General features: G+C 60.4%; 54 protein-coding genes (1 of these 54 only partly in view). 21 read left to right on the plus strand and 33 right to left on the minus strand.

Annotated features, from left to right (window positions below):
• Positions 1-245: 245 nt before the first annotated feature.
• Positions 246-1,541, minus strand: coding sequence for an SGNH/GDSL hydrolase family protein (locus tag NCT03_RS13025; RefSeq protein WP_250465888.1), 1,296 nt, complete (start codon positions 1,539-1,541; stop codon positions 246-248).
• A 179-nt stretch (positions 1,542-1,720) separates the two neighbouring features.
• On the opposite strand from NCT03_RS13025, the gene NCT03_RS13030 reads away from it, so the two are divergent.
• Positions 1,721-2,899 (plus strand): 50S ribosomal protein L11 methyltransferase, encoded by a 1,179-nt coding sequence (locus NCT03_RS13030; RefSeq protein ID WP_250465890.1) that lies wholly within the window; start codon positions 1,721-1,723, stop codon positions 2,897-2,899.
• Positions 2,900-2,906: 7 nt separating this feature from the next.
• Here the strand turns inward: NCT03_RS13030 and NCT03_RS13035 are convergent, their stop codons facing one another.
• Positions 2,907-4,169, minus strand: a complete 1,263-nt coding sequence (locus NCT03_RS13035; protein ID WP_250465892.1) for a TIGR03862 family flavoprotein — start codon at positions 4,167-4,169, stop codon at positions 2,907-2,909.
• 181 nt (positions 4,170-4,350) lie between these two features.
• On the opposite strand from NCT03_RS13035, the gene NCT03_RS13040 reads away from it, so the two are divergent.
• The 4 genes from NCT03_RS13040 to NCT03_RS13055 all read left to right on the plus strand — a co-directional run bounded on the left by NCT03_RS13040 (position 4,351) and on the right by NCT03_RS13055 (position 8,290).
• Positions 4,351-5,820 carry an MFS transporter gene (locus NCT03_RS13040; RefSeq protein WP_250465894.1) on the plus strand — a complete coding sequence of 490 codons (1,470 nt, stop codon included), beginning with the start codon at positions 4,351-4,353 and terminating at the stop codon, positions 5,818-5,820.
• A 166-nt stretch (positions 5,821-5,986) separates the two neighbouring features.
• On the plus strand, positions 5,987-6,787 hold the full coding sequence (locus tag NCT03_RS13045) for a DUF1835 domain-containing protein (RefSeq protein ID WP_250465895.1): 801 nt from the start codon (positions 5,987-5,989) through the stop codon (positions 6,785-6,787).
• Positions 6,788-6,815: 28 nt separating this feature from the next.
• A complete protein-coding gene (locus NCT03_RS13050) occupies positions 6,816-7,421 on the plus strand; it encodes a TetR/AcrR family transcriptional regulator (protein WP_250465897.1) in 606 nt (201 codons plus the stop codon).
• A gap of 176 nt (positions 7,422-7,597) precedes the next feature.
• Positions 7,598-8,290, plus strand: coding sequence for a GNAT family N-acetyltransferase (locus tag NCT03_RS13055; RefSeq protein ID WP_284503222.1), 693 nt, complete (start codon positions 7,598-7,600; stop codon positions 8,288-8,290).
• A 57-nt stretch (positions 8,291-8,347) separates the two neighbouring features.
• On the opposite strand, the gene NCT03_RS13060 is transcribed toward NCT03_RS13055, so the two are convergent.
• The gene (locus NCT03_RS13060; RefSeq protein WP_250465903.1) at positions 8,348-8,851 is read right to left on the minus strand and encodes an Lrp/AsnC family transcriptional regulator; all 504 of its coding nucleotides are present in this window, start codon (positions 8,849-8,851) and stop codon (positions 8,348-8,350) included.
• Positions 8,852-8,986: 135 nt separating this feature from the next.
• Here NCT03_RS13060 and hppD point away from each other — a divergent pair, with 135 nt between their 5' ends.
• Together hppD and NCT03_RS13070 are read left to right on the plus strand one after the other, a co-directional pair.
• On the plus strand, positions 8,987-10,090 hold the full coding sequence (hppD, locus tag NCT03_RS13065) for a 4-hydroxyphenylpyruvate dioxygenase (protein ID WP_244826454.1): 1,104 nt from the start codon (positions 8,987-8,989) through the stop codon (positions 10,088-10,090).
• A gap of 664 nt (positions 10,091-10,754) precedes the next feature.
• Positions 10,755-14,342: an indolepyruvate ferredoxin oxidoreductase family protein gene (locus NCT03_RS13070; protein WP_250465907.1), complete on the plus strand. Its 3,588-nt coding sequence runs from the start codon at positions 10,755-10,757 to the stop codon at positions 14,340-14,342.
• A gap of 113 nt (positions 14,343-14,455) precedes the next feature.
• Here NCT03_RS13070 and NCT03_RS13075 read toward each other — a convergent pair whose 3' ends face one another.
• Positions 14,456-16,735: an NADP-dependent malic enzyme gene (locus NCT03_RS13075; protein WP_244826457.1), complete on the minus strand. Its 2,280-nt coding sequence runs from the start codon at positions 16,733-16,735 to the stop codon at positions 14,456-14,458.
• A 243-nt stretch (positions 16,736-16,978) separates the two neighbouring features.
• Positions 16,979-18,205 (minus strand): MFS transporter, encoded by a 1,227-nt coding sequence (locus NCT03_RS13080; RefSeq protein ID WP_250465909.1) that lies wholly within the window; start codon positions 18,203-18,205, stop codon positions 16,979-16,981.
• Between the two features lie 255 nt (positions 18,206-18,460).
• Between NCT03_RS13080 and NCT03_RS13085 the strand changes: the two genes are divergently transcribed.
• A complete protein-coding gene (locus NCT03_RS13085) occupies positions 18,461-19,147 on the plus strand; it encodes an orotate phosphoribosyltransferase (RefSeq protein ID WP_244826459.1) in 687 nt (228 codons plus the stop codon).
• Positions 19,148-19,246: 99 nt separating this feature from the next.
• Here the strand turns inward: NCT03_RS13085 and NCT03_RS13090 are convergent, their stop codons facing one another.
• Positions 19,247-19,954 carry a response regulator gene (locus NCT03_RS13090; RefSeq protein WP_244826460.1) on the minus strand — a complete coding sequence of 236 codons (708 nt, stop codon included), beginning with the start codon at positions 19,952-19,954 and terminating at the stop codon, positions 19,247-19,249.
• A 369-nt stretch (positions 19,955-20,323) separates the two neighbouring features.
• Between NCT03_RS13090 and NCT03_RS13095 the strand changes: the two genes are divergently transcribed.
• From NCT03_RS13095 to argC, 3 genes are all read left to right on the plus strand, one after another.
• A complete protein-coding gene (locus NCT03_RS13095; protein WP_250465911.1) occupies positions 20,324-20,830 on the plus strand; it encodes a YbhB/YbcL family Raf kinase inhibitor-like protein in 507 nt (168 codons plus the stop codon).
• Between the two features lie 185 nt (positions 20,831-21,015).
• A complete protein-coding gene (locus NCT03_RS13100; RefSeq protein ID WP_250465914.1) occupies positions 21,016-21,582 on the plus strand; it encodes a flavodoxin family protein in 567 nt (188 codons plus the stop codon).
• A 162-nt stretch (positions 21,583-21,744) separates the two neighbouring features.
• Positions 21,745-22,698, plus strand: coding sequence for an N-acetyl-gamma-glutamyl-phosphate reductase (gene argC / locus NCT03_RS13105; RefSeq protein WP_244826463.1), 954 nt, complete (start codon positions 21,745-21,747; stop codon positions 22,696-22,698).
• A gap of 211 nt (positions 22,699-22,909) precedes the next feature.
• Here the strand turns inward: argC and NCT03_RS13110 are convergent, their stop codons facing one another.
• The 3 genes from NCT03_RS13110 to NCT03_RS13120 form a co-directional block, all read right to left on the minus strand.
• On the minus strand, positions 22,910-23,275 hold the full coding sequence (locus NCT03_RS13110) for a response regulator (RefSeq protein ID WP_244826464.1): 366 nt from the start codon (positions 23,273-23,275) through the stop codon (positions 22,910-22,912).
• Positions 23,276-23,282: 7 nt separating this feature from the next.
• Positions 23,283-23,708 carry a hypothetical protein gene (locus NCT03_RS13115; protein ID WP_250465916.1) on the minus strand — a complete coding sequence of 142 codons (426 nt, stop codon included), beginning with the start codon at positions 23,706-23,708 and terminating at the stop codon, positions 23,283-23,285.
• Between the two features lie 89 nt (positions 23,709-23,797).
• Positions 23,798-24,670, minus strand: coding sequence for an NAD(P)-dependent oxidoreductase (locus NCT03_RS13120; RefSeq protein WP_250492762.1), 873 nt, complete (start codon positions 24,668-24,670; stop codon positions 23,798-23,800).
• 90 nt (positions 24,671-24,760) lie between these two features.
• Between NCT03_RS13120 and NCT03_RS13125 the strand changes: the two genes are divergently transcribed.
• The gene (locus tag NCT03_RS13125) at positions 24,761-25,519 is read left to right on the plus strand and encodes a Mut7-C RNAse domain-containing protein (RefSeq protein ID WP_250465920.1); all 759 of its coding nucleotides are present in this window, start codon (positions 24,761-24,763) and stop codon (positions 25,517-25,519) included.
• Between the two features lie 54 nt (positions 25,520-25,573).
• The gene (locus NCT03_RS13130) at positions 25,574-25,843 is read left to right on the plus strand and encodes a hypothetical protein (RefSeq protein WP_244826468.1); all 270 of its coding nucleotides are present in this window, start codon (positions 25,574-25,576) and stop codon (positions 25,841-25,843) included.
• Positions 25,844-25,867: 24 nt separating this feature from the next.
• Here NCT03_RS13130 and NCT03_RS13135 read toward each other — a convergent pair whose 3' ends face one another.
• The 4 genes from NCT03_RS13135 to NCT03_RS13150 form a co-directional block, all read right to left on the minus strand.
• On the minus strand, positions 25,868-27,157 hold the full coding sequence (locus NCT03_RS13135; protein ID WP_244826469.1) for an MFS transporter: 1,290 nt from the start codon (positions 27,155-27,157) through the stop codon (positions 25,868-25,870).
• A gap of 229 nt (positions 27,158-27,386) precedes the next feature.
• Positions 27,387-27,701 carry a high-potential iron-sulfur protein gene (locus tag NCT03_RS13140; RefSeq protein WP_250492763.1) on the minus strand — a complete coding sequence of 105 codons (315 nt, stop codon included), beginning with the start codon at positions 27,699-27,701 and terminating at the stop codon, positions 27,387-27,389.
• Positions 27,702-27,825: 124 nt separating this feature from the next.
• Entirely contained in the window at positions 27,826-28,926 is a 1,101-nt protein-coding gene (locus NCT03_RS13145) for an NAD(P)/FAD-dependent oxidoreductase (RefSeq protein ID WP_250465923.1), read from the minus strand.
• A 185-nt stretch (positions 28,927-29,111) separates the two neighbouring features.
• On the minus strand, positions 29,112-30,089 hold the full coding sequence (locus NCT03_RS13150; protein ID WP_250492765.1) for an AAA family ATPase: 978 nt from the start codon (positions 30,087-30,089) through the stop codon (positions 29,112-29,114).
• A 384-nt stretch (positions 30,090-30,473) separates the two neighbouring features.
• On the opposite strand from NCT03_RS13150, the gene NCT03_RS13155 reads away from it, so the two are divergent.
• Together NCT03_RS13155 and NCT03_RS13160 are read left to right on the plus strand one after the other, a co-directional pair.
• On the plus strand, positions 30,474-31,013 hold the full coding sequence (locus NCT03_RS13155) for a hypothetical protein (RefSeq protein ID WP_250465927.1): 540 nt from the start codon (positions 30,474-30,476) through the stop codon (positions 31,011-31,013).
• A 50-nt stretch (positions 31,014-31,063) separates the two neighbouring features.
• Positions 31,064-31,873 carry an endonuclease/exonuclease/phosphatase family protein gene (locus tag NCT03_RS13160; protein ID WP_250492767.1) on the plus strand — a complete coding sequence of 270 codons (810 nt, stop codon included), beginning with the start codon at positions 31,064-31,066 and terminating at the stop codon, positions 31,871-31,873.
• 7 nt (positions 31,874-31,880) lie between these two features.
• Here NCT03_RS13160 and NCT03_RS13165 read toward each other — a convergent pair whose 3' ends face one another.
• Positions 31,881-32,270: a response regulator gene (locus NCT03_RS13165; protein WP_244826475.1), complete on the minus strand. Its 390-nt coding sequence runs from the start codon at positions 32,268-32,270 to the stop codon at positions 31,881-31,883.
• A 131-nt stretch (positions 32,271-32,401) separates the two neighbouring features.
• Between NCT03_RS13165 and NCT03_RS13170 the strand changes: the two genes are divergently transcribed.
• Positions 32,402-32,998: an alpha-ketoglutarate-dependent dioxygenase AlkB family protein gene (locus NCT03_RS13170; RefSeq protein WP_244826476.1), complete on the plus strand. Its 597-nt coding sequence runs from the start codon at positions 32,402-32,404 to the stop codon at positions 32,996-32,998.
• A 3-nt stretch (positions 32,999-33,001) separates the two neighbouring features.
• Here the strand turns inward: NCT03_RS13170 and NCT03_RS13175 are convergent, their stop codons facing one another.
• Complete coding sequence (locus NCT03_RS13175) at positions 33,002-33,376, minus strand: RidA family protein (RefSeq protein WP_284503230.1); 375 nt, start codon at positions 33,374-33,376, stop codon at positions 33,002-33,004.
• A 131-nt stretch (positions 33,377-33,507) separates the two neighbouring features.
• Here NCT03_RS13175 and NCT03_RS13180 point away from each other — a divergent pair, with 131 nt between their 5' ends.
• The gene (locus tag NCT03_RS13180; RefSeq protein WP_250466292.1) at positions 33,508-34,002 is read left to right on the plus strand and encodes an MgtC/SapB family protein; all 495 of its coding nucleotides are present in this window, start codon (positions 33,508-33,510) and stop codon (positions 34,000-34,002) included.
• A 106-nt stretch (positions 34,003-34,108) separates the two neighbouring features.
• Here NCT03_RS13180 and NCT03_RS13185 read toward each other — a convergent pair whose 3' ends face one another.
• Both NCT03_RS13185 and arsC read right to left on the minus strand, forming a co-directional pair.
• Positions 34,109-34,381 carry a hypothetical protein gene (locus NCT03_RS13185; protein WP_250465932.1) on the minus strand — a complete coding sequence of 91 codons (273 nt, stop codon included), beginning with the start codon at positions 34,379-34,381 and terminating at the stop codon, positions 34,109-34,111.
• Positions 34,382-34,490: 109 nt separating this feature from the next.
• Positions 34,491-34,913: an arsenate reductase (glutaredoxin) gene (arsC, locus tag NCT03_RS13190; protein ID WP_244828133.1), complete on the minus strand. Its 423-nt coding sequence runs from the start codon at positions 34,911-34,913 to the stop codon at positions 34,491-34,493.
• A 418-nt stretch (positions 34,914-35,331) separates the two neighbouring features.
• On the opposite strand from arsC, the gene NCT03_RS13195 reads away from it, so the two are divergent.
• The 3 genes from NCT03_RS13195 to NCT03_RS13205 all read left to right on the plus strand — a co-directional run bounded on the left by NCT03_RS13195 (position 35,332) and on the right by NCT03_RS13205 (position 36,856).
• The gene (locus NCT03_RS13195) at positions 35,332-35,628 is read left to right on the plus strand and encodes a hypothetical protein (RefSeq protein ID WP_250465934.1); all 297 of its coding nucleotides are present in this window, start codon (positions 35,332-35,334) and stop codon (positions 35,626-35,628) included.
• Between the two features lie 106 nt (positions 35,629-35,734).
• A complete protein-coding gene (locus tag NCT03_RS13200; protein ID WP_250465936.1) occupies positions 35,735-36,001 on the plus strand; it encodes a cupin domain-containing protein in 267 nt (88 codons plus the stop codon).
• A gap of 36 nt (positions 36,002-36,037) precedes the next feature.
• Positions 36,038-36,856, plus strand: a complete 819-nt coding sequence (locus tag NCT03_RS13205) for a DUF72 domain-containing protein (RefSeq protein WP_244826482.1) — start codon at positions 36,038-36,040, stop codon at positions 36,854-36,856.
• Between the two features lie 86 nt (positions 36,857-36,942).
• On the opposite strand, the gene NCT03_RS13210 is transcribed toward NCT03_RS13205, so the two are convergent.
• The 12 genes from NCT03_RS13210 to garL all read right to left on the minus strand — a co-directional run bounded on the left by NCT03_RS13210 (position 36,943) and on the right by garL (position 50,923).
• A complete protein-coding gene (locus NCT03_RS13210; protein ID WP_250465938.1) occupies positions 36,943-38,169 on the minus strand; it encodes an MFS transporter in 1,227 nt (408 codons plus the stop codon).
• A gap of 102 nt (positions 38,170-38,271) precedes the next feature.
• Positions 38,272-39,543, minus strand: coding sequence for an ATP-grasp domain-containing protein (locus NCT03_RS13215; RefSeq protein WP_250465941.1), 1,272 nt, complete (start codon positions 39,541-39,543; stop codon positions 38,272-38,274).
• A 66-nt stretch (positions 39,544-39,609) separates the two neighbouring features.
• Positions 39,610-40,602, minus strand: coding sequence for a TauD/TfdA family dioxygenase (locus NCT03_RS13220; RefSeq protein WP_244826485.1), 993 nt, complete (start codon positions 40,600-40,602; stop codon positions 39,610-39,612).
• 35 nt (positions 40,603-40,637) lie between these two features.
• Entirely contained in the window at positions 40,638-42,032 is a 1,395-nt protein-coding gene (locus tag NCT03_RS13225; protein WP_244826486.1) for a hypothetical protein, read from the minus strand.
• Complete coding sequence (locus tag NCT03_RS13230; protein WP_250465948.1) at positions 42,025-43,209, minus strand: amino acid kinase family protein; 1,185 nt, start codon at positions 43,207-43,209, stop codon at positions 42,025-42,027. Before NCT03_RS13230 ends, NCT03_RS13225 begins: the two co-directional genes overlap by 8 nt.
• A gap of 23 nt (positions 43,210-43,232) precedes the next feature.
• On the minus strand, positions 43,233-44,297 hold the full coding sequence (locus NCT03_RS13235; RefSeq protein WP_250465951.1) for an aspartate-semialdehyde dehydrogenase: 1,065 nt from the start codon (positions 44,295-44,297) through the stop codon (positions 43,233-43,235).
• 26 nt (positions 44,298-44,323) lie between these two features.
• Positions 44,324-44,818 carry a cobalamin-dependent protein gene (locus NCT03_RS13240; RefSeq protein WP_250465954.1) on the minus strand — a complete coding sequence of 165 codons (495 nt, stop codon included), beginning with the start codon at positions 44,816-44,818 and terminating at the stop codon, positions 44,324-44,326.
• 89 nt (positions 44,819-44,907) lie between these two features.
• Complete coding sequence (locus tag NCT03_RS13245) at positions 44,908-45,903, minus strand: transporter substrate-binding domain-containing protein (protein WP_250465956.1); 996 nt, start codon at positions 45,901-45,903, stop codon at positions 44,908-44,910.
• A 105-nt stretch (positions 45,904-46,008) separates the two neighbouring features.
• Positions 46,009-47,004, minus strand: a complete 996-nt coding sequence (locus tag NCT03_RS13250) for a LysR substrate-binding domain-containing protein (protein ID WP_250492768.1) — start codon at positions 47,002-47,004, stop codon at positions 46,009-46,011.
• 333 nt (positions 47,005-47,337) lie between these two features.
• The gene (gene gudD / locus NCT03_RS13255) at positions 47,338-48,687 is read right to left on the minus strand and encodes a glucarate dehydratase (RefSeq protein WP_250465959.1); all 1,350 of its coding nucleotides are present in this window, start codon (positions 48,685-48,687) and stop codon (positions 47,338-47,340) included.
• A 486-nt stretch (positions 48,688-49,173) separates the two neighbouring features.
• Positions 49,174-50,067, minus strand: a complete 894-nt coding sequence (locus NCT03_RS13260; protein WP_250465961.1) for a 2-hydroxy-3-oxopropionate reductase — start codon at positions 50,065-50,067, stop codon at positions 49,174-49,176.
• Positions 50,068-50,137: 70 nt separating this feature from the next.
• The gene (gene garL / locus NCT03_RS13265) at positions 50,138-50,923 is read right to left on the minus strand and encodes a 2-dehydro-3-deoxyglucarate aldolase (RefSeq protein WP_244826494.1); all 786 of its coding nucleotides are present in this window, start codon (positions 50,921-50,923) and stop codon (positions 50,138-50,140) included.
• 333 nt (positions 50,924-51,256) lie between these two features.
• On the opposite strand from garL, the gene NCT03_RS13270 reads away from it, so the two are divergent.
• Positions 51,257-51,961 carry a FadR/GntR family transcriptional regulator gene (locus tag NCT03_RS13270; protein WP_250465963.1) on the plus strand — a complete coding sequence of 235 codons (705 nt, stop codon included), beginning with the start codon at positions 51,257-51,259 and terminating at the stop codon, positions 51,959-51,961.
• Positions 51,962-52,240: 279 nt separating this feature from the next.
• Here the strand turns inward: NCT03_RS13270 and NCT03_RS13275 are convergent, their stop codons facing one another.
• From NCT03_RS13275 to glmU, 4 genes are all read right to left on the minus strand, one after another.
• The gene (locus NCT03_RS13275) at positions 52,241-52,414 is read right to left on the minus strand and encodes a hypothetical protein (protein WP_250465965.1); all 174 of its coding nucleotides are present in this window, start codon (positions 52,412-52,414) and stop codon (positions 52,241-52,243) included.
• A 14-nt stretch (positions 52,415-52,428) separates the two neighbouring features.
• Entirely contained in the window at positions 52,429-53,124 is a 696-nt protein-coding gene (locus NCT03_RS13280) for a HipA domain-containing protein (protein ID WP_250492770.1), read from the minus strand.
• 127 nt (positions 53,125-53,251) lie between these two features.
• Positions 53,252-55,069, minus strand: a complete 1,818-nt coding sequence (gene glmS / locus NCT03_RS13285) for a glutamine--fructose-6-phosphate transaminase (isomerizing) (RefSeq protein WP_244826497.1) — start codon at positions 55,067-55,069, stop codon at positions 53,252-53,254.
• A 61-nt stretch (positions 55,070-55,130) separates the two neighbouring features.
• On the minus strand, positions 55,131-56,445 hold the 3' portion of the coding sequence (gene glmU / locus NCT03_RS13290) for a bifunctional UDP-N-acetylglucosamine diphosphorylase/glucosamine-1-phosphate N-acetyltransferase GlmU (RefSeq protein WP_250465972.1). It continues 50 nt past the right edge of the window; only the last 1,315 of its 1,365 coding nucleotides appear in the window; its start codon lies beyond the right edge, outside the window; its stop codon occupies positions 55,131-55,133.

Here is a 56,445-nt window from a genome sequence, read left to right on the forward strand (position 1 = left end):
GCCAAGCGCACCAAGCATTTTGCTCAGCACCGCTTCGTCTTGCGTCGCTGCATCCGCAGCAGAGAAACGAGATTATGAGGAATCTTTTTCTCGTTGTCAACAGCTTATTTCCGCTTTCGCATCAAAATCTGCCGACTTCGAGTCCGCCTGTTTCGCTGGCGGCTCCCGTCTTGCGACGAGGAGCGGAATATTAGGCGATGCGAACGCCGATGGCAAGACAGCGAGCCAACTTTTTTTGAAGCACCTCAATGCGCCGCTTTTGCCTGCCCAAACACCATGTCGAAGGGAACGGCTGCGGCCATCGCTGCGTAGCCGGCATCGCTTGGATGGATGTGGTCGCCGCTATCGAAACGCCGTTGCAGGACGTTCGGGCGCGCCGGATCGCGAAGCGCTTGATCGAAATCGATCACGCCATCGAACGCATGGCTCGAACGGATCGACGCGTTCACCGCCGTCCGGATGGCCTCGCGTTCCGGCGACAGCGCTGCGGGCGTGAGCGTCGCGCCGTAGATCTTGATGCCGCGCTGATGCGCCTGCGCAATCAGCCGCTGGTATCCGCGCACCAGCGCGTCGGCGTTGACTTCCGTGTGCGGCGCGTCGCAGTCGAGTCCGGCGTGCGCGGGCATCGCCGCAAAGTTGATGTCGTTGATGCCGATCAACACGATAATCGCCCGCACGCCCGGCTGACGCAGCGCGTCGCGCTCGAAACGGCTGACGAGCGCCTCTCCATAGCACGGCGAATTGCTGAGGAGCCGATTGCCGCTGATGCCCGCGTTCACTATCGCCGCCTGACCGCCACTTTTCTGCGCGACCTGTCTGGCGAGCACATCCGGCCAGCTTCGGTTGGCATTCAGCGTCGAGCGCATGCCGTCCGTGATTGAATCGCCGATTGCCACCACCGTCTGCGCGGACAGATGCTCGACCGACACATTCGTCAGCCACGCGTATTGGGTGAAGCGCGTGCGAAACGCATCGGCGGAAGCGTCGTTTGCGTGATTGCCGGGCGACGAAACGTAATTCACCTGACTCGAGACCCGATGCCACGCCACGAGTTTCTGATCCTTACCCATGAATGTGCTCACAGCGACTGGCTGGAACGCGGTGACATCGAACGCTATGGGATCGCTGGTCGCCTGGCCGCCTGGCGGAACGGTTACCGCGTTGTGTCCACCGAACGCCACTGGCTTTGCGCTACCCGCGCGGATGGCCGGACTGCTGCCGCTGACGGCATTCGAGACGCTCATCGATTCGATGACAAGCGGCTCCGTTCCATACAGATTGCTGACGCGCAGCCGAAGTCGTTTCCCGTCGAGTTGCGGATAGATCAACTGCCGAACCGTCCGCCCGCCCACTTCAGGTGCCCGGTACAGCGGCGGCAGATTGGCTAATTGGGGAATGGACTGCAAAACCGTGCCCCAGGCGCTGACCCAATGTTCATTGGCCGCGGCGTCGGCGGGTTCGGCGGCGAGCGTCTGCGGCGCGAAGGCGAATTGCGCGGCAAGCGCGGCCGCGCACAGCGAGGCAATGATTCTGAATTTCATTCGGCGATGGCGTTCCGACGAGCGCTCGATTGTGACAAAACGTGGATTGTGCCTGATCGACCGCGCCCGATTCGCCTTCAAAACTCGAAAGGTGCGACCGGCGCGAGTGAAATGGCATCAAAATGCTGCCAGTTCACTTTGCGGCCGGCAGCCGCTGGCCCGCACATCAAAAGACAACAATGCAATCTAAAAGCACGCCTCACGCCGACACTCCGCCAATCCTGCACTGGGAAGAGGACGGCGAAGAACGCTCCGCCCGCTGGCGTTCGGAAAGCAGCAACCCGGCGCCTAAGCGTATTGTCATTGGCGACGACCAGATGACGGCCGACAACGCGTATCGCCTTGCCTGCGAAGGAACCGGCATTCTTTGGCGCGGAGATTATCAAAACGCGCGGCAGTTGCTTCAGGCGATGGCGCGCCGTATCGACAACAAGCCGCGCAAGCCGAAAAAGGCGGCGGCGGAAAGGGAAAAAGCGGCGGCTGCTTCGCCGGTCGATACCTTCAATCTGCATCGTCTGGCGCAGTCGCAACGTGCGCGAACGCTGGCGATGCTGCTTCTGCCGCTAGACGAGCAGTATGCGATTCCGCTGCGCCGCGCGCCGAATGTACAGGAAGCGTGCGAAGAAGCGTACGGCGCGGCTCGTGACGCGTCGGTGGTTTCGTTGCGAGAAGTGCTCGGGCTAGTCGGCGCGCACGAGTGGCGCAAGAAAGGCGTGGATGTCGCGGCGGTGGGCGGGAAAATTCATCCCTATTACGGCGTTTTCTCGCCTGTGCGCGGCGAATACATCAACCTCGTTGCCAATCAGCCGCTTCCGTCGACTTCGCTGGCCTTCGATATCGGCACCGGTACGGGCGTTTTGGCGGCGGTGCTTGCACGGCGCGGCGTCGAACGAATCGTCGCGACGGACCTCGATCCGCGTGCGTTGGCTTGTGCACGCGAGAACATCGGGCAGCTCGGGCTGAATCGCCAAGTGAATGTGGTCGAAGCGAATCTCTTTCCTGAAGGACGCGCGCCGCTCGTCGTGTGCAATCCGCCGTGGCTGCCCGCGCGGCCGAGTTCGGCGATCGAGCACGCGATCTACGATCCCGAAAGCCGGATGCTGCGCGGCTTTCTCGATGGCCTCGCCGCGCATCTCACGCCCGGCGGCGAAGGCTGGCTGATTCTGTCCGATTTCGCCGAGCATCTCGGGCTGCGCACGCGCGCGCAGTTGCAGGAGTGGATCGACGCGGCAAAATTGAAAGTGGATGGCCGCATCGATATTCGGCCGCAGCATCCGCGTGCATTCGATAAAACCGATCCGCTGTATGCGGCGCGCTCGAAGGAAGTGACTTCGTTGTGGCGCTTGGTGGCGGCCTGAGCGCGCTTCAGCCGCGCGACGCCAGCCAAGCGAGCGCGCCTTCCCCAGCCACGAGCCCGCTCGCAAAACACGCCGTCAATAAATAACCGCCTGTCGGCGCTTCCCAGTCGAGCATTTCGCCCGCGCAGAAGACGCCGGGCAGCGCGGTAAGCATCGAGCGCTCGTCGAGCGCTTCGAACGCCACGCCGCCCGCGCTGCTGATCGCCTCGGCGATCGGACGCGGGCGTAAAACGCGCAACGGCAGCGCCTTGATGCGAGCGGCGAGCGTTTCGGGATCGCCGAAATCCGCCTTTGTCAGACATTCCCGCAGCAAGCCCGCTTTCACGCCGGTCAGATGAAGGCGGCTTTGCAAATGACTCGACAGCGAGCGCGCGCCACGAGGATGCAGCACCTCCGCACGCACCCGCTCGGCGGAAAGCTGCGGAACGAGATCGAGCAGAATGGTCGATGCTCCGCCGTCGTTTTCGGCGAGCCGATTGCGGATTGGCGCCGACAGCGCGTAAATCAGACTTCCTTCGATACCGTGGTCCGTAATCAGCGCTTCGCCGGTGCGCCAGTCGAGCCGGCCGTCCGCGCGCGCCACACCGATCGCCACCGCCTTGAGCGGTTCGCCCGCGAAGCGGCTTTGGAAATGCGGCGACCAGTCGGTATCGAAACCGCAATTGGACGGCACGAAAGGCCGCACCGGCACACCGCGCGCGGCGAGATGCGCGATTGCGCCGCCATCCGAGCCGAGTTGCGGCCAGCTCGCGCCTCCCGCTGCGAGAATCAGCGCGTCGTGACGAATGCACTTTTCCCCGTCGGGCGTCGCGAAGCGCGAGATCGAGGCGCCGTCGTCGGTGAAACCGAGCCATCGATGCCGCATGTGCAGCGTCACGCCGGACGCGCGCAGCCGATGCAGCCAGGCCCGCAGCATCGGCGCGGCCTTCATGTCGCGCGGAAAGACGCGGCCGGAACTGCCGACGAACGTTTCCACGCCAAGGCCGTGCACCCATTGGCGAAGCGCGTCGGCATCGAAGCGAGCAAGGAGTGGCGCGATTTCGGCGCTGCGCGCGCCGTAGCGGCCTAGAAACGCGTCGGCAGCTTCGGAGTGCGTCAGATTCATGCCGCCCTTGCCCGCCATCAGGAATTTGCGGCCGACCGATGGCATCGCGTCGAAGACATCCACGCGCGCGCCGCCCGCCGCGAGCGCCTCGGCGGCCATGAGCCCGGCCGGTCCGCCACCGACGACCGCGACGTTCACCGTTTCGATGTTTTCTGCAGGCGCCATGCTGAATGGAAAAAGAGAAAGAGCCGCGATTGTCGCATCCGCGCCGATGAAACTTGCAGCCTGAAAAGCCCGCCGGCGCGCGTAAGTCATTAAATAACAAAAAAGAATTTGGTCGCGGCAAGCCCTGCCAGTAGCATCGCGCGATTCGCTGCATCAACACTTTTTCACTTTCCGCCCGCTTATGTCCGTCTCACTCGCGTCCGAACGCGCTTCCGCTCCGGCCGCCGCCGATGCGCGCCCCGTCATCCGCAGCGCCGCCGATGTCTCCAGCCTCGTCAATCGTGGCGCCGCCATCGGCAGCGACGCGCGCGTGGTCGTCGCCATCGCGCTCGGCGGCATTTTCCTCGATGCCTACGATCTCGGCGCGCTCGCGTTCGGCATCAAGGACATCGCCCGTGAGTTCTCGCTGAGCCCGACGGGAACCGGTTTCGTCGCATCGGCGATCACGTTCGGCGCGATCATCGGCGCATTTCTCGGCGGCTATCTCACCGACAAGATCGGCCGATACCGCGTCTTCATGGCCGATATGTTCTTCTTTGTGATCGCGGCCATTGCTTGCGCGTTCGCGCCCAACGCGTGGGTGCTCGGCGGCGCGCGCTTCGTGATGGGGCTGGGCGTCGGCATCGATCTTCCGGTGGCAATGGCCTTTCTCGCCGAATTTTCGCGTCTGCAAGGCCGTGGCAACAAGGCCGCGCGCGTCGCCATGTGGTGTCCAACGTGGTACGCCGCGATCAGCGTGTCCTATCTGCTGGTGCTCGGTTTGTACGCGGTGCTGCCGGCGCATCACGCAGGCTTGCTGTGGCGGCTGATTCTCGGCTTCGGCGCTGTGCCGGCCATTCTCATCATCGCAATTCGCAGCCGTTACATGAGCGAGTCGCCCGTGTGGGCCGCGAATCAGGGCGATCTAAAGGGCGCCGCCGAGATTCTCAAACGTTCGTATGGCGTCGAGGTTCGCGTCGAAGCGGCTGCGTCGACCGTTCCGAAGGCGCGCAAGGCGACGTGGAGCAACTACGGCGCGCTTCTGCGCGGCGTGTATTTACGCAGAACCGTGCTCGCGACCGTCATTGCGATTGCATCGTCCTTCGCCTACAACGCGGTCGCGTTCGGCTTGCCGGTGATCATTTCGAGCTTCCTCGCGCAGTCGATGCTCACCACGATCCTCGCCTCGCTCGCGCTCAATCTGCTGTTCGCGTTCGCGGGCGGCCTGTTCTCCGTGCGCACCGTGCCGAAGTACGGCGCGTGGAATCTGACCGTGATCGGCTACGCGTTTCAGTTGGTGGCGCTCGTCGGGCTCGCTGTCGTCGGCAAACCGGCAACCGGTGCGCAGGTGGCGATCGCGATCGCGCTGCTCGCCGCGTTCCTGCTCGGCCAGGGCGTCGGACCAGGCTCGCACAGCATGACGTTTGCGTCGCTGAGTTATCCGACGTCATTGCGCGGCGTGGGCGTCGGCTTCAATCAGACGTTGATGCGCGCTAGTTCCACCGTGTCCCTGTTCCTGTTTCCGGTGCTGTCGGCGGCGCTGGGCACGAAGGTGTTCTGGATCATCGCGGTTGCGCCGCTTCTCGGCTTGATTGCGCTGTTCGCGGTGCACTGGGAACCGTCCGGCTACGACGTCGATGCCGAGGATTTCACCGCCAGCGGCACGCGGTAAGGCGTCTTTCGGCTAGAACGGCGTGGCCTCGCGGTCGCGCCGTTCGCGCTTCTGAAATGGTTTGCCGAAGCGCGCCAGCCCACAGCCGGTCGCAAATCGATTCGCGTAGACTGATTGCTGCTCGTCCGAGCGGCAAAACGCGAGTCCTTCTGGCAAATCCACAACAATGACCACGATCCACGTCACCAATGGCGACAGCGCGGCCCTGTCTCTCACCGAAGCGCTTCGACTAGCCGACCGTCCAGACCGTGTCATCCCTCTGCGCGACGATCTCGCGGTCGGCCCGCTCAGAGACGCCGACGACACTTCGCTCACGCGCGCAGCGTTTTGGCGTCAAGTGCTCACCAGCACGAATGAATTCGAGGACGAGCTCGAAGCGCAGCAGGCGCTCTTGACACGCCTCGTGCGCGGCGACGCGCAGATTGTCGTGTGGCACGGACAGAGTGCGGCCGACCAGCTCACCTTGCGGCGCGTCGCCTACCATCTGCGCAACGTGCCGCAACGTCTTAACGAGGCGAAGCTCAACTACGACGACCTGCCGATCGAAGCATCCGACGCGCATTCAGATCCGCTCCGGCGTGCCGATCGCGCGACCGCTGTCGGCATGTTTTCACCTGGACAGTTGCTAAAGAAGTTGCCGAGCGCCGCGCCGATTTCGGTGCTGCGCATTAGCCGGCTGGCGCTCGAATGGCAGGAGGCGAAGCATGCGAGCGCGGAGACACGTCGGCTGCGCGACAACATGCTGGTTTCGGGAAGCTGGTTCGACGTCGACGAAGCCCTGCTCGACCTAGCCAGCCCCGAATGGCAGCCCGCGCGGCGGATCGCCGGTGGCGCAATGGCGCGCCGCTTCGATTTCCTTCTCAGCGATTCGATCGCTTTCTGGCGATGCCGCGAACTCGTCACGGCGGGGCGGCTTAAAATACGCGGCACGCCGTCGGATATCGTGCAGGCCGAATTGCGGCGCTAAAACCGACAAGAACGCATCTTCCGACCCAATGGCCCGAACCAAAGCGCCCGATCACGAGACGCAACGCGAGCAGATTCTGGAGCTTGCCGCCGCGAAATTTGCGCAGACGAGTTACCCCAGCACGTCGATGGCCGACTTGGCAGCCGCGAGCGGCACGTCGAAAGCGCGCCTCTATCATTATTACGAGAGCAAGGAAGCGATTCTTTTCGATCTGCTCGACCGCTACACCAAGCGGCTGATGCTGATCATCGCGGAAGTGGAAGCCGCGAGCCAGCGACGCGGACTGGGCGAGCGCGAGGCTTTCGCTGAACTGGTGCGGGCGTTCCTTGCCGAATACGAGACCTCTCATAGCCGGCACGTCGCGCTATTGAACGACGTCAAATATCTGGAAGACGTGCAGCGCGAGATCGTGCTGGATCGCCAGCGGGATATCGTCGCTGCGTTCGCGCGGCAACTGGCGCGCGCGTACCCGAAGCGCGTGACGAGAGAAAACCAAACCGCGCTGACCATGATGGTTTTCGGCATGATCAACTGGACTTTCACGTGGCTCAAACCGGGCGGCAGGCTCGGATATCGTGAGTTCGGCGAGCAAGTCGTCGCGATGATCGAAAACGGCCTGAACACCGAAGCCTGAGCGATATTGCGTTGCAGCAATGAAGCTGTTGCACGCTGACACACTCTATAAGTCATTGATTTATATAGAATACAAACGTTTTCCGTAGCTATTTAGAACGTCTCCTCCAGCTTTGATTAAGGGTTTTCCCGTACCCGCTTTCCTCGATTGGGCTAAAATTGTTTTTGCTGTGCAACATGCCCGCATCACCGAGGAGAATCATCGTGGAATTGAACATCGACCGCACTGCCGCGCAGATAGTCGCTAGCGATCCGCTGCCTGCATCCGCGCGTCTGCCGGTTCTGGTCCGCGAGTTGTCGTCGGCTGATCGCGAACGGCTGCAGACACACTTCCTCGCGCTCGATGAAGACGACCGACTGCTGCGTTTCGGGCAGATCGTGCCGGATCACGTCATCGAAAATTACGTTCGCAACATCAACTTTGCTAACGACACCGTTTTTGGCGTGTTCGACAACGCGCTGCAGTTGATCGGCGTCGGCCATCTGGCCTATCTTCCAGTCGATGGCGAAAAGCGTACCGCCGAGTTCGGCGTCTCGGTTCTCGAAAGCGCGCGTGGCCGGGGCATCGGCACCAAAATGTTCGAGCGCGCCGCCATGCGCAGCCGCAATTCGAAAGTCTCGCAGCTCTACATGCATTGTTTGTCGCGCAACAAGACCATGATGCACATCGCCCGGAAATCGGGGATGAAGATCGAATACGCATATGGCGAAGCGGACGCGTATCTCTCGCTCGCGCCCGCCGATCAAGGCAGCATCATGGCCGAGATGCTTCAGGAACAGGCCGCCGTCTTCGATTACGCGATCAAACGGCAGGCCCATCGGGCGTCGAAGGTTTTTCAGGCGTTCATGCCTGCGGCAACCGTGGCCTGAATCGCAGTCCACGTATCTCACCAAAGAAAGGGCGGCTCTGACCGCCCTTTCTTCATTTCAACGCAACGGCAGCGCCGTCGTGTCCTTGATTCGTTCGAGCGAGAAACTCGAACGCACGTCGATCACCGAAGGATGGTGCAGCAGTCGTTCCTGCATGAAGCGCGAAAAGTGCTCCATGTCGCGTACCTGAACGCGCAGCAGAAAGTCCATTTCGCCAGTCATCGCGTCGCACGCGACGACTTCGTCCCACGCGCGCACCGCGTCGCGAAACAGATCGGCATGCGTTGGCGGATTCTGCGACCCGGCCGCGAGTGGAACGCCGCCGCGTTTTTCCAGTCGCACGTTGATGTAGGCGAGCAGCCCAAGCCCGAGCTTTTTCGCGTCGAGCAGCGCGACGTAGCCGCGAATCACGCCAAGTTCTTCCAGGCGCCGAATGCGCCGCAAGCACGGACTCGGTGACAAACTGACTCTATCCGCGATTTCCTGATTCGAAAGCCGGCCGTTTTCCTGAAGGATCGCGAGAATCTTCCTGTCGATGGTGTCGAGTTCTATTCCAGGCACGTTCTGGCTCGTTTGAGGCGCGATACGGCAGGTTGTTGCGCAATTCTAGAAACACGCGATTTGTTTCGCAAGCTTTTGCTGCTCCAGCTTGACTAGACTGTCTCGATATCGAAACGAACATCAGGAGACACGCGCATGACCGCATCGACTTGGGAAAATCCCGTTGGCACCGACGGCTTCGAATTCATCGAATACACCGCGCCCGATCCCGTCGCGCTCGGCAAACTGTTCGAGCAAATGGGTTTCACCGCCATTGCGCGGCACCGTCACAAGGACGTGACGCTTTACCGGCAAGGCGAAATCAATTTCATCGTCAATGCAGAGCCGGATTCGTTCGCGCAGCGCTTTGCGCGTCTGCACGGCCCGTCGATTTGCGCCATCGCATTCCGCGTCGCCGATGCCGCTCAAGCCTACAAACGCGCGCTGGACTTGGGCGCGTGGGGCTTCGACAACAAGAACGGCCCGATGGAATTGAACATTCCGGCGATCAAGGGAATCGGCGATTCGCTGATCTACTTCGTCGATCGCTGGCGCGGCAAAAACGGCGCGCAGCCGGGCAGCATCGGCGACATCAGCATTTACGACGTCGATTTCGAGCCAATTCCCGGCGCTTCGCCGAATCCGGTTGGCAACGGCCTCACGTATATCGATCACCTCACGCATAACGTGCATCGCGGCCGGATGGTCGAATGGGCCGAGTTTTACGAGCGGCTTTTCAATTTCCGCGAAGCGCGTTATTTCGACATCGAAGGGAAAGTGACGGCGGTCAAGTCCAAGGCGATGAGCTCGCCCTGCGGCAAGATCCGTATTCCGATCAACGAAGAAGGTTCGGAAAATGCCGGCCAGATTCAGGAATATCTGGACGCGTATCGCGGCGAAGGCATTCAGCACATCGCGCTCGGGACGGACGACATCTACAACACGGTCGACGGCCTTCGCGCGTCGAAAATCGCGCTTCTCGATACCATCGACACTTACTATGAACTCGTGGACCGGCGCGTGCCGGACCACGGCGAATCGGTCGCGGAACTAAAGAAGCGCAAGATTTTGATCGACGGTGTGCACGACGAAATCCTGCTGCAAATCTTCACCGAGAACCAGATCGGGCCGATTTTCTTCGAGATCATTCAGCGCAAGGGCAATCAGGGCTTCGGTGAAGGCAACTTCAAGGCGCTGTTCGAATCGATCGAACTGGATCAGATGCGCCGTGGCGTGCTCAAAGACACGACCGCCAACTAGTAACCAGCGTAAGCGCTAAAAGAAAAGGGACATGACCACTCAGGTTCATGTCCCTTCTTCTTTTCCGCGGTTCGTTCGACAACGCCGAGCCGCAAAGAATAGAGCGATTGGCTTTATGCGGCCGTGTCGTCGCTGCGTTCGGATTTACGGCGCATGCCGGCGCCGGTTTGTGCCGACGGCACGCGGACTTGCGAAATTCGCGGAACGGGCGATGCCGCATTTTGCGGCGCATTCGCACGCGCACCGCCAATCGGTGCGTTGATAGCGAAAAAGGCCGCCGAGACCATTAAAAAGCTCTGGATGTGACCTTGCTTCATTTTTTATTGACTCCTTCTGACTGCGATTTACGGCACTTGCAACGACCGCCGCATTCCTTCCGGAATGGCGCGCATTCCCCACAAGCGTTCATTTAGACATGCATCCGCGCATGGGTTCCGCGATTCGGTCGAACTTACACGCCGTAACAAAACTGTCCTGAATCGCCCACTTGCGGCAACGTTTTAATGCAAAGCGCGAGTAAGTGCGTATTTTTCAACGGGTTAGTACCACTGTCTGAAATCCGTGAGCATCGGCAAACTGGGAAGTCCCGGCCTGAGCGTTCACAAGACGCTGCGGCCCGGAACATGCTTTGGTGATCCCAAACTCGGGTGGAGGAGTACACAGAATGAACGCCCCGCTAGACGCAGAACAAAGAGCTTCGCTAGAAGCCGCACTCAAATCCGTCACGCTAGACGACAAATACACGCTGGAACGCGGCCGCGCCTATATGAGCGGCATCCAGGCGCTGGTGCGTCTGCCGATGCTGCAGCAAGAGCGCGACAAAGCCGCTGGCCTTAACACCGCTGGATTCATTTCCGGTTATCGCGGGTCGCCGCTCGGCGGACTCGACCAGTCGCTCTGGAAGGCGAAAAAGCATCTCGCCGGACATCAGGTCGTGTTTCAGCCCGGCGTCAACGAAGACCTCGCGGCCACCGCCGTTTGGGGCTCGCAACAGGTCAACCTGTACCCGAGCGCCAAATACGACGGCGTCTTCTCGATGTGGTATGGCAAGGGTCCGGGCGTCGACCGCACCGGCGATGTCTTCAAACACGGCAATTCGGCTGGTTCGGCGACGCACGGCGGCGTGCTCGTGCTCGCTGGTGACGACCACGCCGCGAAGTCATCGACGCTCGCGCATCAATCCGAACACATTTTCAAGGCGTGCGGCCTGCCGGTTCTGTTTCCGTCGAACGTGCAGGAATATCTCGACTTCGGCCTGCACGGCTGGGCGATGAGCCGCTACTCCGGCCTCTGGGTCGCGATGAAATGCGTGACCGACGTGGTGGAATCGTCGGCGTCGGTGGATATCGATCCGCATCGCACGAAGATCGTGATTCCGACCGATTTCGCCATGCCCGACGGCGGCCTGAACATTCGCTGGCCCGATCCGCCGCTCGTGCAGGAAGCGCGTCTGCTCGACTACAAGTGGTACGCCGCGCTCGCCTACGTGCGCGCGAACAAGCTGGACCGCGTGGAAATCGATTCGCCCAACGCACGCTTCGGCATCATGACGGCGGGCAAGGCGTACCTCGACGTGCGTCAGGCGTTGACCGATCTCGGTCTCGACGACGCCACCTGCGCGCAAATCGGCATTCGTCTCTATAAGGTCGGCTGCGTGTGGCCGCTCGAAGCGCAAGGCGCGCACGAATTCGCGCGCGGTCTCGACGAGATTCTGGTGGTCGAGGAAAAGCGCCAGATTCTCGAATACGCGATCAAGGAAGAGTTGTACAACTGGCCCGATGCGCAACGTCCGCGCGTCTTCGGCAAGTTCGACGAGAAAGACGGTGCAGGCGGCGAATGGTCCGTGCCGATGGGCAACTGGTTGCTGCCCGCGCACTACGAACTCTCGCCAGCGATCATCGCGAAGGCCATTGCGACGCGTCTCGAAAAGTTCGATCTGCCCGCCGATGTACGCGCGGGCATCGCGGCGCGCATTGCCGTGATCGAGGCGAAAGAGAAAGCGCTCGCGCGTCCGCGTGTGGAAGTGGAGCGCAAGCCGTGGTTCTGCTCGGGCTGTCCGCACAACACGTCGACGAACGTGCCTGAAGGCTCGCGCGCGATGGCGGGAATCGGCTGCCACTACATGACGGTGTGGATGGACCGCAGCACGAGCACGTTCAGTCAGATGGGCGGCGAAGGCGTCGCGTGGGTCGGCCAGGCGCCGTTCACGAACGACAAGCACGTCTTCGCCAATCTCGGCGACGGCACCTACTTCCACTCCGGCCTGCTCGCCATTCGCGCGGCGATCGCGGCGAAGGTGAACATCACCTACAAGATTCTTTATAACGACGCCGTCGCGATGACCGGCGGCCAACCCGTCGACGGCGTGCTGACCGTGCCGCAGATCACGCATCAGCTCGCGGCGGAAGGCGCGGCGCGCATCGTCATCGTCACGGATCAGCCCGAGAAGTACACGCCGAGCACGGGACTCGCGCCGGGCATCGACGTGCATCATCGCGATGAACTCGACGACATTCAGCGGCAACTACGCGAGATTCCCGGCACGTCCATCCTGATCTACGACCAAACCTGCGCGACCGAAAAGCGCCGCCGCAGAAAGCGCGGCGCGTTTCCCGATCCGGCGAAGCGCGTGGTGATCAACGAAGCGGTTTGCGAAGGTTGTGGCGACTGTTCGGTGAAGTCGAACTGCCTTTCGGTCGAACCGCTCGATACCGAGTACGGCACGAAGCGGCAGATCAATCAGTCGAGCTGCAACAAGGACTATTCGTGTCTGAACGGCTTTTGCCCGAGTTTCGTCACGGTCGAAGGCGGTCAGTTGAAGAAGCCCAAAGCGACGACTGTCGAAGCCGGCGGCATGCCGGCCCTGCCCGCGCCTGACCTACCGGATATCGGCCGGCCATATGGCGTGCTGGTGACGGGCGTCGGCGGCACGGGCGTCGTGACCATCGGCGCGCTGCTCGGCATGGCGGCGCATCTGGAGCAGAAAGGCGTGACCGTGCTCGACGTCACCGGCCTCGCGCAGAAAGGCGGCGCGGTGATGAGCCACGTGCAGATCGCCAACCGTCCGGGCGATATTCACGCAACGCGCATTGCCATGGGCGAGGCGGATCTCGTCATCGGTTGCGATGCGATCGTCACCGCCAGCGACGAATGCGGCTCGCGCATGCAGCCGGATCACACGCGCGTGGTCGTGAACAGCGCGCAGACGCCGACCGCTGCGTTCATCAAGGACCCGAACTGGCGCTTTCCCGGCGCGAGCGCTGAAGCCGACATCCGTGCGGCGGCGGGCGAACATGTCGCGCTCGTCGATGCCAACCGCTTCGCCGTCGCGCTAATGGGCGACGCCATCTACACGAATCCGTTCGTGCTCGGCTACGCATGGCAAAAAGGCTGGGTGCCGTTGCGGCATGAATCGCTCGTGCGCGCGATCGAGTTGAACGCCGTGCAAGTCGAAAAGAATCTGGCCGCGTTCGAATGGGGCCGTCGCGCCGCGCACGATCTCGACTCGCTACGCAAGCTGACCGAAGCGCAACGCGGCAGCGCGCCGGAAGGCGCGGGCAAGATCATCGCGCTGCACACGCCGAAGGCGCTCGACGCGCTCATCGACAAGCGCCTCGACTATCTTGCGAAGTATCAGAACACCGCGTATGCAACGCGTTATGGCCGACTCGTCGCAATGGTACGTGCCGCCGAGGCGGAACTCGGCGTCGGCGATGGCCAATATCAATTGACCGAAGCCGTCGCGAAGAATCTGCACAAGCTGATGGCGTACAAGGACGAGTACGAAGTCGCGCGTCTCTATGCGGACCCCGCTTTTCTCGACAAGGTGAAGAACAGTTTCGAAGGCGACTGGAAGATCAAGTTCCATCTCGCGCCGCCGAGCATGTCGAAGAAGGACCAGCACGGCCATCTGGTGAAAAAGCAATATGGCCCGTGGATGATGTCCGCCATGCGCGGGCTCGCGAAGCTCAAGTTTCTGCGCGGCACGGCGCTCGATCCGTTCGGCAGAACCGAGGAGCGGAAGATGGAGCGCGCGCTGATCGTGGAATACGAGGCGCTGGTGAAGGAGCTGATCGGTGGATTGACGCCGCAGAAGCTGGCGCTTGCCATCGAACTGGCGAATCTGCCGGATTCGATGCGCGGTTACGGCCACGTGAAGGACAACAACGTGAAGGCGGCGCGGATCAAGTGGAATGCGCTGCTGACGCGGTGGAGAAACAACGAGGGCGGTCAGGCGCGACAGGTAGCGTAAGGCCTGGGTTACGCGCTGTTTGAAACGAAAGGGCGATCCGCGAGGACCGCCCTTTTGTCTTTCGTGCGTCCAAAGAGAAGCGGCGACCTCTCCGAGAAGCCGCCGTTTTGCCCTTACTTGTTATTCGCCACCTTCGCGTTCGCCGAAGCCACCGCCGTCATATTGATGATCCGTCGCACGGTCGCGGCCGGCGTCAGGATGTGCACGGGCTTTGCCGCGCCCAGCAGGAACGGTCCGACCGTCACGCCCTCGCCGCTCACCATCTTGAGCAGGTTGTACGTGATGTTCGCGGCTTCCACGTTCGGCATGATGAGCAGGTTCGCTTCGCCGGTGAGCGTCGTGCCGGGGAACGAAGCCTTGCGCACCGCTTCGGACAACGCGGCGTCGCCGTGCATTTCGCCATCGACTTCGAGGTCCGGCGCGCGTTCTGCGATCAGCTTGCGTGCTTCGGCCATCCGCTTGCTCGACGCGCTTGGCACGCTGCCGAAGTTCGAGTTCGACACCAGCGCCACCTTCGGCGAAATGCCGAAGCGCTCGATCTCGCGCGCGGCGAGAATCGTCATGTCGGCAAGCTGCTCGGGCGTTGGCGTTTCGTTGACGTAGGTATCGCTGATGAAGAGATTGCGCCCTTGCAGCATCAGCAGATTCATCGCCGCGAAGTTGTTTGCGCCTTCGGACTTGCCCAACACCTGATCGATGAACTTGAGGTGATCCTGATATGTGTCGATGAGACCGCAGATCATGCCGTCGGCGTCGCCGGTATGAACCAGGATCGCGCCGATCAGCGTGTTGAACTTGCGCAGCGCGGCCTTCGCGCTTTCGGGCGTCACGCCTTCACGCGCGGCGATTTCGTGATACGCCTGCCAGCTCTTTTGATAACGCGGATCGTCTTCCGGATTCACGATCTCGAAATCGACGCCAGGCTTGAGCTTCGAGCCCATCTTCTGCAGACGCATTTCGACGACAGCCGGCCGGCCGATGATGATCGGCTTCGCGATCTTCTCCAGCAACACGAACTGCGCTGCGCGCAGCACGCGCTCGTCTTCACCTTCTGCAAACGCGATGCGCGCGGGCGCAGCCTTCGCCGCCACGAACACCGGCCGCATCACCATGCCGGTGCGATACACCGTCGCGCCGAGCGTCTCGCGATACGCGTCCATGTCCTGAATCGGACGCGTCGCCACGCCCGAATCCATCGCGGCCTGCGCCACGGCCGGCGCAATCTTGATGATGAGTCGCGGATCGAACGGCTTCGGGATCAGATATTCCGGACCGAATTCGAGCGAATGGCCTTCGTAGGCTTTCGCGACTTCATCGCCCTGGTCGGTTTCTTCCGCGAGTTCGGCGATCGCGCGCACGCACGCGAGCTTCATCTCTTCGGTAATGGTCGTGGCGCCCACGTCCAGCGCGCCACGGAAGATGAACGGGAAGCACAGCACGTTGTTGACCTGATTCGGATAGTCCGAACGGCCAGTCGCGATGATGCAGTCCGGCCGCACCTTCTTCGCTTCCTCCGGACGAATTTCCGGCTCGGGATTGGCAAGCGCGAGAATCAGCGGCTTGTCGGCCATCACCTTGACCATCTCGGGCTTGAGCACGCCCGCGCTCGAACAACCGAGGAAAACGTCGGCCTGATCGATGGCATCGGCGAGCGTACGCGCGTCGGTGGTCGCCTGATAGCGCTCCTTCGACACATCGAGGTTGCCGCGTCCTTCGTAGATCACGCCCTTCGAATCGACGACGAGCGTGTTCGACTTCTTCAAGCCCAGATCGACGAGCAAGTCCAGACACGCGATAGCGGCTGCGCCCGCGCCCGAACAAACCAGCTTGATTTCGTCGAGCTTCTTGCCGACCACTTTCAGGCCGTTGAGAATTGCCGCCGATGCGATGATCGCCGTGCCGTGCTGATCGTCATGGAAAACGGGAATCTTCATGCGCTCGCGCAGCTTCTTCTCGATATAGAAGCATTCCGGCGCCTTGATGTCTTCGAGGTTGATGCCACCGAGCGTCGGTTCGAGCATGGCGATTGCATCGACGAGCTTGTCGGGATCGGTCTCGTCGAGCTCGATGTCGAACACGTCGATGCCCGCGAACTTCTTGAACAGACACCCTTTTCCTTCCATCACCGGCTTGGCCGCGAGCGGACCGATGTTGCCGAGGCCGAGCACCGCCGTACCGTTCGTCACCACGCCGACGAGATTCGCGCGCGAGGTGTATTTCTGCGCGTCGAGCGGTTCGTCGAAGATCGCCATGCATGCGGCGGCTACACCCGGCGAATACGCAAGCGATAAATCCAGCTGATTGGAAAGCGGTTTGGTCGGCGTGACGGAGATCTTGCCCGGACGCGGATATTGGTGATATGCGAGAGCGCTTTGCTTCAGTTGTTCGTCCATGATTAGCCTGAGACGTTAGAAATATTTTGAACAGGGTTCACACCGCCGACGACCGCTCAACATTGAGTGTGGAGTGTGATTCGATGGACCAATGTCTTCAGTCGCCCGGCGCATCGGATAGACGCGGCGTGCCGCCCGTAAGGATCAAACGGGACGGCCGGAGCTTTAATTTTTGGGACGACCAGTGTACACCTCGCCTTCCAGATGGCGCGCAGCAGCATTTTCCCTAGGCCGAACGGTCAATCAGTCGAGTTCGGCGCCGCGTTTTTCGGGAATGAGAAAGAGCGTGGCAAATATATCGAGTAAATAGATCGATGCCAGCAATGCGAGCGCAGTCGCGAACGAATACTTCGCGGCAAGCGCGCCAACCACGACCGGACCCAGTCCGCCGACCGCGCGGCCGATATTGAACAGCACGTTTTGCGCGGTGGCGCGCGCCTCGGTCGGATAGATTTCGGAGATGAGCGCGCCGTAACCGCCGATCATTCCGTTGACGAACACGCCCATGACCGCGCCGCCTACCAGCAACGCGCCGGGGCTCGTCAAGTTCGAATAGACGAAGACCATTGCCACCGCGCCGATCTGATAGAAGAGAAACGCGGGCTTGCGGCCGAAGCGGTCGGCCGCGACGCCGAAGAGCCAGATGCCGAGCGCCATGCCGAGCACGGTGACGGCGGTCCAGAGACCCGACTTCGTGAGCGAATAGCCGAAGGTCTTGGATAGATAACTGGGCAGCCAGATCATCAGCCCGTAATAGCCGAAATTCTGCACCGAGCACAGCACGATCACGCCGAGGCTCGCACGCGTCGTGCGCGCGGTGTCGAAGAGACGTCCGAGCGGCAGCTTGCGCGGCGCGTGCTTCGCGCGACGTTCCGTGAAGAGCACGGGTTCGGCGACCTTGCGCCGCACGAAGAACGACGCGACCGCCGGCAACAAGCCGACGGCGAACATGCCGCGCCAGCCGATCATCGGCAGCAAAAGCGGCGTGAGAAGCGCGGCGGCAAGCACGCCGAGTTGCCAGCCAAGCCCGACATACGAGGACACGCGCGCCCGCAGCCGAGCCGGCCATGCCTCGGCGACGAGCGCCATGCCAATGCCGAACTCCCCGCCCAACCCAATGCCCGCGATGGTGCGATAGACCAGCAAGTCGCCGTATCCTCTTGCAAGCGCGCACAGGCCGGTGAAGACGGCGAACAGGAGAATGGTCCAGGTCAGCATGCGCACACGGCCGAAGTAATCGGAGAGCATGCCGAACACCACGCCGCCCGCGACCGCGCCGGCCAGCGTCCACGTGACGAGCGAACCTGCCTGCGCGGGCGTGAGGTGCAGATCCACGGCGATCGCGGGCAGCATGAAGCCGAGGATCAGGAGATCGAAGCCATCCATCGCATAGCCGAGAATGGAAGCGATGAGCGCGTGCAGCGCGTGGCGGTGATTCGGGGTATCGACGGAAGGGGAAGCGGGAGTCATGTGGGAGCACGGCGGGCGAAGTTGCGCGAGTTTAAGTGCGACGACCACGCGGCTACAAGACGCTCAAAAAATAGGCGCTGTCCCGAGCGCCGCTCGCCCGAACGTCTCACCTCGGGTAAAATTTCGGCCTACGCGCGCAGGAACCGCACGAACGCCGTCCAAAAGCGGCTCGTTCTGCCTGTTAATGCGCCAGGGCCCCACGCGGCCGCCTCCCGCTTCGACCAAGCGCCACCATCCAAGTCCAAGGATTCGCCCATGACAGGCTTCGATCGCCAGACGATCTCCGACACCACCGCCAAGATTTTGCTGGAAGTACAGGCGGTGCACTTCAACGCGGAAAAACCGTATATCTTCACGTCCGGCTGGGCGAGCCCAGTGTATATCGACTGCCGCAAGCTGATTTCCTATCCGCGCGTGCGTCGCGGTCTGATGGAAATGGCCGAGGCGACCATTCTGCGCGACGTCGGCTACGAACAAATCGACGCGGTTGCAGGCGGCGAGACGGCGGGTATTCCTTTCGCGGCGTGGCTGGCGGATCGCCTGATGGTGCCGATGCAATACGTTCGCAAGAAGCCCAAGGGTTTTGGTCGCAACGCGCAGATTGAAGGTCTTCTGACCGAAGGCCAGCGCGTGCTGCTGGTGGAAGACCTGACCACCGACAGCCGCAGCAAGATCAACTTCATTAATGCGCTGCGCACGGCCGGCGCAACGGTGAACGACTGCTTCGTGCTCTTTCACTACAACATTTTTAAAGAGAGCGTGTCGGTGCTGAAGGATATCGACGTGAATCTGCACGCGCTCGCGACGTGGTGGGACGTGCTGCGCGTCGCCAAGGAACAAGGCTATTTCGAATCGAAGACGCTGGATGAGGTCGAGAAGTTCCTGCACGCGCCTGCCGAATGGTCGGCGGCACACGGCGGAGCGACGGCTGCGCCGCAATAAGTCTTTAAAGCAATCGCTGGTTGAGAATGAAAACGAAAAAGCCGCTGACATGACATCAGCGGCTTTTTTCAATTCGTCCAGCGGTTAAATGGTGCGAACCTAATTTGAATCTGGAATGGGCACGTCTTCCACGGAACCGTCGCCCGAATATGCCGAGAGATTCATCAAGCCATTACTTTGTGCATACTGAAACAATTCGGAATCTCGCTCGATACCCAGTTTGCGCATAGCGGTGTTCTTTTGCGTGCTGATGGTTTTAATACTGCGCCGCAATTGCCCCGCTATTTCAGTGATCGTCATGCCCGAGACGAAGAGCCGCACCACTTCGAGTTCACGCTTGGAAAGAATCACGCTGCGTTGCTGACCGCTTCCGCTCATTCCCATGCTGTCGAGCGCCGCCTTGACCGATGGCCCGAGATACTCCTGACCGCGCATGACGTGCTGAATTGCCCAGCCGATATGGTTCATGTCGTCGGCTTTGTTGATGATCGACATGACACCGACTTCGCGCAGACGTTTGAGCAAGGCCGGGTTTTCCAGCATGGTCAGGACAACGAGTTTTACCCGGGGAAATTGCCTGCCGATATAGCCGAGCAGCGGCATGCCATCGCCATAAGAGCCGCCCGGCATTGCAAGATCGGTTACGAGAACGTCGCAATGCGATTTTTGCAGCAATTGAATAAGCTCGGTGGATTGCTTGGCCTGACCAATGACGTCGACCTCCGGAAACTTGTTGAGCGCCTGAGTGGCGCCGAACAAGATGACCGGATGATCGTCTGCAATGATGACTTTTATTCGCTGGCTCATTTACTGCCCCAGAATATTGGTTCGTCTGATGCCGCGCGAATCACTGTCGGGATATTCATTTTCTCTTTGATAGCTGCCGAAGTCGCCGCCGTCAAGGCGTCATCTCGTTTTTAATTTCAGACACATTTGAACTGCGCCATAGGTTTAGTCTCAAGGTGCAAGCTTTTAATGCTTTGTTGCAATGTTAAACTGCAACTTGGCATGAAGCGCATCACTGAGACAAAAAACATCGTTGCAGCCATCGAAACGCTGATATAAGGCGCAACGGCACTGACAGGAGTCAGCTACATGCGCCTCGCATGTCGAACCGAGAGTCCGGCCGGTCTTACGTTATTCGCACTCTCGACGTGGATATTGGCGGTGATTTTCATGCCACAAGACGCCGTGGCTGAACCGGCATTCACCGTTTCAAGCGTCGATCTAGTTCCGGGAAAGCCGGTTTCGCGCGATCTTCTTTTCAATGAATCCGACTGCAAGGGCGGCAATCGCTCACCGCAGCTTTCATGGCGCGGCGCGCCCACCGATACGCGCAGTTTTGCGATCACCGTATTCGATCCCGACGCCCCCGGCCGCGGCTGGTGGCATTGGGCCGTCGCCGGCATTCCGGCGGGTGTGACGCATATACCGGCCAATGCGAGCGCCGCCGGCGCGCTGCGCAAAATGAGCGCGGTGGAAGCCCGCAACGACTGGGACACCGACGGTTACGGCGGTCCGTGCCCTCCGCCTGGCAAGGCGCACCGCTATATCGTGACGGTGTATGCGCTGCGCAGCGACGACCTGCGACTGCGGCAAGGTACGCCCGCGCTGATGTTCGAACACGAAATCCGCACGGTAAGCATCGCTTCGGCGCAGTTGACCTTCACTTACGGCCGGTAATGAACGGGCCGGCAAGCGTAACGCTGCCGCATCCGTGTCCGCAGAACGAAATTTGTCTTTGCTAGACTGGTTCCGCTCGCCCGCCGCCTTCGTCGAGTGGTGGCTTTCATGCCGTCGCCACGAAGAGCAAACCCACACGCGTGCAGTCGAGACGCACCGCGAATTCATCGCGGCTAAAGGAAACCATGTCGAACATCATCATCGTTTATCACAGCGGCTACGGCCACACGAAGAAAGCCGCCGAAGCCGTGCTGGCCGGCGCCACGGACGCAGGCGCCAACGCCAAACTGATCGCAGTCGGCGATCTCGACGACGCCGCCTGGGCCGAACTGGATGCCGCCGACGCCATCGTTTTCGGCTCGCCGACGTACATGGGCGGCCCGTCCGCCGACTTCAAGAAATTCGCCGACGCCAGTTCCAAACCCTGGTTCGCGCAAAAATGGAAAGACAAGATCGCGGCTGGCTTCACCAATTCCGCGACCATGAACGGCGACAAGTTCCTGACGATTTCCTACTTCGTCACGCTCGCCATGCAACACGGCATGATCTGGGCGGGCACCGGCATGATGCCGTCGAACACGAAGGCCGCCACCCGCAACGACCTGAACTTCGTCGGCGGCTCGACCGGGTTGCTGACGCAATCGCCCGCGGATGCATCGCCGGACGAAGCGCCGCCGCCCGGCGATCTCGAAAGCGCCCGCGTGTTTGGCGCGCGAATCGCTGCCGTGACTGCTCGCTGGACCGGCAAGTAAGGCACGCGCGCCGCTTGGGCGGCGCGTTTGACAGCCTGCACGCGCTCGTTGCGGACAACGGACATCAACGCGTCTCGGAAACGCCTTAAAATGTCCGTTTTTGCGGCGAGCGCGTAGGCGTTGCAACCATTTGCGTCGTCGCGCCGAACCAGTGAGATCGAGATGACCACGAAAGTATTTGTCGACGGACAGGAAGGCACCACCGGCCTTAAGATTTTCGAATATCTGTCGGGACGCCGTGACATCGAAGTGCTGCGTATCGACGACACGAAGCGCAAGGACGTCGAGGAACGCCGCCGCCTCATCAACGCATCCGACGTGACCTTTCTGTGCCTGCCGGATGTCGCCTCGCGCGAATCGGTTTCGCTCGTCGACAAGGACAACGCTCGCACCGTCATGATCGACGCCAGCACCGCGTTTCGCACGCAGGACGACTGGGCGTACGGTCTGCCCGAACTGTCGCGCGCGCAGCGGGAACGTCTGCGTACTGCGAAGCGCATCGCCGTACCGGGCTGCCATGCATCGGCGTTCGTACTGTCGGTACAACCGCTCGTCGCGGGCGGTCTCGTATCCGCCGATTTCGACGCGCACGCCTATTCGATCACCGGCTACAGCGGTGGCGGCAAGAAGATGATCGCCGAATACGAAGCCGGCGGCGACGCGCGTTTGGCGAGTCCGCGTCCGTACGCGCTCGGCCTCACGCACAAGCATCTGCCGGAAATGTCGGTGCGCACGGGTTTGAAGCGCGCGCCGATTTTTACGCCAATAGTCGGCCCGTTCCTGAAGGGTCTGGCGGTGACGACATATTTCTCCCCCGACCAGCTCGCGCGCAAGGCGAAACCGCAGGACGTGCGCGATATGCTCGCCGAGTACTACAACAACGAGCCGTTCGTGCGCGTGCTTCCGTTCGATGCCGAAAGCAATCTCGACAACGGTTTCTTCGACGTGCAAGCGTGCAACGACACGAACCGTGTCGAGATTTTCGTGTTCGGCAACGAAGAGCGTTTCGTGACCGTGGCGCGGCTCGACAATCTTGGCAAGGGCGCATCCGGCGCGGCGATTCAATGCATGAATCTGGCCATCGGTGCCGACGAGGAAGCCGGGCTCACGCGCTGATCGTTATCCCTCGGAAAGCAGAAAAGCCGGTTCGCTTCGTCAGCGGATCGGCTTTTTATTGGCTGCATGGTTTGCTGCGGACGAAAAAAAGCCCGCCTAGTTTGGCGGGCTGAATCCATATCAGTGGAGACATGGAGGAGACAGGAGTAACTATATCGTTAAATTTGATGCGATGCAACATCTCCGTTGCATGCGATCAACACGGAATATTTCACGGCTGCGTCATCGAGAGAATGAACTGCAGTTGATCCGATGAAATTGGCTTCACTAGATGTACGTCGAAGCCCGCATCCATCGTTAGTTCGCGGTGTTGCGGCTGACCCCAACCCGTGAGCGCAACGAGCATCATCGCGTGACCTGTGGGCGTGCGGCGCAAATCACGCGCGGCGGCGAGCCCATCCAACAGCGGCGCGCCGATATCCAGAATCACGACATCCGGCGAAAACTGCGCGGCCACGTGCACGGCTTGCGCGCCATTGGCGGCGAGCGCCACTTCGTGCCCCATTCCATTCAGGAGATTGGCGAGACCGCTCAGGGCGTCGTCGTCGGCGTCGGCTATGAGGATGCGCTTCGTCACGATAGCCTCACCGGTTGCCGTAGATTTCGAGCTTCAGCTTGTTCTCGCTCGCCTGCGATGCCGCGATCTCCGTGCGCGCGCCGCGTGCGCCAAGATAAAAGTGCTGGCGCGCGGGTGAATTCTGATCGTGGGTGGCGTCCGGCAGACAGGAAGCGATGTCCGCCGCGACGCTTTGCAGCGCATCGGCGCTTGCTCCGCCGTGCGGCGTCCAGGTGCATCGATAGTTGCTTTGCGACGCCGCGCAGCTCGCGCCGTCGCCGTATGCCAACGCGACGGGCCGTCCATCGATTGCGGAGAGTGACGAGAAATTCGGCGCCGCCGCCACGATGCGCTTCAGCGCATCGCACGGGCTCGGGGTGTCGTCGGCGTGAGCGGGCGCGCTCGACAAGGCGCCCCAGCAAAGCGCGGCGAAGGCGATGCGGTTCGATGGCATGACGTCTCCCAGCTATTTTTAATTACGTTCGATGCATAGCCATCCCAGCAAATCACGAACCCGTTAGAACAGACGTTTCTTTTCAACGATCATCGTCCCGCGCGGCGCGCCGCCACTTGCCCGAGCACCGCGAAGTCCTTTTCGCCGTCGCCGTGGGCAAGCGCGTCGACGAGGTTGTCGCGCACCACGCTCGCGACCGGCAGCGGCACGTTGACCGCGTCGCCCGCGGCTATCGCGAGGCGCACGTCCTTCAGACCGAGCCGCGCCTTGAAGAGCGCGGGCTCGTAACGACGCTCCGCGATCATCTTGCCGTAGCCCTGATAAACCGGCCCCGGAAACAGCGAATTCGTGATGACGTCGAGCAACGTCTGCGCCTCGATGCCGTGTCCGCTCACGAGCGCGGCCGCTTCGCCGAAACTTTCTATCGCCGACGCCAGCATGAAATTCGCCGCCAGCTTGAGCACGTTGGCGTGCTGCGGTTCGTGGCCCACGCGCCAGGTTTTTTGACCGAGCGCGTCGAAGACGGGTTGCACGCGCGCGATGTCGGCATCGGCGCCGGCCGCGAGAATGTTGAGCTTGCCCGCCGCCGCGACATCCGGCCGGCCAAGCACGGGCGCGGCCACGTAAGCGACGCCATGCTGCGCGTGCAATTGCGCGAGTTCGACGGCGAGCGCCGCCGAAATGGTTGCCATGTTCACGTGCACGAGGCCTTTCGGCGCGTGCTTGAGCAAGCCGCCATCGATCAGCACGGAGCGCAGCGCTTGATCGTCCGCGAGCATCGAAAAGGCGGCATCGCCGGCAAATGCCTGCTCGGGGGTATCGACCACGGATGCGCCCTGGTCCGCGAGCGAACGCGTCTTGTCGCGCGAGCGGTTCCAGACGCGCACCGCGTGGCCCGCTTTCAGCGCGTTGACGGCCATGGCCGCGCCCATTTCACCCAGACCGATGAATCCGATATCCATGCTTACGCTCCATTCGTTGATTGCCGACCGAGCGCCAGTAGAGCACATCGACCGGCAGCACGCCGAATCCGCCGATGCGATACTGACTGCATGGTCACGGCGCGCTTTCACTTCCATCGCGAACTGAACGACTTTCTGGCGCGGCCCCAACGCGGGCAGGCATTCGCTTGCGCCTGTCCGCTGTCTTCGTCGGCCAAGCACATGATCGAAGCGCTGGGCGTGCCGCACACGGAAGTGGCGCTGATCGTGCGCAACGGGAATCCGGCCGGCTTCGACGCGCCAATCGAAGAAAACGATGTCATCGAGATCTATCCCGCGCGGCGCGTGCCGCCCGGTATGGCCGACGGCGCACGGCTTTTGCGGCCGGCGCTCGTCGCGGAAAATCTGCGCTTTATCGCCGATGCGCATCTCGGCGGCCTCGCGCAACTGTTGCGGCTCGCGGGTTTCGACACGCGTTACGACAACAACTTCGCCGACGATGAAATCGAGCGCCTTGCGCACGATGAAGCACGCATCGTCCTTACGCGCGACCGCGAATTGCTCAAGCGAAAAAATGTGCTGCACGGCTGCTACGTGCGCGCACTGCATGCCGACGAGCAATGGCGTGAAGTGGCGGAACGTCTCGATCTCGCGCCGCATGTGCGCGCGTTTCGCCTCTGCCTCATGTGCAACGCGCCGCTGCGTCGCGCGGCAGCGCGCGAGATCGACGACCGCGTGCCCGAAGGCGTGCGCGAACGGCACACGCGTTTCGTGACTTGCGATGTCTGCCGCCGCGTCTTCTGGGAAGGCTCGCACTGGAAGCGCATGCGCGAGCGCATCGACGGTCTCGCGGATGCAAGCCGCGTGTGAACCTCCACGTACAATACGGCCCCTGCCTATCAAAACGCCGCAACGGAGCATCGCGTGAACAAATTTCAACTGGAACAAACCAAGGCGTTCAAGCTCGCCAACGACCTGAAGCAAGGCGGCAAGCCGCGCGTGGGCGCAGCGGAAGCGCCGAAACTGGATCGCCGCGAGCAGCGCAAGCTGGATCAGGCCAAGGGTCTCGTGCCGTTTGCCTGCAAGCTGGACGAGAAGCTCGTGACGCAATTGAAGGAACGCGCCGCGAACCACGAAGGCGGTCTCTCTGAAGTCCTGGCGGAATTGCTCGTCGCAGCGGGTCTGGAGCGTTGAAGCGTCGCGCAGGCGCTCGACCGCCTAGCGGATGCCGTCACGCGCCTCGTCGACATCGACGTGACGCGTCGCCGGAATGCAGGCCACGGCGATAATCGAAAGCACGAGTCCCGCCATCACGTAGAAGGTCGGCGCGAGTTGCGAGCCCGTCGTCTTGATGAGCCACGTCACGATGAACTGCCCGAAGCCGCCGAACAGCATCACCGCGATGTTGTACGCGAGCGCAAGCCCGGTCGAGCGGATATGCGCGGGAAACAGTTCCGCGATCAGCGCGCCGAACGGCCCGTAGTAACCGGACAGCGTGATCGACAAGAGCGCCTGCACGACCACGAGCCGCGCCACGCTCGGTTCGGCGGCGAGCCATGCGAAGAGCGGATAGATGATCACGAGCGTGATGAGAAGCGACCACAAGGTCAGGCCCTTGCGTCCGATACGATCCGACCACGCGCCCGCCACCGGCGAAAGCACGGTCAAGATGAGATTGCCGACGATCAGCGCCGTGAACGACTGCCCGAGCGGCAGCTTGAGTTGCTTGACCGCGAAGGTCGGCAGATAGGCGATCAGCACATAGACCGTCACCGTCAGCGCGATCACCGAACCGAGCCCGCACAGCACTTCGCGGCTGTGATTGCGGAAGACTTCACCAAGCGTCGCGCGGCGCGCGGTCTTCTTCGCGTGCAGGAACGCTTCGGTATCGGCCATGTTGCGCCGAATGTACAGGCCGATTGGCCCGATGATCAAACCGAGAACGAACGGCACGCGCCAGCCCCATGAATCGAGCGCTTCGGGCGACAGTCCGCGCGTGATCGCCGCGCCGACGAGCGCGCCGAGCAAGAGCGCCGCCGCCTGACTCGCCATCTGGAAACTGCCGTAGAAACCGCGTCGGGAAAACGGCGCTGCTTCGATCAAGAGCGCGGTCGCCGTTCCGAACTCGCCGCCGGCGGAGAAGCCCTGCAACAGCCGCGCGAACACGATCACGAGCGGCGCGCCGATCCCGATTGCCGAGTATGGCGGCGCTATCGCGAGCAGCAGAATGCCGATGGTCATCATCGCGATGACCAACGTGAGCGCCGCCTTGCGCCCCGCGCGATCCGCATAAAGACCCAGCACGATGCCGCCGACCGGCCGCATCACGAACGCGACGCCGAAGGTCGCGGTGGTCAGCAAAATGGATGAGTAGTCGCTATAGCTCGGAAAGAACAAGCGGGCGATGACGACAGTCATGAAGCCGAACACGGTGAAGTCGTACCACTCCAGCGCATTGCCGATGACCGCGGCCGCGACGGCGCGCGCATTCAATGGTCTGCCTGCCATGCGAATCCCTTTGGTTTGTCGATCATTGGGTTTCGTGCCATCGGACGGACCCCCGTTGGCCGCGTCGTGCGCGTATCGCCCGGCGCATCGAATGCATTTGCTCAGGCGAGGCGTAAGGCTGAATTTGCCTTGGCGAGTGTAAAGACCATGCGTTTGCTTATCAAGCGGCTACAACGCAAAACGCGCCGGGCAATGCCGCCAGGCGCGTTCGTCGTCCAACGAGGGAAGCTCAGGCCTTCTTTACATACGCGCCGCACCAGCCCTTCGAGGCGACCTGCTTGTTCGCGAACATCGGACACGGGGCGTAGGCATCGGCGGCCTTGCCTTGATAGAACTGGCAGTTGCCGCAGTCTTCGCCGGCGGCGTACTTGGCGAACTTGGCCTTATCGACCTTGGTCGCGTCTTCCTTGTAGCCGAGCGCCTTGGTGGTGGGATCGTTTTCGTCGACCTTCGGTGCGTCGGCGAAAGCGGCTTTCGAGCCGAGCGCGAACGTCGATGCAACGCCCACGCTGGTGATGAGAAACGTACGACGAGATGCCTTCATGGTGACTCGCTCCATGTTGTATTGGGGGAAAACGCCGTTCTGACGACGGCGATGCCCGAGCATAACAATCCGGAAGCGAATCGATGAAGCCAAATGTTATAGATAAGAACCCGGGGAATAGCGGCTAACGCATCATGTCCGCCACGCGCTCGGCGATGGCGAGTGAAGCCGTCAGTCCGGGCGATTCGATACCGAACAGATTCACGAGCCCCGGCACGCCATGCGCGGACTTGCCTTGAATCATGAAGTCGGCGGCAGCCTGCCCCGGACCCGAGAGCTTCGGCCTGATGCCCGCGTAGGCCGGCTGCAGCGCGTCGTCAGGCAGACCCGGCCAATACGCACGAATCGCGGCGTAGAAGGAATCGGCGCGGCGCGGATCGACATCGTAATTGAGCGACTGCACCCATTCGACATCAGGACCGAACTTGGCTTGGCCGCCCATGTCGACGGTCAGATGCACGCCGAGTCCCGCTTCATTGGGCATCGGATAGATGAGCCGTTCGAACGGCGCGCGCCCGCTCACGCTGAAGTAGTTGCCCTTCGCGAAGTAGAGCGGCGGCACGTGACGATCGTCGAGACCGCGAATCTTGCTGGCGATCCGGTTCGCGTGAAGCCCCGCGCTGTTGATCAGAAACGACGCCCGGAAGCGCGCCGGGGCATCGCCGCCGGTCTCGACGATAAAGCAGCCCTCGCGCGCGTCGATGGCGGCCACCGGCGTATGAAACACGATGTTCGCGCCGTGATTCTCGGCATCGCCTTGTAGCGCCAGCATGTACTGGTGACTGTCGACGATTCCCGTGCTCGGCGACCACACCGCCTCGACGCACGTCAGTTGCGGCTCCATCTCCGCCGCCTGTGCGCCGCTGATCCGCACGAGACCTTCCACGCGATTTTCCAGGCCCTTCTGTTCGATGCCCGCAAGCTGCGGAATCTGATTGCGCGCCGTGGCAACGAGCAGCTTGCCGCATTGCCGATGCGGCACGCCATGCTCGCGGCAATATTCGTACAGCATTTCGCGCCCACGCACGCACAGCTCGGCTTTCTGCGATCCGCGCGGATAGTAGATGCCCGCGTGAATCACTTCGCTGTTGCGCGAACTGGTGCCAATGCCGATCGCCTCGCCCGCTTCCAGCACGATCACTTCGCGCCCGCGCATTGCCAGTTGCCGCGCAATCGCAAGTCCAACCACGCCCGCGCCGATTACCACGCACTCGATCCGATCCATGTCCGTTCCGTCGCAAGATAGCTCGCAACCATTCTACGTTCTTGACTATTGCGAGTTGCACAACAAACGCATGGCAATTGCACCGAATTACGGAGCAATGCAGAAAAAGGCATGAAACTGGCCGTCCGATGACAAAAAAGCCATGTTTCCATGGCTTTTTTGGCAATTCCAAAAATTCGTGCGCTTTAAAAACCGATCGCTTTCTTGCGCGAATTACGGTCGAGCTGGATATCGCGCGCCTCGACGTGATGCCGTCCGTCGATACGCGCGTTGCCAAACGCGTTGAGCATCGCGCGCCGCATGCCGCGTGGCGAGGCTTGCGTGAGCGCATCGAGCGGGGCATCGCCGAGCGTTTCGGGAAAGCGCCGGCCCCACGCGTGCGTCGTGCGGATGTCGTCGTAAATCGCCTGCGCGATACGACGCGCGCCGTCGCGATCCGGCGCGGGAATCTCGTAGACGTTCATGCGGTTCATGATCGGCTCGGGAATGGCGCGCGCGTCGTTGGCCGTTGCAATCCACACGACGTTGCCCGCGTTGATCGGCACTTCCGCGAATTCGTCGATGAAAGTCTGCGCCGTGTCGTGTTCGAGCAACGCGTAAAGCGCGCCGAGCGGATCGTATTGCGCGTCGCCGGTGGCCTTGTCGATTTCATCGACGGTAATGACGGGGTTCGCGTAGCTGCCGTTCACGAGGGCGTCGAACACCTTGCCTGGCTTGGCGTTGCGCCATTGCGACGACGCGCCCGAGAGAATCCATCCGGCGGTGAGCGAGCTCATCGCCACGTAATGCGACGTGGTCCCGAGCATTCGCGCAAGCTGCTTCGCAAAATGCGTCTTGCCGATGCCGGGTTCGCCAAGCAACAGTATTGGCATGAGTTCGAGGCGGTCCTCGGTTTCGAGGCACAGCGCGATCTGCTTGCGAATGTCGTCGAGCGGCTCCGCGAAGTTCGGCAGGGAAGCCGCAAGGTCGTCGATGCACGGCATGCGATTCGGCTTCACGCAGAAGCGCAGATTGCCGACCTTGAGCATCTTCTCGTAAGTGGCGCGCAGGGCGTCGCTTGCGCCTTCGGACAAATCGTTGAGCGCGGTTTCCACGTCGTCGAGACTGTAGACCTTGCTGAACGATGCCACCGCCAGTTCCTGTTTCACCACGGCTGTCGTCATGTCACACCCCGTCATTGTTTTGGTCGACAAAGCCAGTGTAGCGACGACAAAACACCACGCAAGCGAGCAGTCTCGCGGGTCTGCTGCCAATTCCGCCGCGTAGCGCAGGCGCGAGTATCATCGTTCGTCCCACGTGTGAGCGTGCCGCGAGCGGGTTCGAAACGTGCTGTTTTTCTGCGGCGTTTTTCCAACCTGGCTGCGAAGTGTTTTGCGCGGCCCCATATGTCGGGTTTTGGTAAGGATTCTGGCTGAACCGTAGCCGTGCAGCCCGGTCAGAATCAAGTCGCCGAGGAAACGCCGATCCAGCGGCTTTTCGCCCAAGCAGATCACGCGCAAAAGCGAAACGCCGCCATCCGAACCGCCCGTGCGCCGGAGAAGCCTTCAATGCAAAGAACAACACGAACCGTCTTGCCGTTCCCCTTTCGATTTGCGCTTGCTGCAAGCGCGTGCCTCGTGGTGGTATCGGCGGGACCTGCCTGGGCGCAGTCAAGCACGCCGCAGCCCGTCGACTGGGAGTTGCAGGTCGTGCGCGACGGTCAACAAATCGATTCGTTTTCCGCCACGACGAATGTCGGCCAGGCGCGCACCGATACGCATCACAACATCACGCAGAATCAGGTCGGCTGTGCGAATCAGCCAGCGGGCGACATCGATCTCACGCGCACCATCACCGTTTCGCCGACGCACGCGAGCGCCGACGACATCACGCTCGCCATCGACGCTCAGGAAACGCTTCAGGATGATTCCTCGCGGACCACGGCGGCCGGCTGCAAGTTGCCGCCGGTGCCGCGTCAGGTGAGCGGATCGCATCCGGGCCTCGTGTTGAAGCCCGGGGAATGGGGCGAATGGAAGATCGTCGACAGCAATCCGACGCTGCTGTATCGAGTGCGCGCGAGCATGGCTTCGGCACCAGCAACGCAATGACGGCCTTCGTGACATAAAGTAGAGAGGCCGCGCCACCACACAACGAACGCATGCGAAACCCAGAACATCTTCCGCCAGGTCCATCCACGCACAACGGCACGCCGGATTTCACCGCCGTAAGCTGGAACCTCCACAAGGGCCGCTCACCGCTCGGACTGCGCGCCTGGAACGCCATGCAGCGGTGGGTTCAGACCACCAACGCCGACGTCTATTTTCTCCAGGAAGCGATGGCGCGGCGCATGCCGCAGCCCGTGCTCGCAAGCGGTTTCGGCAACCCGCTTGCAGCGCCGCTCGACGATGTCTGGCATTGCCAGGCCACCGAAATCGCTACCGCGCTCGAATTGCAGATCGCCCTCGGGCCGAACGTGTTCAAGCCGTCGTGGCGGCACGGCAACGCCATCTTGTCGCCGCATCCGCTGGATCTGTCCGGGCGCTGGGACATCTCGGCGCATCGCTTCGAAAAGCGTGGCTTGCTGGTCGCGCGCGCCACTTTCGCCGGCAAGGCCATCACGCTCTTGTGCGCGCATCTGGCGCTCACGCGTTCCGCGCGTCTGCGTCAGATGAACTGGATCGCGCACTGGATTGCGAAGGAAGCGCCGGAAGGCCCGCTCGTGCTGGCAGGCGATTTCAACGACTGGCGCAACGATTCCGTGCCGCTCTTTCGCGAACTCGGCATGAGCGAGGTCGCGACGATGCTCGGCGAATCCGGCCGCACCTTTCCGGCGTTCTCGCCCGCGCTCGCGCTCGACAAGATGTTCGTGCTCGGTCTTAAGCCTGTCGAATGGCTCGTGCCGACGCAGGACACCGCATGGCTGTCCGATCACTTGCCGTATATGGCGAGACTGCGCGTCGAGGAATGAGGCGGCGTTAGCCGAGCAGCGCTTCCAGAGCGTCGATGGAAACCGGCTTGGTGAGGTGATGATCGAAGCCGGCATCGATCGAATTCTGGCGATCCGCGTCGCTGCCGTAACCCGTCAGCGCGAGCAGCAAGGCGTCGCGCGTGACGGGGCGCTTGCGCATCTCGCGCGCCACGTCGAAGCCGTTCATGCCAGGCAGACCGATATCGAGCAGCACCACGTCGGGTTTGAAATCGTCGATGGACTGCAACGCGCGCGGACCGTCGTGCTCCGTGCGCACTTCGTGGCCCAATGCTTCGAGCAGCATCGACATGGCAAGCGCGGCGTCCTCGCTGTCGTCGACAATCAGAATGCGCCGGCTCGACGCCGCGCCGCCGGTCGCTTCGGCGGTGGTGTTCATGCGTGTCCTCGTACATTTTCAAGATGGCGAGGCGACTGTAGCACAACGCCCGAGCCTGATGAAATGAGGGCGCAAGGCAGCATGCGACAGCTCTGCTATCGTGGACTTTTTCCGCGCACGCCGGCGTTCCCATGTTCGATCTCTTCGACGACATTCCCAAACCCGATATCGTGTGGCACCCGGACTGGATCGACTCCGACGCCGGTTCCGATCTCATGGGCGAGCTGATCGCGGAAGTAAGCTGGCAGCAGGACACGATGAACACGCCCCGCGGCCGTTTGCCGCTGCCGCGCCTGACCGCGTGGCAAGGCGAGCCGGATGCCGTCTATGTCTACTCGGGCATCCGCAACGTGCCGCAGCCGTGGACGCCCGCCGTCGCCCGGTTGCGCGATGCCGCTCAGGACGTGTGCGCCGCGCGTTTCAACAGCGTGCTCCTCAACCGTTATCGCACGGGGCTCGACAGCATGGGCTGGCACGCCGACAAGGAACGCGAGCTCGGGCCCGAGCCGGTGATCGCGTCGGTGAGTCTTGGCGCCACGCGTGCATTCGAATTCCGCCACGCGCGCACGCATGCCACGCACGCGCTCGCGCTGACGCACGGCAGCCTGCTCGTGATGCGCGGACGCACGCAGCTCGAATGGGTGCATCGCGTGCCGAAGGAGCCGGGCGCGCGCGGCGAACGCATCAACTTGACGTTTCGCTGGGTCGACGCATCGAAGCGGCGTTGAACTTCAGGGTCGCCGCGCGACGAAATCGATCTCGACGAGCGCATCGCGCGCAAGGCCCGTCACGCCGATGCACGTGCGCGCCGGCAGCGGCTTCGGCAGAAAGTAGGAGCGGTACACGGCGTTCATCGCGTCGTAGTCGCGCTTGAACTCGGTGAGGAAAATGCGCGCGCTCACCACGCTGTCGAGCGTGAGTCCCAGTCCTGTCAGCACGAGGATCAGGTTATCCATCACGCGGCGCGTCTGCGCGGCGACGCCCTCGGGCAGCGGGGCGTTGTCGTCGTTGGGGTCGGTCGGCATCTGGCCGGTGAGGAAAACCCAGCCGTCGGCTTCTGCCGCGTGGGAGAACGGGCCGACAGGCGTCGGCGCGGCATCGATCATCGAGAATTTGGGACGGTGGTTCACGTTGTCTCCTTGCAAGGAACCGGCACGTTAGCCCGCCAAAATATCCCGCGCGCGTCCGGACCTTTGATGCGAAGATGCAGCGTCCCTTCCAGTCCTGTTTCTTCGCGATGCTTCCTCAACCCATTCTCATCGATGCCGTCGTCCGCATGCTCGTCGCGGTGGCGATCGGCTGCATCATCGGCGTCGATCGCGATCTGCACGGCAAACCGACCGGCATGAAGACGCTCGGGCTCGTGTCGCTAGGTGCATGCATCGCGACCATGTGTGCGCTCGGATTTGCCACCGAGCCGCTCGCGCACAACACCGAAGTCTCGCGGGTGGTGCAAGGCATCGTGACGGGCATCGGCTTTCTGGGCGCGGGCGTGATCATTCAGAATCCGCGCGAGAACCGCATTCGCGGGCTGACCACGGCGGCTTCCATCTGGGTGACGGCGGCCGTGGGCATTCTGTGTGGGCTCGGCGTATGGAGTCTCGCGCTGATCGCCACGGTGATTCTCATCGTGCTGCTGACGGTTGGGCGGATCATCGAGAAAGGCTTGCTGAAGCGCTGGATGCGCAAGCCGCCGAGTCAACGTCCGGCGGGTATTGGCGAGGAAGAGTGACTGGCGGAGTTGCCTGTGCGCGTCGGCGCACTCTCGCATCATTGAAAAAGCAACGCGGCGCAACCTTGCGGCCCGCCGCGTTTCCAGGCGCAGAAAGTCGATGCGCTTACCAGCCGTGATGTTCGCGCCAGCGTTGTTCGCGATGCATCTCATGCCGCCAATGACGCTCGCGCTCGTGGCGTCGCCATTCGTGTTCGCGCCAGCGTTCATCGCCGTAGCCGTATCCGTATGCGGGCTGCACGTAGACCGGCTGGGCCTGCGCATAAACCGGCACGCCGACGCCTACCGCGACATCGACATGCGCCGATGCTGCCGTCGATACCGCCAATCCCCCGAGTCCTGCCAACGCGATTGCCACAGTTGCAAGCTGCTTCTTCATGTCGCCTTCTCCTTGCCCCGATTGCGTGATGTCAAGTGCAGTCTAGAAGGCGATTCCTGACACAGGTGCAACAGACCCGCGAGAAAGGTAACGTCAGGTAACGGTCAAGTCAGAGCAAGCGTTTGCCTGCTTCGTCGATAACCACTTCGCCGTCTTCCTTTGCAAAAGGTCCTTTTTGCGGCTCCGGCAAAAGATCGATCACGAGTTCGGATGGACGGCACAGTCGCGCGCCTTTCGGGGTATCGACGAAGGGACGATTGATGAGGATTGGATGCGCGAGCATGGCGTCGATGAGTTGCTCGTCGGTGAGACTCGTGTCGCCCAAGCCGAGCTCGGCGTAGGGCGTGCCCTTTTCGCGCAGCGCTTCGCGCACGGAAAGCCCGGCGCGCGCGATGAGCGAAGTGAGCGTCGCGCGATCCGGCGGCGCGGTCAGATACTCGACGACTTTCGGCTCGATGCCCGCATTGCGGATCAGCGCGAGTGTGTTGCGCGAGGTGCCGCACTTCGGGTTGTGATAGATGATGACAGTCATGTCGGCGATGTCCTTGATGATCACATTCGGCATTCTAGGCCGACCTCACGATGACGCGCACGCCCGGCTTGCGGCAGGCCACCGACCGAATTGCCAGCGATGCAGCAAATACCCTGTTCAATCGCGGCTGCGCGGCCTATAACGAAGTGTGCAATGCGGCATGTCCTGGGTGGATCATCCGCCAGCGGTCTTACTGGCGTTCGTCCCTGTCTGCTTCGCAGTCGCCTTCGAATTGCATATCTACAAGTCCGGCAAGTGGTCGCATGGCAGAAGCCGACCGGAACCGGCCCTGACGCCTCTTCGCGCACTGCCATCGAGTAGAACGCACCGTGGCACGTCGTGTGCGAACGACGGTTCGCTACAACGAATAGCGCGACCCGGCCATTGTCGGTTCGTGCATCTCATTCAAGGAGTCGATATGAAAACACGTCTCGTCGCGACGGCGCTTGCCGCCTCGCTACTGGTGGCTGCTGGCAGCGCCTCGGCGCAGGAAACGTATTACCGCACGGCGCAGGTGCCGGGACAAACCACGGCGGATACCTCGTCGCAACCGGCGATGCAAGGCAGCACGCAAGGCCAAACGGGCGATATGTCGTATGGCGGCGCGCCCGCCTCTCGTGGCGCCACTGGCGCAATCGGCACGACCGGAACCAACGCGGGCATCTCCAAGCCGTGCGTGCGCGGCCCGCCCTGCGACATATTCTTCGGCAACTGAAGCAGCAAGCGCGGCCTGAAAGTTGCGTTAGCATCCGGTGCATGATCCCGTGCGCTCGCATTCTCGTATGCGGGCGCGCTTTCCTTTTCACCTTGGAACGATCGCCATGCACCGAGACGAATTCCTCGCCCTTCTTCCCGAGGAGGGCTTTCAAGAAGTCGTGACCGTCACGCGCGAGCCGAACGGCGCAATGGAAATTCACGCGCATCCCTTCGAAGCCAAGGCGCTAATTGTCGAAGGCGAGATTACCATCCGCGTTGGCGATGACGAGCGGCTGTATCGCGTCGGCGAGATCTTCCAGCTGTCCGCGAATCTCGAGCATGAAGAACGCTACGGACCGCAAGGCGTGACCTATCTGGTTGGGCGCAAGTAAGCCGCATCGGCGAACACACGACATCGAGGACGACATATGGCCACGCGAAAGACGGCGCGGATTCGCGTCGGTATCGGCGGATGGACGTTCGAGCCCTGGCGCGGCACGTTCTATCCGAAGGGACTCGCGCAGAAGCAGGAGCTCGAATACGCGAGCCGCGCGCTCACGACCATCGAGGTGAACGGCACGTTCTATGGCTCACAAAAGCCCGAGACCTTCGCTAAATGGCGCGATGAAGCCCCGGATGACTTCGTGTTCTCGCTGAAGGCGCCGCGTTACGCGACCAATCGCCGGGTACTCGCCGATGCGGGCGAAACCATCGAGCGTTTCTTCAAGAGCGGCGTGCTGGAACTACAGAACAAGCTCGGCCCGATCAACTGGCAATTCGCAGCGACCAAAAAGTTCGATGCCGATGACTTCGGCGCTTTCCTCAAGCTGCTGCCCGCGAAAGTGGAAGGCCGCGCAATTCGTCATGCCGTCGAAGTGAGACACGAGAGTTTCAGCGATCCGGCATTCGTGGCGCTGGCGCGAAAGCATCGCGTGGCGATTGTCGTCGCGGGAGACTCGAAGTATCCGCAAATCGCGGATACGACCGCACCATTCGTCTATGCACGCATCATGGGAACGACAGAGAAGCAGAAGCAAGGTTACTCGAAGGCGGCGCTCGATGGCTGGGCGAGCCGCGCGAAAGAATGGGCGGCGGGTGGCGTGCCTGAGGATATGGCGAGGGCATCGACAAGCGCGGGTGCGAAGGTCGGTTCACGGGATGTGTTTCTTTACGTCATCAGTGGATATAAGGAGCGCAATCCCGCTGCGGCAATTGCACTGACCGAACGAATCAATGGGACGACGTAATTCGACTGAGGCGAACGTTCCGCGGGTAGCGACCGGTGACGGTGTCTTTGCCGCTTCGTAGGTAAAGAGCCGTCACCGGATTTATGTCAGTTCACTTTCACAGGCGGTAGCAGGGTGTTGTAACCAAATGCCGTTCGGCCGATAAGGATCAATGCAAGTCCCAATGTCGCAGCGACGGCGAAGATTACGCCGAAGATTCCAGACGGCGAGAAATGTGCCGAAAGCACGGTAACTAGCGCTGCACTAAGCGGGATGGAGCACATGTTCATCAAGCCAATGACACCCGTGGTTTTTCCAAGGTGTTCTTTTGGAATGATCTGACTACGCACCGTGCGGATATAGACGCTGAAAGCGCCATCGCAAGCCATTAGCGCACTGTATCCCACCAAATAGACTGCATATTGGTTGGATAGCGCGAGTACCAGACCAGCCAGAATCATCGCGCAGAATGAACTGATGCCGAGCGCAGGCAATCCGAGTTTTCGCGCGATGCGCGGTACAAGCGTGCATGCCCCAATCGACGCAATGGCTGCCACGGTCTGAAGCAGGCCGAAGCGGCTTTCCGGCAATCCAAAGACTTTTACGACGACGGCCGCACTGACTACCAGCGCCGCGCCGTATACGAGGTTGACGACCCAAGTCAATGCCGAAAGATGGAACAACACCTTGTTCTGCATTAATACCTTCAGCGCTTGCTGATTAGACTGGCGTAATGCTCGCAGAGAAAAAGATTGATCGGCCGGCATGGGCTGCGTCTTGAAACCAAAAAGGATCACCGACGCTGTACCGAACATCGCAGCGCCAAGCATGAGAAGTGGATTCAAGCCATCCCACACCGAAATGAGTGCCGCAAGCGCGGGCCCTGCCACTTGCGTAATCTGCTCGACTGCCTGCAGCATGGAATGCGCCTTCGGTAGTTCTGAAGCCGCCAGATTGCGCGGAAGCATGGCCTCGGAGCCGACGAATGAAAGAATATAGGCGATTGAGAGAAAGGCCATCATCACGGACAGAACGCCGAACGTACTTACACCACATGCGATGAGTGCAAGCGCAATAATCAGCACTAAAGCTCTTCCAAATTCGATTCCGGAAAACAAATGTCCTGGCTTGAGCCGATCTGCGACAAACCCGGCCAAAGGAAAAAACACGATTCTCGGAATCCATTCGATGACAAACGCGAGTCCGGAATATTTGAGCTCACCGGTGCTTTTAAAGATGGTCAACGGGACGGCGAACAAGAGAAATTGATCGGCAAGGGCGCTGAGGAAGCGCGCAGCGACGAATCGCTTTAGGCGGAGAGTGGCGTGCTGCATGGCATCGATGATTGTCCGTTGAAGTGGCCGGGCGATTGCCCGAAAGCAAGAAAATTGTTCAGGTCTTGGCTCGGGGACAAGCAAGACCCGACTTCACCCTTTTCAATGTTCGGAACGCTTGATGGAGAACATGTCGCGAGAAAGTTGCCGAGCAATTTGCAAATGCTCGTCAAAATCGTGTTCAGGCTTTCTGGCATTCCAGAAGAATTCAACAGACCCCTCGCGGGCGCGCCACGACAATGGCTTCTCCGACATGTCGAGAGGCTTTGCGGTGACCTGCATATTGACGACTGCATCCGGCAGTTCTTTGAGAATACGCACTCGTTCGATCATTCCCTGCGGCGCTTTCAAGAAGGCAATCGCAGAGAGGCCACGTGAGCGGGGGCTGTCTGACAGCGTAACGGGCATTCCCAAATAAGATGCGACGTGCAATTGATAAGGGTTGACGCCATAGCATCGTTCAACGAGATCCATAATCGCATCGCCGCCCGTACGTGCGCCGACTTCAATGATTCGGACATCGCCGTTTTCAGTGATCCGCGCTTCGAAGTGTGCTATGCCATATTGAATGCCAAGTGCCTTGCAAGCGCGTTCAGCTACATCACGCAAATTCTTGTTGCCGCTTTGCACAGATGGGACCGAGTGTCCAGTTTCGACGAAATAGGGTTCCGGTCCGAGGTACTTGTCGGTCACTGCAATAACTCGATGTATATCACCCTGGTTGAATACCTCGACGCTGACCTCATTGTCAGACTGGATGTATTCCTCCACGACAAATACGTCTTCCGGCGTCATATAGGCGCCGTTCAAGGCCTTGATATCTGCCACACATTGGCTGAATGCCGATTCAATGGCGTCGTAACTTGTTACCTTGATGACGCCTACACTCCCGGCAAGTTCGCGCGGTTTGATTACAACGGGCAGACCAATATCCCTGGTCAATTGCTTCAGTTCGTCGAGAGTGGCGAACGCGCCGAAACGCGGCACAGGCAAGCCCGCCTCGGCCAGCACCTGTTTCATCAGGTATTTGTCCCGACACTTGTTCACCGTGTCAGCGGAATTATGGTTTAGTTGGTAGTGACGCGAAACCTCCAGCGCACTTCGTACCGTGAAATCATTCATGGGAATCACCGCGGCCGGACGCGCGCCAAACTCCCGTTCATGGTGGAGCACGGCCGCGAGGACGCCTTCGGGATCGGACACATCGGCGGAGATAAATCCGTCGAAGAATTTGATTGTGTTAGACGTACGCGTCTTGGCCAACGTCAACACTCGCATGCCGTTGGATGCGCGTAGTGCGCCTGCCAGGACTCGCTCCCGGAGCGGAAATTCGCCGCCGAGAATCAGGATATAAGGTTCGTTCTGTTCAATCATCAATATGCTCCTTGTGTATCATTTAGCTGTGGCCGAGTCGGGACGATTCGTTTCATCGCCGAAGGATCATGCGAAGACCAGGCACTCACGAGTGGCGCGATCGCGAATGCCCCATAGGTTGTTACGTATGTTTGCGCGTAAAAGCCATCGGTCCAGACCGTCGTAAGAGGCCTCGAATTCGGTACGCGCATGCACTCCCTTCCGATTATTGATAAGCAATGCCTGGCCCGGGCGCAGACCTACTCCGTTGTTTTCGCCTACTTGTTGACATGCATCGAGCAGTGTCCGCAATGCATGCTCAGATTCCATATCAATGGCCCGCACTCCATTAGCCGCGACAAAAATCTCTGGAAAGTTCTCTGGGCCCGAAAGAATAGGAACCGGTGCCGACCAAACCTTTTCCCCGTTTGTCGCACCGTGAATCAACAGCGTGTAGTTGCTTGGAGCCGCCATTAGAAAGCGCGCCTGACGAAGGATCACAAGCGTATTTGCGTCCAAGCGGGATGCCACGTCGCGCGCATCGGCGTAGAGTGTTCGCGCAGTGCCGGCCTTATCCGCACGCAAGCAAAGCAGGAGAAGAAAGTCCGGATTGTGCGAATTGAATATCAACGACTCGTCATACATTGAATCGTTGTGAAAGTTCAGGAAGATCTTCGAGCTGCGATTCGATTGCGTGTATTCACCGCCTCGCATTGGAACGACGTGATGGACGACTTGGCCATCTTTCTCGGATAAATAGCCGACCGGTATTCCGATCAACTGAGCCAAACCAAGCAGCGACTTCTCCGACTTATCGGCAAGCGTCACGCCGACTTGCCCTTGAACTGGTGTTGCTGGCAACGGGTCGTCTATTGGAAGTCCGTCGATGAGCATGACACCGGCACTCGACGGATCACGTCCAAACTGAAAAATCTCGAACAAGAGTCCGTCGGGTAACGTTGCAAACACGCGATAAAGACTCGCCAAAGCCTTCGAATAGTTCCCGTGCGGCGGTTCGATATGTATATAAGCATCACTAAGCGCTGCTCGTTCTGTTTCTGTCAAAGAATAGGTTTTCAACGCAATGCTCCCAACTCGATAAAGAATAAGTGCGATCAGGCGACGCCGTCCGTTCCTTCCACCGCGAGTGCTTCCTGATTTTTATGACGACAGAACCACATAATGTCGGCCTCAAGTCTGTAGAAGATGTCCTCTTCGAGAACATGGCCGAGGGCTTTGAGGTGACGTCGTTTCAAATGCGAAGGAATCGGCAAGTTTCCGAAATCGAACATGCGTATTGCGCCGTCTGGAGCCCGCATCGGCACCACCTGCGAAAGCGCGTATCGACTTGCACTAAAGGGCACGTCAAGCTGACCGGTGGAGAATGCGCGACATATCGATTCGATGAGATTGTCTGCGTCGAGAACTGGCGAGAGCAGCGCCGAGACTTCCGCGAGTATCCAGGCCAACTCATCTTCTACGCTGTCTTTTTGCGCATTGACCAGATCGAGAATCCAGCTGTTCGCGGCTTTACTTAAGAGCACTCCACTGACGTTGGCCTCCAAAGAAGGCACACCAGCCGACTCTTGGTAAGTCTTGTTGATCGTTTTTACTGCGCCGCCTGCTTTGGCCACCATCGCACCACGCAAGATCAGCGCGTCACAATCTTGCCGTTCGCGAGGGAATGCACCCATGAATTGATGAAAAACAGGGAAAACGTCGTCGACGCAGTCCGGCAATAAAAGCTCGGCCAAACGAGGTATGGCCCGCAACATTGCGATGTCTTGCACGGTGTTCCCCGTCTGGCACACAGCGATTGAAAGACAACGTACTCCGGCTGTGTGCGCCAAAATCGCCTCGAGAAAAGCGATTGCCAACTGAATGGATGGTGGCATTAACACGGCGGTTAAAGTACCGAAAAACTCTCGGTCCACGATCACGCCTCGGCGCGCGAGTTCGCCGCACTTTAAATCGACTTCGCTCCACCAATTCAGTGAGTCGCGCAGCGGCACGTCCTTGCAATACGGAATGTTGTAACCGATCCCACCGCCCTCGAACGCGCTGAATCCCGAAGCGAGCGAGACCTCGTATAACAGCCGGGGATCGGGCGAGCCATGACGGATCTGCACGGGCGCGATTACCGTTTCGTTCAGTTCTCTGCCAAGCCGCCATCCATGCGCGACCAGAGGGTAGCCATTTAGTTCGTTTGGCCGCTCTCTTGCAAGCTGGGTGGCAACATCGAACCGTTTTAGACGGGTATGGGCATCGATCGTGATCGTGGCGATATCGGGAGCAGCGTATTCTTCCAGTCCTGCGATCAGACCGCGCATGTTATCGTGACCACCCACACCGCAGCGTGGTTGAACCAGCATTCGACCGCTGCGCCGTGCTTCGAGCAACCGGTCATACACGGTCTCTTTCGGCAGCCTCTGCAAATAGTCGATCACTTCAGCCGTTTCCGGTGCCTCATGTCCAAACTGTCTGGCGTGCTGAATATATTCATCAAACATGGGGCACTCCTTCCGTACGGTCCCACACCGCAAGCATTCGACTAAACGGCGATCTCTCAATGGAAGCGGCTACGTCACCTGAGTTGGGCTTCGCGCAGTATCGTGCGTGCTGTTCCAGACTACGCTCGGCTAGCTGTGTAGGCGGTACGAGCTCGTACAGGACCTTCCCTTCGGCGAGACAAACGGTCAGAAGTCGGCCTTCGATTGGCTGCAGGTCGAGGCCGTGGTCATCGATCAGAAAGCGCGACGAGTCAAAAAACCCGCACGTCACAACAAGTTTTTCGCTGCCGTCTTTGTCCTCGACCATGAGGTTCGGTACGCCCGCCTGATTGAGGACTGCGGCGCCCTTGTTTCGCATGTTCGTTGTTCCTGCGAAACAGCGCGAGCGCGTGTCTGGAATTACCGCCGGTACAAAGGGCGAATCCGAATCGATAACAGTACCGGCAGAAAATTCATCGTGATTTGCTCGGCAAACGATGCGTACACGACGCTGCGCGGCGTGCTCCACACCGCGGTGATGAAGCACTTTTGCACCGCAACGCGACATCGTCATTGCTTGCGTGTACGAAAGTGCCGGCAGCAGATGGGCATCCGTGACCGTGCTCGGGTCGCAACTATAGACACCCGGAACGTCGGAGAATATTTCTACCTCCTCACAGCCGAAAGCGGCAGCGAGAGCAATGGCCGATAAGTCGGAACTGTTTTTCTCCATCCATGTTGTTTCGCCGGTCTCCTCAGCGGACGCCTGACCGCCCGGAATCACAATGACGTCATGATGGTCGAGGGAGCGCGCTACGGGTTGGATATCGACCGACGTCAGGCGCGCACGTGAATAATTCAGGTCGGTCCGTATTCCAATTTGACTTCCAAGCGAGACCGTTGCATTCACACCGGCTGCCTGCAAAGCGCTGGCAACCATGACGGCGCCAATACTGTCCGCAAGCGGAAGTCCGGCATCGATCAAACGGTCCGACGGATTGTCATTCAGCCCAAGCAAAGTGCTTCGATACTGTTCCGTCAGTCCAGTGGGTGCGCTCACCACGAATATCACGCGATGCGCGGGGCTTCGATGTTGCAATTCCTGCCGGAGCCACTGACAGACGAAGTGCATGCGCGCCTGGTCTGAGAATGAAGAGCCGCCGAACTTCATCACACTGAGAGGATAATTTCTATTCATGCCGATCTCGTCTTTCGTGTGCCTCACGCGTTGGCAAATCCGCGCGAATTGCGGAGGTCAAAGCGCTGCTGGGCAATCAGCGTCTCCGCGATTTGAACTGCATTGAGCGCAGCACCGATCCGAATGTTGTCGGACACCACCCAGAACCAGAATGCGTCAGCGTTCTCAGGATCTCGACGGATTCGACCAACGTGCACGAAATCGGATGAACCGACCATTCGAGGCGTCGGTACATCGGTCGCGTTCGCACCGTCATATACCCGAATCTCGGGCGCGGCACGCCAGAGCATTTTCAATTGCTCTGTATCTACCGCATGGCTACATTCGACATAGATCGCAGCACTGTGACAGTTCCGCACCGGAACGCGCACACAAGTCGCGCTGACATGAATCTGCGGCGCCTCCAGAATCTTGCGGGTTTCCTGCACCATCTTCCGCTCCTCCAAGGTAAATCCATCCCCCTCCAGCACATCGATGGAAGGAACCACGTTGAAGCCAAGCGGAACGACGAATCGGCTGTGTACTGGCTCCTCTGTATCTCCGTCGAGGATTTCCCTGACGGAATCGTTGAGCTCATCAAGCCCTGTAAGTCCGGCGCCGGAGGCAGCCTGATAAGTGGCCGCGATTACTTTTCGCACCGGATTGATCCGGTGTACGGGATCAAGCAAACGAACGACAGGAATCGTGGAGCAGTTTGGATTGGCGATAATATTTGACTGTGGCCGGGTCGCCAATACGTGCGCATTCACTTGTGGGACGAGAAGCGGCGTGTCGCCATCCATGCGAAACGCATTCGTGTTGTCGATCACGAGCGCGCCCTGAGCAGCGGCGCGACGAGCGTGATGTCGGCTGACGGTCGAGCCGGCCGAGAAGAAGGCAATATCGACTTCACTAAAATCGAAATGCTCGAGATCAACCACGCGCCGGGCCTCGCCACGAAAGCAAATCTCCTTTCCGGATGACCGACTCGAAGCGGCAACGCCGACTAACTCGGCGTCGATATTTCGTTCCTCCATGAGGCGCAACAATTCCTGACCCACGGCACCTGTGGCGCCTGCGATAGCGACTTTGACAATGGATTTGCGCATGATTCGGTTTCCTCTTTTTATTCGAATTAACCTACGAACTCGGGTGTCTCGACCTGAAACGGCAAAACTGCTGGCGCCATATTCGAAAGCACATGCATGACTTCTCTTGGATGCCTCAACACCATGTCGACGCCTAATGCATGAAGGTCCTGAACGACCTGGTCGCTCTTGACTGCTCCAACGGACAAATTTCCGCCAACGATGATGGGAGCGGTGACGTCGTAGCGAGCACGCAACTCGGGCAGATCGGCCAGATCGGCTCTCGCGTGACCGTTCAAGCTACCGATCAGAATTGCGACTAAATCGTCTGCTTGGCTCGCCGCCTGCATGAATTCCTCGCTGGAAGTGCAGGCGCCAAGATTTATTACCTTGAAGTTTTGGCGGCGTAGGTACATTGCGATCAAATGATTCGCGACCACGTGCGGATCGCTGACGGCAACGCCAAGCACGATGGTTCCTCGATTCTTCGCAAAAGGCGAATTACCGGAATACGTTGTGTCTGTTTTTTGAAGGGACGGCACGTTGAGCTCCTTTTCTTTTTATCAGCCAAAAGCAACGTATGGGCAGCGCTCTCCCGCGTTGCGAATGGCAGCCTCAAAAATCTTTCAAGTCAGTGAAATTCCGGGGAGATTAGAAGACCCCCTCGCGACCACAGATCGTTTTTCAGCCGGGGCAGCTTTAGGGGAGATGCATGTCCAAGATGCGCAGCGAAGATATCCGCGTAGTTTCCAACCTGCTGAACGATACGTAGCGCAAACCTTGGCTGGAGCCCGAGTGTCTTTGATTTGTCCTCGGAAGCATTCAAGAACTCACGAACATGAGCCGGTCCCTTTTTAGCGAGGTCGTCGCAATTCCCTGCGTTAATTCCGAGCTCCTCGGCTTCGATGAGAACGCGCATGATCCACGCAATCGCCCGTTGCCACGCAGGGTCTCCATAACGAATTACGGGGCCCATTGCTTCCTTGGATATATGATCGTCCAGAATGACATGAGCGTCCGGGTCCGGCAGTCGGAGACGTTCGCCAGTCAGGGGAATACGGTCGAGAGCGTACAACGTGCATTCGCCTTCGGCGTACGCTTGTAAAGCTTCGGCTGGCGTTGCGTAGGAACGCTGCACATACGCGAGTTCGCGCGCGCCGAAATAGCGTTCGAGGTTGACCTGCGTGGTTGCACCGCGCTGGACGGCAACGATGCGATTCGCCAGCACACGGACACCCTGCCTGGCGTCCAACCCAACCATGTCCACCGCTTTCACCATTAGCGCTTCCCCGTCGTATAACATTGCCTTCGGGAAGATCACGCCGTGCTCCAGTTCACGACCCAACGTGGCACTTGCGTTGAACGTTCCGACGTCAACTTGTCCGGATGCCACCGCAACGCAACGCTGATCCGGCGCTATTGGAAAAAACTCGATTGCCGAGGCGTCTCCAAGCACGGCAACCGCAATAGCGCGAGCGAGTTCAACATCGAATCCTTGCCAATGTCCGGTTTGCGGATCGCGAGAGGAAAGACCGATGATTCCCTTGCTCACGCCTGCCAACAAGTGACCGCGCCTACGAATTTCTCGAAGCACGGATGCTGTTTCGACAAGTGGTTGGTCCTTCATGCCCGCCTCGATTTCCGTGTAGACCAGAACGATTATCGATGCGGCAATGAGCCCATGAAACTTAGTTTTTCTTTGGGATGCTTAGAATTACTGTCTATCTCTATTTTAAGCCAGCTGATCAAGTCGCTGCTGAGTCTGAACCGTTTGAAGCATGACCCAATCTCGAAGTGTACGAGCGATGGACGTTAAACCAACGAACGATGGATAAACCAAAAAATAGCCGAGTTCGGTTTCAAAACTCGGCTCATCCAGTGCGACCAAAAGCCCTTGATCCAGCAGGCCACCAATCAACACATGGCGTCCGAGCAAAAGTCCGCAGCCACTGACCGCAGCTTCAATCGAGGTGTTCGCGTCGGTACAAATCATTTTTGGCTCCGGCGGTCTTGGCGCAATACTTCGCTTTGCGAACCAGTCATTCCACGTCACTTGCTCCCCTGACCGCATACCGACATCGAGAATAAAGCAGACTTCATCGAAGCTGCCCTCCGCAATTTTTGTTTCTATTTCGTCTTTGAGCGAAGGGGCGCAGACGGCCTGAAAACGTTCTTTGAAAAGAAGGTCGGCGCTTAGTGGCTCGTAACGTCCAGAGCCAAATCGAAAGGCCATGTCGAATGATTCATTCGAGAAATCGACGAGCCGTGGGGAACCGTCGACGTATAGCTCGATTTCTGAATTTTCCTTGAAGAAAGCAGGCAACCTGGGATTGAGCCATCGGCTGGCAAACGCAGGGAGCGCGCTGATCGCTATGCGCGAAGACTGCTGTTCCGTTGGCCGAAACGCACGCGAGATGAGGTCAAGCGCATTGGAAATGTCGGCAATGGCACTTTTACTAATGTCGGTTGGAATAAGCTGATGCTTGCGCTGAAGAAATAGCCTACGGCCGATATAGTCTTCCAATGTTCTTATTTGTTGACTTATTGCCGATGGCGTAACGTTGAGTTCGTGAGCGGCCTGCGTTAATGAACCCAAGCGAGCAACAGATTCAAATACTTTTACCGCATTTAGCGGCGGCAACCGTCGGCGGATCTTCCGCAATTCGCCGTGCGCCTGTGGTTCGAACGCTTCTACATTGAGTGGCGCGTCTGCGCTTTTTGTCGCCAAGATAATGCCTCAAGCGTGGAAGGTTCAGTACGCCGGGGTCAGAGTCTCCGTTCATTAAGGAACGGCGCAAAAAGGCTGCCATCCAACAAAATTTTTTATTTGACCCCCTAGTCAAACGACTTTAACCACGCCTTAGGTGTTCTGACACTAGAAATTTCCTAATTCAAATAAATGTGCGCCAACAAATGCTTGGTTTTTCAAAGCGGGTTGCGCCACTAGTGCCAGACAGTCATCGACGCAAGGTTCTACTACTGATTGCTTCTTCCCTCGCGACAAAAATGCCCCGCCCCCAAACGAAGCATTTTCGCCGCAGTCCCTTAGATCACTGCCCGCTCATCGCACCATGCAAGGCCTCTTGTTATCGAACTTCCAGTTCGGAATCAGATACTGCATGGCGACGCCATCATCGCGCGCGCCGAGTCCGTGTTGCAGATACAGCGCGTGCGCCTTCTCCACTTCATCCATATCGAGTTCGACGCCTAGACCCGGCTGCTCCGGCACCTTCACCTTGCCGCCCACGATTTGCAGCGGATCTCGCGTCAGACGCTGGCCATCCTGCCAGATCCAGTGCGTATCGATTGCGGTGATCTTGCCCGGCGCGGCGGCGGCCACATGCGTGAACATCGCGAGCGATACATCGAAGTGGTTGTTCGAATGCGATCCCCACGTAAGACCCCAGTCGTTGCACATCTGCGCGACGCGCACCGAGCCTTGCATGGTCCAGAAGTGCGGATCGGCAAGCGGAATATCGACGGATTGCAACTGGATTGCGTGACCCATCTGCCGCCAGTCGGTCGCGATCATGTTGGTGGCCGTCGGCAGGCCAGTCGCGCGGCGGAATTCGGCCATCACTTCGCGGCCCGAGTAACCGTTTTCCGCGCCGCACGGATCTTCGGCGTAGGCCAGAACGTCGTGCTTGTCGCGACACAGGCGGATGGCTTCGGCAAGCGACCACGCGCCGTTCGGATCGAGCGTCACACGCGCTTCCGGGAAGCGTTCCGCGAGCGCGGTCGTCGCCTGCATCTCTTCGTCGCCGGATAGCACGCCGCCCTTCAACTTGAAATCGTTGAAGCCGTAACGCGCCTTCGCGGCCTCGGCCAGACGGACGACCGCTTCCGGTGTCATCGCTTCTTCGGTGCGCAGGCGTTCCCAGTCGTCGCGGCCATCCGCGCCGCTCGCGTACGGCAGGTCCGTCTTGTTGCGATCGCCGACATAGAACAGATAGCCGAGCATCTCCACTTCGTCGCGCTGCTGCCCTTCGCCGAGCAACGCCGCGACCGGCACGCCCAGATGCTGACCGAGCAAATCGAGCAGCGCCGCTTCGAGCGCGGTGACGGCGTGGATGGTCGTGCGCAAGTCGAACGTCTGCAGGCCGCGGCCGCCCGCGTCGCGATCCGCGAATTGCGTGCGCACGCGGTTCAGCACCGCCTGCATGTTGCCGATGGATTGCCCGACGACGAGCGCGCGCGCATCGTCGATCGTCTTGCGGATGCTCTCGCCGCCCGGGACTTCGCCGACGCCCTGATTGCCCGCGCTATCGGTGAGGATCACGATGTTGCGCGTGAAGAACGGCCCGTGCGCGCCACTCAGGTTCATGAGCATGCTGTCACGGCCCGCGACCGGTACGACGCGCAGGTCGGTGACTTTGGGTGTGGCGTTCGCTTGAGGTGCTTGAGTGGACATGGTCGGAGCTTCGTTGGGTTGGTTTGCGCTGCGCTTATTTTCGCGCGAGAGCGCATAGAGTCGCGGCACCGATGGCACGCGGAGAACCAAGACGATGTCTCGCGCGTCGCGACGCCGGTATCCATGAAAGTGATGTAGCGCGTCTTCGCCGTCTTTCCGCGCAATATACGATCAGCGGTTCGCGCGCGTTATGTGACATGCAGAAGCACGCCGATACCGTTATATGTTGTCAGATGACATGGTATCGCGAGTCGTCATGAACACCAATTCGGCGTTTACCCTGTCGCGCTTAAGTCCTTTCGTACAAGCCCTCTACAGCGCTCGATCCTTCTAGCAGTTCGAATGGGCAAAGGCCAATTGAGACGTCCGACAACTCATAGCGAGTGCGCCCGCGTCGAGCCTCACGGCAAGGGCCAAGCTCCAACGAGCCAGCCAAAAACAAAAGCCGGCGAACGCCGGCTTGTCGACGACAGTTGAACCAGCGTCTTACTTCTTTTCCTGCCCAATCTCATGATTCGCCATGATCTCCAGCGCGCGAACCATTCCTGAGTGATCCCACGCCTTGCCGCCATGCGCGCTGCACGAGTTGAACAACTGCTGACACGTCGCCGTGTTCGGCAGCGACACGCCAAGCGACTGCGCGGTCGCCAGTGCCAGATTCAAGTCCTTCTGATGCAATTCGATCCGGAAGCCCGGATTGAACGTGCGCTTGGTCATGCGCTCGCCGTGCACTTCCAGAATGCGTGACGACGCGAAGCCGCCCATCAGCGCGGTGCGAACCTTCTCGGCATCGACGCCGGCCTTCGACGCCAGCAGCAGCGCTTCGCCGACTGCTTCGATGGTTGCCGCGACGATCACCTGATTCGCCACCTTGCAGACCTGCCCGGCGCCCACTTCGCCGATCAGCGAGATGTTCTTGCCCATCATGTCGAAGTACGGCTTGACCTTGTCGAAGGTCGCCTGCGCGCCGCCGACCATGATGGTGAGCGATGCCGCCTTCGCGCCGACTTCACCGCCGGAAACGGGCGCATCGAGGTAATCCGCGCCGCGCTCGCGCACCTTCGCCGCGAACTCGCGCGTGGCGATGGGTGAGATCGAGCTCATATCGACGACGATCTGACCCGCGCGCAAGTTCTGCGCGACGCCGTTCTCGCCGAACAGCACGCGCTCTACGTCGGGCGTGTCCGGCACCATCAGGAAAATGATGTCGGCCTGGGCGGCGACATCCGCCGGGCTATCGCACGCCTTGGCGCCCGCGCCGGTCAGATCGGCGGGCACGCCGCTGCGCGTGAATGCCGCAAGTTCGACGCCGTTCTTGAGGAGATTGGCGGCCATGGGATTGCCCATGATGCCCAGTCCGATAAAGCCTGCCTTTTGCATTGTGTCGCTCCTTGGTCGGTTTTCAGATTCGATTCTCGAAGTCAGCCGCGGGTCTTGCCACCCGCGCAGCTTACTCCTGGATGAAGTGCTTCTTCACGCCCTGCGCGGCGTTCCGGAGCAGCCCCAGGTCGGCGCAGACCGCGACCATCGTGCAGTCCAGCGCGAGATAGCGCTCGGCTTCCTGCTGCACTGGCGCGAGAATGCCGCTCGACTTGCCAGCCGCGTGCACGCGTTCGAAGACATGTTTGATGGCGGCTTGCACGTCCGGATGATTCGCATTGCCGAGATGTCCGTACGATGCCGCGAGATCCGAAGGCCCGACGAAGAGCGCATCGACGCCGTCGACGGCCGCGATTTCGTCGATGGCTTCGACGGCCGCGCGGCTTTCGATCTGCACCGCGACGGCGATGTTGTCGTTGGCCAGGTCGAAGTAATTGGGCACCGTGCCATACCGGTTTCCCCGATGCCCGACCGACACGCCGCGAATGCCCTGCGGCGGATAGCGCGTGGATGCCACGGCGCGGCGAGCGTCGTCGGCGCTATCGACGAACGGAACGAGAAAGTTGACGAAGCCCGCGTCGAGCAAGCGCTTGATGGCGACGGCGTCGTTGGCCGGTGGCCGCACCACGGGCGCACTGACGCTGTCTTTCAGCGCCATATGCTGCGGAATCAGCGTGATGGAATCGTTGGGCGCGTGCTCGGCGTCGAGCAGAATCCAGTCGAAGCCGACAACGCCGAGCAATTCCGCGACGATAGGACTGGCAAGCGACGTCCAGCATCCAATCACTTTCTTGCGTGCGAGAAGCGCCGCCCGGAAGGTATTGGGCAAAGCTTGATAAGGTGCCGTTGATGACATGGTGTCTCCTTGAGCGACTGTCTTTCGATGAGAAGCCGGTGTCTGAGATTGCAAATGTCATCAGACGTCTTAACACAGGGTACTGTGTTTTCATTCACATTAGACAGCGGAGTTAACCCTTAATCCTTTTTGCGGCGACGTTAAAAGGGGTATCGTTAAGCGCGGATAGTTATATGACATCCTATTTGTTAAGCGCTGCGAGCGCTGGAATCGCCGAATTGACGAACGAACGGCGTGACGACATGATGCGTTGTCTGACATCCAAGTTACAGGCGCTGCCCACGGCGCGGACAAGATGTCCGACCACACCATTCTTCCCAACATCAAGAGAACATGGCGAGTCTGACCGATAAAGTTGTCACCACGTTGTTCGAGGAAATCGAGCGTGGCGTTCTGCGACCTGGCGACCGAATTCCGACCGAAGCCGCGTTGATGAAGCAACTGTCGGTGAGCCGGTCGGTGGTGCGCGAAGCGGTGTCGCGGTTGCAGGCGGCGAATGTCGTCGAGACGCGGCATGGCGTTGGCACTTTCATTCTGGCGCCGTCCGGGCGCGAGACCGTTCGCTTACCGGGCGTCGAGTTGTCGAACCTGCTGGACATCATGGCGATCATCGAGTTTCGCATCGACCTGGAAGGCGCGGCTGCCGCGCTCGCCGCGGGACGCCGTACGGAGCAGCATCTGAAGCAGATTGCCGCGACGCTCAAAAACTTCGAGGATCAACTGACGAGCGGCAGCACCGATGTTCTCGAACACGACGTCGAGTTTCATCTGCAAATTGCTCGGGCAAGCGGCAACCGATATTTCTACGACGTCCTGAGTCAGATGGGCCGAGGCGTGAGTCCTCGCACGCGGCTTGGCCGGGCGGAGTTGGCGGAGCTGGATCAGATCGAACGCCTGCGCAATGTTCTGAGTGAACACAAGGCGATTTATCGGGCGATCGCGCGTCAGGACAGCGACGACGCACGCGCAGCAATGCGCCTGCATCTGAGCAACAGCCGTGAGCGGTTGAAAGACGTGCATGCGTCGGCTGCGGTCTGAAACATCGCACGGGTTTTGAGCAGCGTGCCTCGTCTGTCTAAGTTAACAAAAGGATTCGTATGTATACGTAGTAATAGTTAACAAGCACGAGGCGTTTCAGTGGATAAGTACCGTCGTGCTTTTCCGATCAACGAGTTGGCGATTTAACAAGTCCGGTATGGCGAGCGCGTTTGCGGACGGAAGCTGGGACAACTTTCGGTGTTTGCGGGTTAACGCGAAGTTATCCAGAAACCGCCAACAGACGAACAGTCGAACTGTTGACAGGGTTGTCCACAGGCGTCAGGCCACGCGCACCTGGTTGGTCGAGATCGTCTTGGTCATGGCGTCGAGGGTTTCGACGGTTATCGGCAGGTGGTCGGCGTAGCGTTTGAAGTCCGATGCGATGGTCGCGATTCGATCGATGGAGCGCGCAGCGACACGTGGCGCGATGCTAGTCTTGCTGGCGAGCTTCATGAGATGCTCGCGCGTCACGGCCCTTGCCTCTCCGCAGACATCCATTTGATGCTCGCCGCCCGGACCTGAATTAAACGTGAGGTCGTACGCGGGTGGAAACTGCCAGCGGCCGTCCGCGTCCAGTGATCGTCGCGATTGTCGAAGACGACGTCGAACACGCATCGCTCGAAGGCCTGAAATACTTCGCGTGCATCGCGCGTCATGAACTGCGTGAGTCGCAAAAGCGTGACGTAGTCCCCCTGAGGGACGCGAAAGTCGGCGTGCGCCACGCCGGCTGCCGTATGCATGGGGACGCGTATGCCGCTCGCGCGATCGAATCGTTCGATACCAAAGGCGGCCATGGAATCGCCGAGATCGAAATAAGCCGTGACGGGCATTCGTAGCTCGCACGCAGTTGCAATGGCGCCGTACATGGCCTCGACCGCGCAGACTTCCTTGTGATCGGAGCGCGGCTTGAGTTCGAAAGGGAGATCCAGATTGTCGGCAAGGCCCAACATGCCATTGCGACGCGGATAAAAGAATCGAGCGACCCTTGTCCGCCGCGTTCGATATCGCGCAGCGCGCGCGTCGTTATGCCGGCGCGGCTTGCCACGTCTTTCCTGTTGGAGATTTTGCGCAAGGCGGTGAGCGCGCAGGCGCTGGCCTGATTCCTCCGAAATCTCAGCTGAGCTTGCTAAGTTGAAGCGCATTTTTTTGCCGGTTAAATGCAAAAATTGACGCTTACCGGCGTTGTTTTACCGCTTAAAAAAGGGTGCCACTTGTTTCAGGATATGCCCATCCAACAAAAACGCCCCCGAAGGGGCGCTTTACAAAACTCGCGACGGCACCAACCCAACTTCACTCCACCGTCACCGACTTCGCCAAGTTCCGCGGCTTATCCACATCCGTCCCACGCGCACAAGCGGTGTGATACGACAGCAATTGCAGCGGCACCACATGCAAAATCGGCGAGAGCGCGCCGTAATGCTCGGGCATGCGGATGACATGAATGCCCGCCTCACTGACGATGCGCGTATCCGCATCCGCGAACACGTAAAGCTCACCGCCGCGCGCCCGCACTTCCTGCATGTTCGACTTGAGCTTTTCAAGCAGCGTATCGTTCGGCGCGACGGTCACGACCGGCATCGCCTCGGTCACCAGCGCGAGCGGCCCGTGCTTCAGTTCGCCCGCCGGATAAGCCTCCGCGTGGATATACGAAATCTCCTTGAGCTTCAACGCGCCTTCCAGCGCGATCGGATAATGCAGCCCGCGCCCGAGGAAAAGCGCATTCTCCTTGCGCGCGAATTCCTCCGACCACGCGATGATCTGCGGCTCCAGCGCCAGCACGCTATTCAACGCCGCCGGCAAGTGACGCAACTGACCGAGATAAGCCGCCTCCTGCTTTGCATCGACGAAACCGCGCAGCTTACCGAGCGTCACCGCCAGCACGAACAAGCCGACGAGCTGCGTCGTGAACGCCTTCGTCGACGCCACGCCAATCTCCGTGCCCGCATGCGTCAGGAACGCGAACTCGGTCTGTCGCACCATCGCGCTCGTCGCAACGTTGCAGACCGCGAGCGTGTGCTTGTGGCCGAGCGATTGCGCATGCTTGAGCGCGGCGAGCGTGTCGGCGGTTTCGCCCGATTGGGATACCACCACGACCAGCGCCTTCGGATTCGGCACCGACTCCCGATACCGATACTCGCTCGCAATCTCGACCTGCGTCGGAATCTTCGCGATCGATTCGAGCCAGTACTTCGCCGTCAAACCCGCGTACGAACTCGTGCCGCACGCCAGAATGAGCACGCTGTCGATTTCCGCGAACACCTCGCCGGCCGTCGCGCCGAATAGCTCCGGGTCGAAGTGATCGGCTTGCGGAATCGTGTCGGTGATAGCGCGCGGCTGCTCGAAGATTTCCTTTTGCATGAAATGGCGATACGGCCCAAGCTCCACGGCGCCGCCGTACGCCGTCACCACGCGCACTTCGCGCTTCGCGGGCAGACCCGCCCGATCGAAAATCTTCACGCCATCGAGCGAAAGTTCGACGACATCGCCTTCTTCGAGGAACGAGAAACGGTCCGTGCTGCCCGCAATGGCGAGCGCATCGGACGCGAGGAAGTTCTCGCCATCGCCCAGACCGACGACGAGCGGCGAACCCTGCCGCGCGCCCACCACCGTATGCGGCTGATCCTTATGAATGACCGCGATGGCATACGCGCCATGCAATTGCGCGACGGCTTCGCGCACGGTCTGGAACAGATCACCGCGATACATGCTGTGAATCAGATGCGCGATGACTTCGGTATCCGTCTGCGATACGAACTCGTAGCCCTTGCCGCGCAGCATCTCGCGCAACGCCTCGTAGTTCTCGATGATGCCGTTATGCACGAGCGCCACGGTATCGCGCGAAAAGATGGGGTGTGCGTTGTCGGTGACGGGCGCGCCATGCGTGGCCCAGCGCGTGTGCGCAATGGCCGTCATGCCGGCGAGTCCCGATTGCTTCACCTGTTCGTCGAGATCGGCCACGCGGGCGACGCTGCGCGCGCGGCGCGGCTCGCCGTTGCTCAATACGGCGACGCCGCACGAGTCGTAGCCGCGATATTCGAGGCGTCGCAGGCCTTCGACGAGCACCGGGACGATATTACGTTGCGCAACCGCGCCGACAATTCCACACATGGCGTTGATCCTTTCAGACTTAGTTTCGTGCGCGCGCCGCAATGCAGTCCGCGCGCGTTGTTCAGACCTTCTTCGCCTTGACCGGGCGAACGTAGCCCGGCTTGCTGACCTGCACTTTCTCGTTCAGCACGAGTTCGCCTTCGCCGACATCCTTCCACACGGTCGTGCCCGCCGCGATGGTCACGCCACGACCGACGCGCACGGGCGCGACGAGCTGCGTATCCGAGCCGACGAACACGTCGTCTTCGATGATCGTGCGATGCTTGTTCGCGCCGTCGTAGTTACAGGTGATGGTTCCGGCGCCGACATTTACCCGCGCGCCGATGTCCGCGTCGCCGATATAGGTCAGGTGGTTCGCCTTGGAACCGTGGCCTAGCACCGCGTTCTTCACTTCGACGAAGTTGCCGACGTGCGCTTCGTCGCCAAGCACCGCGCCCGGACGCAGCCGCGCATACGGCCCGAGCACGACATTCGCGCCGGTCTTGCCGCCTTCGATATGCGTGTACGCGTCCACGCGCGCGCCTGTGCCGATGGTGGCATTGCGGAGCACGCAGTTCGGACCGATGGTCACGTTATCCGCCAGCGTCACGCGGCCTTCGAAGACGCAATTCACGTCGATGAAAACGTCCGCGCCGCATTCGAGCGTGCCGCGTACGTCGATGCGGGCTGGGTCCGCGAGCGTCACGCCCGCTTCGAGCAGCGCGTAAGCCACGTTGCGCTGATGCACGCGCTCCAGTTCCGCCAGCTGAATCTTGCTGTTCACGCCGAGCGTTTCCCATTCGGCATCGGGCTGCGCCGTCACCACTTTGACGCCCGCTTCGATGGCGCGCTCGACTACATCGGTGAGATAAAACTCGCCCTGCGCGTTGTTGTTCTTAAGCGACGCGAGCCACGCTTCGAGCGTGCGCGTGGGCGAAACGACAATGCCCGTGTTGATCTCCGCAATCCGCCGCTCTTCCTCGCTCGCATCTTTTTGTTCGACGATTTTCTGCACGGAACCGCTGGCATCGCGCACGATCCGGCCGTAGCCGGTCGGATCAGCCACCGTTACCGTCAGCACGCCGTAGCGTTCGCCGCCGGCAGCATCGAGCAGGCGTTGCAACGTGCTTGCGCGCGTGAGCGGCACGTCGCCGTAGAGCACGAGCGTCGGCACGGAGGGATCGAGCAGCGGCAGCGCCTGTTGCACCGCGTGGCCCGTGCCGAGTTGCTTGTCCTGGACGGCGAACTGCACGTCGGGCGCGCCGACGGCTTCGCGCACTTTCTCCGCGCCGTGACCGATCACCACGACGAGCCGCGTTGGCGAAAGCGTGCGCGCCGTGTCGATGACATGCGCGAGAAGCGGCTTGCCCGCCAGCGGATGAAGGACCTTCGGCAGA

Origin of the sequence: Caballeronia sp. GAWG1-1 (genome assembly GCF_023631465.1) — a bacterium.
GTDB lineage: Bacteria > Pseudomonadota > Gammaproteobacteria > Burkholderiales > Burkholderiaceae > Caballeronia.

Bases quoted from the DNA above. Each gene is read 5' to 3' on its own strand.
- NCT03_RS13025 (WP_250465888.1), bottom strand. From the start codon at position 1,541: ATGAAATTCAGAATCATTGCCTCGCTGTGCGCGGCCGCGCTTGCCGCG.
- NCT03_RS13030 (WP_250465890.1), top strand. From the start codon at position 1,721: ATGCAATCTAAAAGCACGCCTCACGCCGACACTCCGCCAATCCTGCAC.
- NCT03_RS13035 (WP_250465892.1), bottom strand. From the start codon at position 4,169: ATGGCGCCTGCAGAAAACATCGAAACGGTGAACGTCGCGGTCGTCGGT.
- NCT03_RS13040 (WP_250465894.1), top strand. From the start codon at position 4,351: ATGTCCGTCTCACTCGCGTCCGAACGCGCTTCCGCTCCGGCCGCCGCC.
- NCT03_RS13045 (WP_250465895.1), top strand. From the start codon at position 5,987: ATGACCACGATCCACGTCACCAATGGCGACAGCGCGGCCCTGTCTCTC.
- NCT03_RS13050 (WP_250465897.1), top strand. From the start codon at position 6,816: ATGGCCCGAACCAAAGCGCCCGATCACGAGACGCAACGCGAGCAGATT.
- NCT03_RS13055 (WP_284503222.1), top strand. From the start codon at position 7,598: ATGCCCGCATCACCGAGGAGAATCATCGTGGAATTGAACATCGACCGC.
- hppD (WP_244826454.1), top strand. From the start codon at position 8,987: ATGACCGCATCGACTTGGGAAAATCCCGTTGGCACCGACGGCTTCGAA.
- NCT03_RS13070 (WP_250465907.1), top strand. From the start codon at position 10,755: ATGAACGCCCCGCTAGACGCAGAACAAAGAGCTTCGCTAGAAGCCGCA.
- NCT03_RS13075 (WP_244826457.1), bottom strand. From the start codon at position 16,735: ATGGACGAACAACTGAAGCAAAGCGCTCTCGCATATCACCAATATCCG.
- NCT03_RS13080 (WP_250465909.1), bottom strand. From the start codon at position 18,205: ATGACTCCCGCTTCCCCTTCCGTCGATACCCCGAATCACCGCCACGCG.
- NCT03_RS13085 (WP_244826459.1), top strand. From the start codon at position 18,461: ATGACAGGCTTCGATCGCCAGACGATCTCCGACACCACCGCCAAGATT.
- NCT03_RS13090 (WP_244826460.1), bottom strand. From the start codon at position 19,954: ATGAGCCAGCGAATAAAAGTCATCATTGCAGACGATCATCCGGTCATC.
- NCT03_RS13095 (WP_250465911.1), top strand. From the start codon at position 20,324: ATGCCACAAGACGCCGTGGCTGAACCGGCATTCACCGTTTCAAGCGTC.
- NCT03_RS13100 (WP_250465914.1), top strand. From the start codon at position 21,016: ATGTCGAACATCATCATCGTTTATCACAGCGGCTACGGCCACACGAAG.
- argC (WP_244826463.1), top strand. From the start codon at position 21,745: ATGACCACGAAAGTATTTGTCGACGGACAGGAAGGCACCACCGGCCTT.
- NCT03_RS13115 (WP_250465916.1), bottom strand. From the start codon at position 23,708: ATGCCATCGAACCGCATCGCCTTCGCCGCGCTTTGCTGGGGCGCCTTG.
- NCT03_RS13120 (WP_250492762.1), bottom strand. From the start codon at position 24,670: ATGGATATCGGATTCATCGGTCTGGGTGAAATGGGCGCGGCCATGGCC.
- NCT03_RS13125 (WP_250465920.1), top strand. From the start codon at position 24,761: ATGGTCACGGCGCGCTTTCACTTCCATCGCGAACTGAACGACTTTCTG.
- NCT03_RS13135 (WP_244826469.1), bottom strand. From the start codon at position 27,157: ATGGCAGGCAGACCATTGAATGCGCGCGCCGTCGCGGCCGCGGTCATC.
- NCT03_RS13140 (WP_250492763.1), bottom strand. From the start codon at position 27,701: ATGAAGGCATCTCGTCGTACGTTTCTCATCACCAGCGTGGGCGTTGCA.
- NCT03_RS13145 (WP_250465923.1), bottom strand. From the start codon at position 28,926: ATGGATCGGATCGAGTGCGTGGTAATCGGCGCGGGCGTGGTTGGACTT.
- NCT03_RS13150 (WP_250492765.1), bottom strand. From the start codon at position 30,089: ATGACGACAGCCGTGGTGAAACAGGAACTGGCGGTGGCATCGTTCAGC.
- NCT03_RS13155 (WP_250465927.1), top strand. From the start codon at position 30,474: ATGCAAAGAACAACACGAACCGTCTTGCCGTTCCCCTTTCGATTTGCG.
- NCT03_RS13160 (WP_250492767.1), top strand. From the start codon at position 31,064: ATGCGAAACCCAGAACATCTTCCGCCAGGTCCATCCACGCACAACGGC.
- NCT03_RS13165 (WP_244826475.1), bottom strand. From the start codon at position 32,270: ATGAACACCACCGCCGAAGCGACCGGCGGCGCGGCGTCGAGCCGGCGC.
- NCT03_RS13170 (WP_244826476.1), top strand. From the start codon at position 32,402: ATGTTCGATCTCTTCGACGACATTCCCAAACCCGATATCGTGTGGCAC.
- NCT03_RS13175 (WP_284503230.1), bottom strand. From the start codon at position 33,376: ATGATCGATGCCGCGCCGACGCCTGTCGGCCCGTTCTCCCACGCGGCA.
- NCT03_RS13180 (WP_250466292.1), top strand. From the start codon at position 33,508: ATGCTTCCTCAACCCATTCTCATCGATGCCGTCGTCCGCATGCTCGTC.
- NCT03_RS13185 (WP_250465932.1), bottom strand. From the start codon at position 34,381: ATGAAGAAGCAGCTTGCAACTGTGGCAATCGCGTTGGCAGGACTCGGG.
- arsC (WP_244828133.1), bottom strand. From the start codon at position 34,913: ATGACTGTCATCATCTATCACAACCCGAAGTGCGGCACCTCGCGCAAC.
- NCT03_RS13195 (WP_250465934.1), top strand. From the start codon at position 35,332: ATGAAAACACGTCTCGTCGCGACGGCGCTTGCCGCCTCGCTACTGGTG.
- NCT03_RS13200 (WP_250465936.1), top strand. From the start codon at position 35,735: ATGCACCGAGACGAATTCCTCGCCCTTCTTCCCGAGGAGGGCTTTCAA.
- NCT03_RS13205 (WP_244826482.1), top strand. From the start codon at position 36,038: ATGGCCACGCGAAAGACGGCGCGGATTCGCGTCGGTATCGGCGGATGG.
- NCT03_RS13210 (WP_250465938.1), bottom strand. From the start codon at position 38,169: ATGCAGCACGCCACTCTCCGCCTAAAGCGATTCGTCGCTGCGCGCTTC.
- NCT03_RS13215 (WP_250465941.1), bottom strand. From the start codon at position 39,543: ATGATTGAACAGAACGAACCTTATATCCTGATTCTCGGCGGCGAATTT.
- NCT03_RS13225 (WP_244826486.1), bottom strand. From the start codon at position 42,032: ATGTTTGATGAATATATTCAGCACGCCAGACAGTTTGGACATGAGGCA.
- NCT03_RS13230 (WP_250465948.1), bottom strand. From the start codon at position 43,209: ATGAATAGAAATTATCCTCTCAGTGTGATGAAGTTCGGCGGCTCTTCA.
- NCT03_RS13235 (WP_250465951.1), bottom strand. From the start codon at position 44,297: ATGCGCAAATCCATTGTCAAAGTCGCTATCGCAGGCGCCACAGGTGCC.
- NCT03_RS13245 (WP_250465956.1), bottom strand. From the start codon at position 45,903: ATGAAGGACCAACCACTTGTCGAAACAGCATCCGTGCTTCGAGAAATT.
- gudD (WP_250465959.1), bottom strand. From the start codon at position 48,687: ATGTCCACTCAAGCACCTCAAGCGAACGCCACACCCAAAGTCACCGAC.
- NCT03_RS13260 (WP_250465961.1), bottom strand. From the start codon at position 50,067: ATGCAAAAGGCAGGCTTTATCGGACTGGGCATCATGGGCAATCCCATG.
- garL (WP_244826494.1), bottom strand. From the start codon at position 50,923: ATGTCATCAACGGCACCTTATCAAGCTTTGCCCAATACCTTCCGGGCG.
- NCT03_RS13270 (WP_250465963.1), top strand. From the start codon at position 51,257: ATGGCGAGTCTGACCGATAAAGTTGTCACCACGTTGTTCGAGGAAATC.
- NCT03_RS13275 (WP_250465965.1), bottom strand. From the start codon at position 52,414: ATGAAGCTCGCCAGCAAGACTAGCATCGCGCCACGTGTCGCTGCGCGC.
- glmS (WP_244826497.1), bottom strand. From the start codon at position 55,069: ATGTGTGGAATTGTCGGCGCGGTTGCGCAACGTAATATCGTCCCGGTG.